General features: G+C 71.6%; 50 protein-coding genes (1 of these 50 only partly in view). 24 read left to right on the top strand and 26 right to left on the bottom strand.

Features of this window, described 5'->3' with window-relative positions:
* Nucleotides 1-194: 194 nt before the first annotated feature.
* The 4 genes from ACFY9I_RS17110 to ACFY9I_RS17095 all read right to left on the bottom strand — a co-directional run bounded on the left by ACFY9I_RS17110 (nt 195) and on the right by ACFY9I_RS17095 (nt 6550).
* A complete protein-coding gene (locus tag ACFY9I_RS17110) occupies nt 195-1517 on the bottom strand; it encodes a sigma-70 family RNA polymerase sigma factor (protein ID WP_391002325.1) in 1323 nt (440 codons plus the stop codon).
* A gap of 214 nt (nt 1518-1731) precedes the next feature.
* Entirely contained in the window at nt 1732-3633 is a 1902-nt protein-coding gene (gene dnaG / locus ACFY9I_RS17105) for a DNA primase (protein WP_391002323.1), read from the bottom strand.
* 238 nt (nt 3634-3871) lie between these two features.
* On the bottom strand, nt 3872-5140 hold the full coding sequence (locus tag ACFY9I_RS17100; RefSeq protein ID WP_391002321.1) for an FAD-dependent oxidoreductase: 1269 nt from the start codon (nt 5138-5140) through the stop codon (nt 3872-3874).
* 93 nt (nt 5141-5233) lie between these two features.
* Nucleotides 5234-6550 (bottom strand): deoxyguanosinetriphosphate triphosphohydrolase, encoded by a 1317-nt coding sequence (locus ACFY9I_RS17095; RefSeq protein WP_391002319.1) that lies wholly within the window; start codon nt 6548-6550, stop codon nt 5234-5236.
* 164 nt (nt 6551-6714) lie between these two features.
* On the opposite strand from ACFY9I_RS17095, the gene ACFY9I_RS17090 reads away from it, so the two are divergent.
* A complete protein-coding gene (locus ACFY9I_RS17090; RefSeq protein ID WP_391002317.1) occupies nt 6715-7425 on the top strand; it encodes a 2-phosphosulfolactate phosphatase in 711 nt (236 codons plus the stop codon).
* Nucleotides 7426-7443: 18 nt separating this feature from the next.
* Here ACFY9I_RS17090 and ACFY9I_RS17085 read toward each other — a convergent pair whose 3' ends face one another.
* Nucleotides 7444-8307, bottom strand: a complete 864-nt coding sequence (locus tag ACFY9I_RS17085; RefSeq protein ID WP_391002316.1) for a CbiX/SirB N-terminal domain-containing protein — start codon at nt 8305-8307, stop codon at nt 7444-7446.
* Between the two features lie 364 nt (nt 8308-8671).
* Between ACFY9I_RS17085 and ACFY9I_RS17080 the strand changes: the two genes are divergently transcribed.
* A complete protein-coding gene (locus ACFY9I_RS17080; RefSeq protein WP_391002704.1) occupies nt 8672-9283 on the top strand; it encodes an ElyC/SanA/YdcF family protein in 612 nt (203 codons plus the stop codon).
* A gap of 308 nt (nt 9284-9591) precedes the next feature.
* The gene (locus ACFY9I_RS17075; protein ID WP_391002314.1) at nt 9592-11922 is read left to right on the top strand and encodes a molybdopterin-dependent oxidoreductase; all 2331 of its coding nucleotides are present in this window, start codon (nt 9592-9594) and stop codon (nt 11920-11922) included.
* Nucleotides 11923-12116: 194 nt separating this feature from the next.
* Here the strand turns inward: ACFY9I_RS17075 and ACFY9I_RS17070 are convergent, their stop codons facing one another.
* The 3 genes from ACFY9I_RS17070 to ACFY9I_RS17060 are packed head-to-tail and all read right to left on the bottom strand — an operon-like array spanning nt 12117 to nt 14507.
* Nucleotides 12117-12623, bottom strand: coding sequence for a gamma-glutamylcyclotransferase (locus ACFY9I_RS17070; protein WP_391002312.1), 507 nt, complete (start codon nt 12621-12623; stop codon nt 12117-12119).
* Nucleotides 12601-13479: a TIGR03943 family putative permease subunit gene (locus ACFY9I_RS17065; protein ID WP_391002310.1), complete on the bottom strand. Its 879-nt coding sequence runs from the start codon at nt 13477-13479 to the stop codon at nt 12601-12603. Before ACFY9I_RS17065 ends, ACFY9I_RS17070 begins: the two co-directional genes overlap by 23 nt.
* On the bottom strand, nt 13476-14507 hold the full coding sequence (locus ACFY9I_RS17060; protein ID WP_391002308.1) for a permease: 1032 nt from the start codon (nt 14505-14507) through the stop codon (nt 13476-13478). The genes ACFY9I_RS17065 and ACFY9I_RS17060 overlap by 4 nt, the downstream gene beginning before the upstream one ends.
* A gap of 311 nt (nt 14508-14818) precedes the next feature.
* Between ACFY9I_RS17060 and ACFY9I_RS17055 the strand changes: the two genes are divergently transcribed.
* From ACFY9I_RS17055 to ACFY9I_RS17040, 4 genes are all read left to right on the top strand, one after another.
* Complete coding sequence (locus tag ACFY9I_RS17055; protein WP_391002306.1) at nt 14819-16636, top strand: sigma-70 family RNA polymerase sigma factor; 1818 nt, start codon at nt 14819-14821, stop codon at nt 16634-16636.
* A gap of 36 nt (nt 16637-16672) precedes the next feature.
* Nucleotides 16673-16840: a hypothetical protein gene (locus tag ACFY9I_RS17050; protein ID WP_391002304.1), complete on the top strand. Its 168-nt coding sequence runs from the start codon at nt 16673-16675 to the stop codon at nt 16838-16840.
* A 531-nt stretch (nt 16841-17371) separates the two neighbouring features.
* A complete protein-coding gene (locus ACFY9I_RS17045; RefSeq protein WP_391002302.1) occupies nt 17372-17902 on the top strand; it encodes a hypothetical protein in 531 nt (176 codons plus the stop codon).
* Nucleotides 17903-18076: 174 nt separating this feature from the next.
* A complete protein-coding gene (locus ACFY9I_RS17040) occupies nt 18077-18733 on the top strand; it encodes a class F sortase (RefSeq protein ID WP_391002300.1) in 657 nt (218 codons plus the stop codon).
* 80 nt (nt 18734-18813) lie between these two features.
* On the opposite strand, the gene ACFY9I_RS17035 is transcribed toward ACFY9I_RS17040, so the two are convergent.
* Nucleotides 18814-19599, bottom strand: a complete 786-nt coding sequence (locus ACFY9I_RS17035; RefSeq protein WP_391002298.1) for a TSUP family transporter — start codon at nt 19597-19599, stop codon at nt 18814-18816.
* 386 nt (nt 19600-19985) lie between these two features.
* On the opposite strand from ACFY9I_RS17035, the gene ACFY9I_RS17030 reads away from it, so the two are divergent.
* From ACFY9I_RS17030 to nirD, 3 genes are read left to right on the top strand one after another with little or no spacing between them, the layout of a single operon-like run.
* Nucleotides 19986-21203, top strand: a complete 1218-nt coding sequence (locus ACFY9I_RS17030) for an FAD-dependent oxidoreductase (RefSeq protein WP_391002296.1) — start codon at nt 19986-19988, stop codon at nt 21201-21203.
* Nucleotides 21203-23803, top strand: a complete 2601-nt coding sequence (gene nirB / locus ACFY9I_RS17025) for a nitrite reductase large subunit NirB (protein ID WP_391002294.1) — start codon at nt 21203-21205, stop codon at nt 23801-23803. Before ACFY9I_RS17030 ends, nirB begins: the two co-directional genes overlap by 1 nt.
* Nucleotides 23800-24150 (top strand): nitrite reductase small subunit NirD, encoded by a 351-nt coding sequence (gene nirD, locus ACFY9I_RS17020; protein ID WP_391002292.1) that lies wholly within the window; start codon nt 23800-23802, stop codon nt 24148-24150. The genes nirB and nirD overlap by 4 nt, the downstream gene beginning before the upstream one ends.
* Nucleotides 24151-24282: 132 nt before the next feature.
* Here nirD and ACFY9I_RS17015 read toward each other — a convergent pair whose 3' ends face one another.
* A complete protein-coding gene (locus ACFY9I_RS17015) occupies nt 24283-25215 on the bottom strand; it encodes an oxidoreductase (protein WP_391002291.1) in 933 nt (310 codons plus the stop codon).
* Nucleotides 25216-25345: 130 nt separating this feature from the next.
* Nucleotides 25346-25936 carry a hypothetical protein gene (locus tag ACFY9I_RS17010; protein ID WP_391002289.1) on the bottom strand — a complete coding sequence of 197 codons (591 nt, stop codon included), beginning with the start codon at nt 25934-25936 and terminating at the stop codon, nt 25346-25348.
* Nucleotides 25937-26333: 397 nt separating this feature from the next.
* On the opposite strand from ACFY9I_RS17010, the gene ACFY9I_RS17005 reads away from it, so the two are divergent.
* Together ACFY9I_RS17005 and ACFY9I_RS17000 are read left to right on the top strand one after the other, a co-directional pair.
* Nucleotides 26334-27668, top strand: coding sequence for a nucleotide disphospho-sugar-binding domain-containing protein (locus ACFY9I_RS17005; protein ID WP_391002702.1), 1335 nt, complete (start codon nt 26334-26336; stop codon nt 27666-27668).
* A 46-nt stretch (nt 27669-27714) separates the two neighbouring features.
* Nucleotides 27715-29349: a condensation domain-containing protein gene (locus ACFY9I_RS17000; protein ID WP_391002287.1), complete on the top strand. Its 1635-nt coding sequence runs from the start codon at nt 27715-27717 to the stop codon at nt 29347-29349.
* Between the two features lie 105 nt (nt 29350-29454).
* Here the strand turns inward: ACFY9I_RS17000 and ACFY9I_RS16995 are convergent, their stop codons facing one another.
* The 3 genes from ACFY9I_RS16995 to ACFY9I_RS16985 form a co-directional block, all read right to left on the bottom strand.
* Nucleotides 29455-29637, bottom strand: coding sequence for a hypothetical protein (locus ACFY9I_RS16995; RefSeq protein ID WP_391002285.1), 183 nt, complete (start codon nt 29635-29637; stop codon nt 29455-29457).
* A 167-nt stretch (nt 29638-29804) separates the two neighbouring features.
* Nucleotides 29805-32552, bottom strand: a complete 2748-nt coding sequence (ppdK, locus tag ACFY9I_RS16990; RefSeq protein ID WP_391002283.1) for a pyruvate, phosphate dikinase — start codon at nt 32550-32552, stop codon at nt 29805-29807.
* 502 nt (nt 32553-33054) lie between these two features.
* Nucleotides 33055-34275: an ROK family protein gene (locus ACFY9I_RS16985; RefSeq protein ID WP_391002281.1), complete on the bottom strand. Its 1221-nt coding sequence runs from the start codon at nt 34273-34275 to the stop codon at nt 33055-33057.
* Nucleotides 34276-34429: 154 nt separating this feature from the next.
* Between ACFY9I_RS16985 and ACFY9I_RS16980 the strand changes: the two genes are divergently transcribed.
* Together ACFY9I_RS16980 and ACFY9I_RS16975 are read left to right on the top strand one after the other, a co-directional pair.
* Nucleotides 34430-36019, top strand: a complete 1590-nt coding sequence (locus ACFY9I_RS16980) for a hypothetical protein (RefSeq protein ID WP_391002279.1) — start codon at nt 34430-34432, stop codon at nt 36017-36019.
* Entirely contained in the window at nt 36016-37956 is a 1941-nt protein-coding gene (locus ACFY9I_RS16975) for a glycogen debranching N-terminal domain-containing protein (RefSeq protein WP_391002277.1), read from the top strand. Before ACFY9I_RS16980 ends, ACFY9I_RS16975 begins: the two co-directional genes overlap by 4 nt.
* Before the next feature lie 85 nt (nt 37957-38041).
* On the opposite strand, the gene ACFY9I_RS16970 is transcribed toward ACFY9I_RS16975, so the two are convergent.
* Both ACFY9I_RS16970 and dusB read right to left on the bottom strand, forming a co-directional pair.
* The gene (locus ACFY9I_RS16970) at nt 38042-39193 is read right to left on the bottom strand and encodes a polysaccharide pyruvyl transferase family protein (RefSeq protein WP_391002275.1); all 1152 of its coding nucleotides are present in this window, start codon (nt 39191-39193) and stop codon (nt 38042-38044) included.
* 115 nt (nt 39194-39308) lie between these two features.
* Complete coding sequence (gene dusB, locus ACFY9I_RS16965; RefSeq protein ID WP_391002273.1) at nt 39309-40451, bottom strand: tRNA dihydrouridine synthase DusB; 1143 nt, start codon at nt 40449-40451, stop codon at nt 39309-39311.
* A gap of 80 nt (nt 40452-40531) precedes the next feature.
* Between dusB and ACFY9I_RS16960 the strand changes: the two genes are divergently transcribed.
* Nucleotides 40532-41977 (top strand): DHA2 family efflux MFS transporter permease subunit, encoded by a 1446-nt coding sequence (locus ACFY9I_RS16960; RefSeq protein ID WP_391002271.1) that lies wholly within the window; start codon nt 40532-40534, stop codon nt 41975-41977.
* 403 nt (nt 41978-42380) lie between these two features.
* The gene (locus tag ACFY9I_RS16955; RefSeq protein WP_391002269.1) at nt 42381-42662 is read left to right on the top strand and encodes a hypothetical protein; all 282 of its coding nucleotides are present in this window, start codon (nt 42381-42383) and stop codon (nt 42660-42662) included.
* 12 nt (nt 42663-42674) lie between these two features.
* Here the strand turns inward: ACFY9I_RS16955 and ACFY9I_RS16950 are convergent, their stop codons facing one another.
* Together ACFY9I_RS16950 and ACFY9I_RS16945 are read right to left on the bottom strand one after the other, a co-directional pair.
* Nucleotides 42675-43079: an SRPBCC domain-containing protein gene (locus tag ACFY9I_RS16950; RefSeq protein ID WP_391002267.1), complete on the bottom strand. Its 405-nt coding sequence runs from the start codon at nt 43077-43079 to the stop codon at nt 42675-42677.
* Between the two features lie 5 nt (nt 43080-43084).
* The gene (locus tag ACFY9I_RS16945) at nt 43085-43813 is read right to left on the bottom strand and encodes an ABATE domain-containing protein (RefSeq protein WP_391002265.1); all 729 of its coding nucleotides are present in this window, start codon (nt 43811-43813) and stop codon (nt 43085-43087) included.
* Nucleotides 43814-43834: 21 nt separating this feature from the next.
* On the opposite strand from ACFY9I_RS16945, the gene ACFY9I_RS16940 reads away from it, so the two are divergent.
* Together ACFY9I_RS16940 and ACFY9I_RS16935 are read left to right on the top strand one after the other, a co-directional pair.
* Nucleotides 43835-44299, top strand: a complete 465-nt coding sequence (locus ACFY9I_RS16940; protein WP_391002263.1) for a VOC family protein — start codon at nt 43835-43837, stop codon at nt 44297-44299.
* Nucleotides 44300-44324: 25 nt separating this feature from the next.
* Nucleotides 44325-45104, top strand: a complete 780-nt coding sequence (locus tag ACFY9I_RS16935; protein WP_391002261.1) for a hypothetical protein — start codon at nt 44325-44327, stop codon at nt 45102-45104.
* Between the two features lie 42 nt (nt 45105-45146).
* Here ACFY9I_RS16935 and ACFY9I_RS16930 read toward each other — a convergent pair whose 3' ends face one another.
* The gene (locus ACFY9I_RS16930) at nt 45147-46121 is read right to left on the bottom strand and encodes a WYL domain-containing protein (RefSeq protein WP_391002259.1); all 975 of its coding nucleotides are present in this window, start codon (nt 46119-46121) and stop codon (nt 45147-45149) included.
* Nucleotides 46122-46296: 175 nt separating this feature from the next.
* On the opposite strand from ACFY9I_RS16930, the gene ACFY9I_RS16925 reads away from it, so the two are divergent.
* Entirely contained in the window at nt 46297-46983 is a 687-nt protein-coding gene (locus ACFY9I_RS16925; protein ID WP_391002700.1) for an alpha/beta fold hydrolase, read from the top strand.
* 16 nt (nt 46984-46999) lie between these two features.
* Here the strand turns inward: ACFY9I_RS16925 and ACFY9I_RS16920 are convergent, their stop codons facing one another.
* The 3 genes from ACFY9I_RS16920 to ACFY9I_RS16910 form a co-directional block, all read right to left on the bottom strand.
* Nucleotides 47000-47191 carry a hypothetical protein gene (locus ACFY9I_RS16920; RefSeq protein ID WP_391002257.1) on the bottom strand — a complete coding sequence of 64 codons (192 nt, stop codon included), beginning with the start codon at nt 47189-47191 and terminating at the stop codon, nt 47000-47002.
* Between the two features lie 107 nt (nt 47192-47298).
* Nucleotides 47299-48279: a DUF4394 domain-containing protein gene (locus tag ACFY9I_RS16915; RefSeq protein ID WP_391002255.1), complete on the bottom strand. Its 981-nt coding sequence runs from the start codon at nt 48277-48279 to the stop codon at nt 47299-47301.
* A gap of 258 nt (nt 48280-48537) precedes the next feature.
* Entirely contained in the window at nt 48538-49920 is a 1383-nt protein-coding gene (locus ACFY9I_RS16910) for a glycine--tRNA ligase (RefSeq protein ID WP_391002253.1), read from the bottom strand.
* Nucleotides 49921-50126: 206 nt separating this feature from the next.
* Between ACFY9I_RS16910 and ACFY9I_RS16905 the strand changes: the two genes are divergently transcribed.
* From ACFY9I_RS16905 to ACFY9I_RS16890, 4 genes are all read left to right on the top strand, one after another.
* Nucleotides 50127-51104, top strand: a complete 978-nt coding sequence (locus tag ACFY9I_RS16905; protein WP_391002251.1) for a metal ABC transporter solute-binding protein, Zn/Mn family — start codon at nt 50127-50129, stop codon at nt 51102-51104.
* 19 nt (nt 51105-51123) lie between these two features.
* On the top strand, nt 51124-51891 hold the full coding sequence (locus ACFY9I_RS16900; protein ID WP_391002249.1) for an ATP-binding cassette domain-containing protein: 768 nt from the start codon (nt 51124-51126) through the stop codon (nt 51889-51891).
* Nucleotides 51892-51904: 13 nt separating this feature from the next.
* A complete protein-coding gene (locus ACFY9I_RS16895) occupies nt 51905-52849 on the top strand; it encodes an iron chelate uptake ABC transporter family permease subunit (RefSeq protein ID WP_391002698.1) in 945 nt (314 codons plus the stop codon).
* Between the two features lie 70 nt (nt 52850-52919).
* Nucleotides 52920-53333, top strand: a complete 414-nt coding sequence (locus ACFY9I_RS16890) for a transcriptional repressor (RefSeq protein WP_391002247.1) — start codon at nt 52920-52922, stop codon at nt 53331-53333.
* A gap of 88 nt (nt 53334-53421) precedes the next feature.
* On the opposite strand, the gene ACFY9I_RS16885 is transcribed toward ACFY9I_RS16890, so the two are convergent.
* The 4 genes from ACFY9I_RS16885 to ACFY9I_RS16870 form a co-directional block, all read right to left on the bottom strand.
* Complete coding sequence (locus ACFY9I_RS16885) at nt 53422-53931, bottom strand: YcxB family protein (RefSeq protein WP_391002245.1); 510 nt, start codon at nt 53929-53931, stop codon at nt 53422-53424.
* Nucleotides 53932-53934: 3 nt separating this feature from the next.
* Nucleotides 53935-54774 (bottom strand): isoprenyl transferase, encoded by an 840-nt coding sequence (locus tag ACFY9I_RS16880; protein WP_391002243.1) that lies wholly within the window; start codon nt 54772-54774, stop codon nt 53935-53937.
* 25 nt (nt 54775-54799) lie between these two features.
* Entirely contained in the window at nt 54800-55549 is a 750-nt protein-coding gene (gene recO / locus ACFY9I_RS16875; protein WP_391002241.1) for a DNA repair protein RecO, read from the bottom strand.
* Between the two features lie 186 nt (nt 55550-55735).
* Complete coding sequence (locus tag ACFY9I_RS16870) at nt 55736-55966, bottom strand: hypothetical protein (RefSeq protein WP_391002239.1); 231 nt, start codon at nt 55964-55966, stop codon at nt 55736-55738.
* A 683-nt stretch (nt 55967-56649) separates the two neighbouring features.
* On the opposite strand from ACFY9I_RS16870, the gene ACFY9I_RS16865 reads away from it, so the two are divergent.
* Nucleotides 56650-56756 carry the 5' end (the start) of a BTAD domain-containing putative transcriptional regulator gene (locus tag ACFY9I_RS16865; protein WP_391002237.1) on the top strand. It continues 3004 nt past the right edge of the window, so only the first 107 of its 3111 coding nucleotides appear in the window; its start codon is at nt 56650-56652; its stop codon lies beyond the right edge, outside the window.

Here is a 56756-nt window from a genome sequence, read left to right as displayed (position 1 = left end):
TACCCGTCCCGTCCCCAGGGGCTGCGCCCCTTCGACCCGCAGCTGCAGGTGAGTGGGGGCTGGTCACGCAGTTCCCCGCGCCCCTGGAAAGGAGGGGCTGCGCCCCCTGCTTTCATCGGCCCGCGGGGAACTGCGCGAACAACCACACCACCCGCGTCCGCCGACGCACCAGCTCCCGAGGTCTTTCGCGGGTGTCAGTCCAGGTAGCCCCTCAGTTGGTCGGCGAACGCGTGGTCCCTCAGTTTGTTCAGGGTCTTGGACTCGATCTGCCTGATGCGTTCGCGGGTGACGCCGAAGATGCGGCCTATCTCCTCCAGCGTGCGGGGGCGGCCGTCGTCCAGGCCGTAGCGCAACTGGACCACCTTGCGTTCGCGTTCGCCGAGGGTGGAGAGGACCGCTTCGAGGTGCTCCCTGAGCAGCAGGAACGCGGCGGACTCCACGGGACTCGTCGCGTCGCCGTCCTCGATGAGGTCGCCCAGGGCCACGTCGTCCTCCTCGCCGACGGGGGCGTGCAAGGACACCGGCTCCTGGGCGAGGCGGAGTACCTCGCTGACGCGTTCGGGGGCGAGGTCGAGATGCGCGGCCACTTCCTCCGGGGTGGGCTCGTACCCCCGCTCCTGGAGCATCCGGCGCTGGACACGGACGACCCGGTTGATCAACTCGACCACGTGGACGGGGACGCGGATGGTGCGGGCCTGGTCGGCCAGGGCGCGGGACATGGCCTGGCGGATCCACCAGGTCGCGTACGTCGAGAACTTGTAGCCGCGCGCGTAGTCGAACTTCTCGACGGCGCGGATGAGGCCGAGGTTCCCTTCCTGGACCAGGTCCAGCATGGTCAGACCGCGTCCGACGTAACGCTTCGCCACGGAGACCACGAGCCTCAGGTTCGCCTCGATGAGGCGGCGCTTGGCCATGCGGCCCATGACGACCAGGCGGTCGAGGTCGAGGGCGAGCCGGGTGTCGAGGGCGTGGGCGCGGCCCAGCTTCTCCTCGGCGAAGAGGCCGGCCTCGACGCGGCGGGCCAGTTCCACCTCCTCCGCCGCCGTGAGCAGGGGGATACGGCCGATCTCCCGCAGGTACTGGCGGAACAGGTCGGAGGACGGGCCGCTGGTGTCCGGGCGGGCGCGCGGCAGTTCCACGAGCTCGGGGGGATCGGCAGTTCCCAAGGCCTCCACCACGGCGGCGGGCGGCTCCTCGGGGTCGGGCGGGGGGCCGTCGGGGGCCGCTTCGGGGTGGTGCGCGGCGCGGCTCTGGGCGGGCACCGCGCTGATGACGTCGGGCTCCTCGTCCGGCTCCGCGCCGTCGGTACTCGGGGCGGTACTGATGTCGTTCTGTATGAGGGTCTGGGTCTGCACGGGGGCGACCTCCAGGAATGTCGCTGCTGAGGAGTACGGCAGCGGTACGTCGGGGATGGCACGGGCGGTCTCGCCGCCGTCCATCCCGTACTCATCGAGCGGAACCGCGGGGGTCTCGGACCCGTGGGGGACGGGTCGGCCGCGCTCCGAGGACTCAGGCACCGGAACCCAGTGTGGAGTACGACACACAGCCGCCACGAGGGGCGTGCGGTGACTTTTTGCGTCCGGTCCGTGACCCCGCGGTCACTCTGCCGTACGAGCGCGCTGCCGACAGGGCCCTTAACCGCTGGGAGGCGTGGCGAACGGGGTGGCTCCGGCGCGGGATTGGCATGTGCGCCGGGGACGTGCGCCTCCGGGGGCGCCGACCCGCACGCCCTCAGAGCGCCTCCGCGCCCCGCTCCCGCAACGCCTGGTCGTACTGCTGGAGAACCCACAACTCGTTCTGTACGGCGGCCAACTGGGCCGGGTCGCCCTGGGCGGCCGCCCGGGCCAGGCTGCTCTGGACGTCGCGCACGCGGCGCTCGACGGCCCGACGGCGCACGGTCACGAGCTGTGCGCCCGCGTAGACCTCGTCGACGCTCTTGCGCATGATTGCCTCGACCGCCAGCTCCGTCACCATGGCCCGTACCGTGTCGTCCGGCGCCGCCTCGCGGACCCGGACCAGGTACTCCTGCGGGTCCTCGGCGCCGTACTCGACACCGCCCGCCTCGATGATGGCCAGGCGGACGGCCGCGTACTGCTCGGCGGTGAACTCGTCGACCCCGTAGGCGTCGAAGGCGGGGGCGACCAGCTCCGGTCGTTGGAGGGCCAGTTTGAGGAGTTCGCGCTCGGTGGCGAACACCGGGTTGCGCAGCGTGAGGGCCGGGCCCGAGGGGGGACGGACGGTGGACTCGTACGGCCGGGACGGGCGCTGCGAGGCGGGGGCGGGGCCCTGGCCGCCGCGCTCGCGGGCCCAGCGGGCCAGCTGGGCGACGCGCTTGACGACGAACTGGGTGTCCAGGATGCCGAGCATGCCGGCGAGTTGGACGGCGACCTCGTGCTGGGCGCCGCTGTTCTTGATGCGGGCCACGATCGGCGCGGCCTCGTCGAGGGCGGCGGCGCGGCCGACCGGGGTCTCCAGGTCGTAGCGGGCGACGATCTGGCGGAGCGCGAACTCGAAGAGGGGCGTGCGGGGTTCGGTCAGCTCGACCACCGCGTCGTCGCCTTTCGCCAGGCGCAGCTCGCACGGGTCCATGCCGTCGGGGGCGATCGCGATGTACGTCTCGGCGGCGAACTTCTGGTCGTCCTCGAAGGCGCGCAGGGCCGCCTTCTGGCCGGCCGCGTCGCCGTCGAAGGTGAAGATCACGCGGGCCGAGCCGTTGTCCATCAGCAGCCGGCGGAGGATCTTGATGTGGTCACCGCCGAAGGCCGTGCCGCAGGTCGCGATGGCCGTGGTCACCCCGGCGAGGTGGCAGGCCATGACGTCGGTGTAGCCCTCCACCACGACGGCCCGGCTGGCCTTGGCGATGTCCTTCTTGGCGAGGTCGATGCCGTACAGCACCTGGGACTTGCGGTAGATCGCCGTGTCGGGGGTGTTGAGGTACTTCGGGCCGTTGTCCGCCTCGTAGAGCTTGCGGGCGCCGAAGCCGACCACGTCTCCACCGATGTCCCGGATGGGCCACATCAGGCGGCCCCGGAAGCGGTCGATGGGGCCCCGGCGGCCCTCCTGCGCGAGGCCGGACAGGAGCAGTTCCTTGTCGGTGAAGCCCTTGCCGCGCAGGAAGCGGGTCAGGTGGTCCCAGCCCTGGGGGCTGTAGCCGACGCCGAAGCGGACGGCGGCGGCCTGGTCGAAGCCGCGCTCGGCGAGGAAGATCCGGCCGGTGTCGGCCTCGGGGCTGGTGGCGAGCTGTTCCGCGTACCACTCGGCGGCGATCTTGTGTGCCTCGACCAGGCGGATGCGCTCACCGCGCTGGTGCGACGGGTTGTACCCGCCCTCCTCGTAGCGAAGGGTGATTCCGGCCTGCCCGGCGAGGCGCTCGACCGCCTCCGAGAAGGACAGGTGGTCGACCTTCATCACGAACGTGATGGTGTCGCCGCCCTCCTGGCAGCCGAAGCAGTGGAAGAGCCCCTTGCTCGGGCTGACCTGGAAGGACGGCGACTTCTCGTCATGGAACGGGCAGAGCCCCTTGAGGTTGCCCCCGCCCGCGTTCCGCAGCTGGAGGTACTCGGACACCACGGCGTCGATCGGGACCGCGTCCCGTACCGCCTTCACGTCCTCGTCATTGATCCGTCCTGCCACGCGGTGATTCTACGGGGGTCAGCTGACAGGGCCGGTGGGCACGATCCTGGGGCGTTCCCTGTGGAGCACAAGCGTGGACGGCCGATGCCCCGGACGGGCTGCGGTGACAACCCGATCTGCAGGCCGCCGCGGTAAGACCTGGTTCAGCAAGCGCGCACGTCGTGAGGGCGGCGTCGACCTCTGCCTTCTGTGGCGCCCCGCCGGTTTCGGCGGGGCGTTCGCCGATCTCGCAGCACACCTACTGGGCGCACAGACTCTCCAGTGACACGTGCGGGTCCGCCAGCGCCTCCGTGTCCACCCGGGACCGCGACCGGACCAGCCGCTGGATGGGATCCGTGACATCCCACACGTTCACGTTCATCCCGGCCAGCACACGGCCTTCCTTGACCCAGAACGCGATGAACTCCCGCTTCCCCGCGTCCCCCCGGATCACCACCTCGTCGTACGACCCGGGCGGGGCCCACCCCGAGTACTCCATGCCCAGGTCGTACTGGTCGGAGAAGAAGTAGGGCACCCGGTCGTACGTGACGTCCTGGCCCAGCATCGACCGAGCCGCGGCCGGCCCGCCGTTCAACGCGTTGGCCCAGTGCTCCACCCGCAGCCGGGTGCCGAACAGGGCGTGCGGGAAGGAGACGACGTCACCGGCGGCGTAGACGGCGGGGTCGGACGTGCGCAGCGCCGCGTCCACCACGATGCCCCCGCCATGGGCGCGGTCGGCGATCTCCAGCCCGGCGGCTTCGGCGAGGCCCACCCTCGGGGCCGCCCCGATCGCCGCGAGAACGTCGTGCGCCGGGTGCTCCTCCCCCGTGTCGGTCCGGGCGGCCAGCACCATCCCGTCCTGGCCGACGATCTCCGTGAGCCTCGCCCCGAAGTGGAAGCGGACGCCGCGCTCGCGGTGCAGCTCGGCGAAGAGGTTCCCGAGCTCGGGGCCGAGGACGCCGTGCAGTGGGGTGGGTGCCGGCTCCACGACGGTGACTTCCGCGCCGTACTCGCGGGCCGCGGCCGCCACCTCCAGGCCGATCCAGCCGGCGCCCGCGATCACGAGGTGGCCGTTGTCACGGCCGAGGGCGGCGAGGACGCCTTTGAGGCGCTCGGCGTGGGCGAGGCGGCGCAGATGGTGGACGCCCGCGAGGTCGGTGCCCGGGATGTCCAGGCGGCGGGGTTCGGCGCCGGTCGCCAGCAGCAGTTTGTCGTAGTGGACGAGGGTGCCGTCGTCACCGAAGCGGACCGTTTGGGCGGTGCGGTCGATGGCGTCGACGGTCTGGCCGAGGTGCAGCTCGACATCGTGCTGCGCGTACCAGGAGGGCTCGTGGACGAAGACGCTGTCGCGCTCCTCCTTGCCGAGCAGATAGCCCTTGGAGAGCGGCGGGCGCTCGTAGGGGTGGTCGCGTTCGTCGCAGATCAGTATCACGCGGCCGGTGAAGCCCTCCGCTCGGAGCGTCTCGGCCGCCTTCGCGCCGGCGAGACCGCCTCCGACGATGACGAATGTCTGATCCGCGTCGACCACTTGATGCCTCCTCTTGAGGGTGCGTCCACATGCGAGCGTCCCGCACAGAGCGTGATGCGGGAAGAGGGAGTGACCCGATCAGGCCACGGAGGGTCACGTGTCCGTGAACTTCCGCCCCGTCAGTCTCGCGTGCGACGAGCGGGCGGAGGTGTCGGTGAGGGAGGCGATCTGGTCGACGATCACCCGCTTGCGGGCACGGTCGTCCTCCGCCGTGTCGAACAGCGCGCGGAACTGGGGTTCGAGGCCTTCCGGCGCGCGGGCGGTGAGCGCCTCGGCGAGTTCGGCGACGACGATCCGCTGGTCGGCGCGGAGCCGCTCCTGCTCGGCCCGCTGCATCACGTACCGGTCGGCGACGGCCTTGAGGACCGCGCACTCCAGACGCGCTCCGCGCGGGACGACCAGCTCGGCGGCGTACCGGGTGAGGGGGCCGCTGCCGTACGTCTGCCGGGTGGCACCCTCGGCGGCGAGGCAGAAGCGGCCGATGAGCTGGCTGGTGGCGTCCTTCAACCGGGCCTGGGCGACGGCCGTCCCGTCGTACCCGTGCGGCCACCACTCCTGGTCGAGGAGGCGGTCGAGGGCCTCCGCCAGTTCGGCCGGGTCGGTGCCGGCGGGCACGTACCGGCCGCGCGCCACCTCGAACACCGCCTGCCGTTCGGGCTCCGCGTGCAGGCAGCCCGGGTCGATGTGGCCCGCGTGCAGGCCGTCCTCCAGGTCGTGCACGGAGTACGCCACGTCGTCGGACCAGTCCATGACCTGGGCCTCGAAGGTCGTGCTCGTGCCGGGGGCGTCCTTGCGGACCCAGTCGAAGACGGGGCGGTCGTCGTCGTACACACCGAACTTGGGGGACGTGGGGTCGGTGGGGTGCGCGCCGCGCGGCCAGGGGTACTTGGTGGCGGCGTCCAGGGCGGCGCGGGTGAGGTTGAGGCCGACGCTGACGAGTTCGCCGGTGGTGTCCGAGCGGACGAAGCGTTTGGGTTCGATCCTCGTCAGCAGGCGCAGGGACTGGGCGTTGCCCTCGAAACCGCCGCAGTCATCGGCGAATTCGTTGAGTGCCTGTTCGCCGTTGTGGCCGAAGGGCGGGTGGCCGAGGTCGTGGGAGAGGCAGGCGGCCTCGACGAGGTCCGGGTCGCAGCCGAGGGCCGCGCCGAGTTCGCGGCCGACCTGGGCGCACTCCAGGGAGTGGGTGAGGCGGGTGCGGGGGCTGGCGTCCCAGGCCGGGGTGCGGGTGCCCGGTGTGACCACCTGGGTCTTGCCGGCGAGCCTGCGCAGGGCGGCGGAGTGGAGGACGCGGGCGCGGTCGCGTTGGAAGGCGGTGCGGCCGGGGCGTTTGTCGGGCTCCGGGGCCCATCGTTCGGATGAGGAGGAGTCGTATGTGGTGGGGGATGCGGTGGGGGATGCGGTGCCTTCCATGACTCGACAGTAAGCGGGGGCGGTGACAAATGGGGGGCTGGTGGCCGAGAGGCCGTGTGCGGGTCACCCCGCCCGGCCCCGCCCCGCCCCGCCCCGCCCCGCCCTGAGTGATACCCACCACTCTCCGGGCGCCTCTGGGTCGGGCGTGCACGATCATGAGCCGAATGAACGCTCGTTTTCTTGGAATCGCCGACCTGGTCGAAACCCCGTCCGTGGCGGTCGTCGTCGACGTCATGCGTGCTTTCACCGTGGCCGCGTGGGCCTTCGCCCAGGGGGCGGAGAAGATAGTTCTCGCCGAGTCGCTGGACGAGGCCCTGGCGCTCAAGGCACGTCACCCGGACTGGGTGGCGCTCAAGGACGGGCCGCCCGCGCCCGGCTTCGACGCCGTCAACTCGCCGGGTCTGCTGCGGTCCGTCGACCTCGGCGGACGGACCGTCGTACAGAAGACCACTGCGGGGACGGTCGGCGCCCTCGCGGTGAAGGACGCGCCGCTGGTGCTGTGTGCCGGGTTCGTGGTCGCCGAGGCGACGGCTCGGCTCCTGCGGGCACGCGGGGGCGACGGTGTCACGTTCGTGGTCACGGGTGAGGACGGACGGGCCGACGAAGATCTGGCGTGCGCCCAGTACATCGCCCGGAGAGCCGCCGAGGCGGGGACGGACGCCCCCGAGGCGGCCGAGTTCCTCCGCCGCGCCGCGGCGTCGCGTGCCGCCGCCGAGCTGGCGGAGGGGGTGCGGCAGGGTGTCCATCCCGACGACGTCGCGCTCTGTCTCGAGCTCGACCGGTTCCCCTTCGCCATGGTGGCGGCCCTGGAAGGCGCGCTCATGGTCCTGCGTCCGTACGCCGCGCCCTCGCCGGCCGACGACGAGCCGGTCTGATCGTCCGCCCGCGTCGTCCTACGCCGTCGCCAGCGCCCGTTGGCCCGTCGGTCGCAGGGCCGCCGACGACTGGTCGTAGCGGTGCAGGATCAGGCTCGCCATCGCGGGGTGGGTGCCCAGCGGGGCCGACGCGATCCACGGCGCCACGTCCGCGCACTCCGTGGCGAAGCGGCCGGGGGCGGTGAAGTAGGAGGCCACGGCCGCTCGGGGGCGGCCCGCGGCGGCCAGGGCCCGCAGTGCGTCGGGGACGTTGGGGGCGGCGGTGGTGGCGTAGGCCGGGACCACCGGGACGCCCAGGCGTGCGGCGAGGAGCCGGGCGGTGCGGCCGGTGTCGACCTTCGACTCGGGGTCGCGGGAGCCGGCGGCGGCGAGTACGACGGCGCTGGTACGGCGGGTGGCGTCGTCCATGCGGGTGCTCCAGCCGGCCTCGACAAGTCGGGCGTGGAGGGCCTCCGCGAGGAGGGGGTGCGGGCCGAGAGGGGCCGCCACCCGGGCGCGTACACCTGCCTCCGCGACCATCTCGGGGATGTCCCGTTTGACGTGGTAGCCGCGGCTGAGGAGGAGGGGGACGAGGACGGCCTCCCGGTCACCGAGGGCGGCGAGGGTGTCGGGGAGCAGGGGCTCGTTCAGCTCGATGTGGCCGAGGTGCACGGAGAGGCCGGGGCGCTGCTCGCGGACGCGGTCCATGAGGGCGCGTACCGTCGCCAGGGCGCGCGGGTCGCGGCTGCCGTGCGCAACGAGGACGAGGGCGGGCCGAGGGGGGCGCCGGGTTCCGTCGCGGGAGACGAGGCTGAGCTGGGTGGCCAACTGATCACCGATCCGGTTCATGAGGTGCGCCGTACTGCCGAGGTGTGCGTTCGACTTGCTCGTCGTCGCCGTCATGCACCGATGGTGCCGGGAGGAGGTTGCCTCCCCGTTGCACGGTGGTGACGGGTGTTTACCAGGGCATCACGGGACGCCGTGAAGGTATGTGAACCGCCCCGACCTGGTGCTTTTCCTCATTCGAGTGAAACTTGTCACGCTGCGCGGTGAACCGGATCACCGCAGATGACGTCTTCGTTGGACGAGAGGACGGGCGCTGTGGGCGCCGTCGGAAACAAGCAGGACACATACGCAGGACACATACGCGGGGCACACGGCGGGGCGTACGTGAGTCCGAGGAACGGGGACTTCGGTGAGGCAGGTCTGGCGAGTCGTCCGGCTGCCGCGCACGCGCGCGGGGCGGCGGCGGGCCGTACAGGCGGCGATGCTGCTGTGCGTGCTGGCGCTGCTGCCGCCGACCTGGATGTTCACGGCGGCCGGCGACCGGCTGCGGACCACGGCCGACGTGCCGAGCACCGAGGTCGCGGTGGTCTTCGGCGCGGGACTGTGGCAGGGCGAGCCGTCCCCGTACCTGGCCCGGCGGCTGGACGCGGCGGCCGAGCTGTACCGCGCGGGCCGGATCAAGGTGGTGCTGGTCACCGGGGACAACAGCCGGAAGGAGTACGACGAGCCGGACGCGATGCGCGGCTACCTCACCGAGCACGGGGTGCCCGACGACCGCATCGTCAGTGACTACGCCGGGTTCGACACCTGGGACTCCTGCGTCCGCGCCAAGAGGATCTTCGGTGTGGACCGCGCGGTGCTGATCAGCCAGGGCTTCCACATACGCCGGGCGGTCGCCCTGTGCCAGGAGGCGGGCGTCGAGTCGTACGGAGTCGGTGTCCAGAACCGGCACGACGAGACCTGGTACTACGGCGCCACCCGGGAGCTCTTCGCCGCGGGCAAGGCCTCCCTGGACGTGCTGTTCGAGCCGGACCCGCACTTCCTCGGGCCTGAGGAACCGGGGGTCGAGCGGGCGCTGGCATCGGCGCGTTAGCGCCCGGCCGGTGCGGGGGACCCGGTCGTCTTCACGCGGAACCGCTCCCGGTCCCGAGTCCGCCCGCCCCTCCCGTCCTGCGCTTCGCCCGCCTACCCCGTCCTCTGACTCGCCCACCGCTGACCGGCGAGCCGTGCCGCCCGCCGGTGAGCGCGAGCCGTGCCGCCCGCCGGTGACCGGCGAGCCGTGCCGCTCGGGCCGCCGCCGGTGTTCCTCACGGCGGGCCAGGGGCCGCCGGGAGGTCCCCGTGCCGGTCGTGTAACGGGGAGCGTCCCGGGGCGTAACACGTCCGACGCACGCTGAGCGGTATGCCGAACTCCGCGACGCCCACCCACTGCCCGTACTGCGCCCTGCAGTGCGGGATGAACCTGACGCCCGGTGCGGACGGGACCGAAGGGGTCGTAGTGGTCACGGAGCGCGCGGACTTCCCGGTGAACCGGGGAGCGCTGTGCGGCAAGGGCCGTACGGCCCCGGCTGTGCTCTCGTCCCGGGTAAGGCTGACCAGTCCCTTGGTCAGAAGGGCGGGCAACCTGGAGCCCGCCTCCTGGGACGAGGCACTCGACCGGATCGCCGAGGGGCTCACCCGCACGCGGACGGAACATGGCCCGGACGCGTGCGGAGTGTTCGGCGGTGGCGGGCTCACCAACGAGAAGGCGTATCTGCTCGGCAAGTTCGCGCGGGTCGTGCTCGGCACCTCGCAGATCGACTACAACGGCCGCTTCTGCATGTCCTCGGCGGCGGCCGCTGGGATCAAGGCGTTCGGGCTGGACCGGGGGCTGCCGTTCCCGCTGGAGGACATCCCGAGGACGGGATGTGTCGTCCTCGTCGGGTCCAACCTCGCCGAGACCATGCCGCCGGCGCTGCGCTACCTCACCGAGCTGAAGGAGAACGGCGGCAAGCTGATCGTCATCGATCCGCGCCGCACGCGTACGGCCGAACAGGCCGATCTGCATCTCTCCCCCCGCCCCGGCACCGATCTGGCCCTCGCCCTCGGCATGTTGCACCTGATCGTGGCCGAGGGGCGGACGGACGAGGAGTACATCCGCGAGCGGACCAGCGGCTGGGAGGAGGCCCGGGCGGCGGCCATGGCGCACTGGCCGGAGTACGTGGAACGGATCACGGGGGTGTCCGTTCCCGAACTCCGCGAGGCGGTGAGGCTGTTCTGCGAGCCCGAGCACGCGATGGTGCTCACGGCGCGCGGTCCCGAGCAGCAGTCCAAGGGCACGGACACCGTCGGCGCGTGGATCAACCTCACGCTGGCGACGGGCCGGGCCGGACGGCCGCTGTCCGGGTACGGCTGTCTCACCGGGCAGGGCAACGGGCAGGGCGGGCGCGAGCACGGTCAGAAGGCCGACCAGCTGCCCGGCTACCGCAAGCTGGTCGACCCCGAGGCGCGGCGGCACGTCGCCGAGGTCTGGGGCGTGGACCCGGACAGCCTGCCCGGCCCGGGGCGTAGCGCGTACGAGCTGCTGGACGCGCTCGGCGGTGACATCAAGTCGCTGCTGCTGATGGCTTCCAACCCGGTGGTGTCGGCGCCGCGCGCCGCGCACATCGAGGACCGGATCAAGTCGCTGGACTTCCTCGCGGTGTGCGATGTCGTGCTGTCGGAGACGGCGGCGCTCGCGGATGTCGTCCTGCCGGTGACGCAGTGGGCGGAGGAGACGGGCACGACGACCAACCTGGAGGGCCGGGTGCTGCTGCGGCGGCGGGCGATCACTCCGCCCGAGGGTGTCCGCAGCGACCTGGAGGTCATGCGCGAGCTGGCCGACCGGCTGGGCGTCGAGAAGGGCTTCGCGACCGACCCCGAGGAGGTCTTCGACGAACTGCGCCGGGCCAGCGCGGGCGGGCCCGCCGACTACTCGGGGATCACGTACCGGAGGCTGGCGGAGGAGAACGGGGTGTTCTGGCCCTGCCCGGCGTCGGAGCCCGTTCCGGAACATGTTGCGGAACTTGTTGCGGAACACGGTGCGGAACCCGCGCCGGAAACCGTCTCGGATCCGACGCGGGCGCACACACCGGATCCGGCGCGGGCACACACGCCTATTCCGACGGCTGCAGACGCACCGATTCCGACGGCGGCAGACGCACCGGGTCCGGCCCAGGCGGGCGCACCCGCCTCGGCGCCGCTACCCGTGCCGGCCGCCCCGGAGGTCCACCCCGGCACACCGCGTCTCTTCCTCGACCGGTTCGCCACCGAGGACGGCCGGGCCCGGTTCGCGCCGGTCGCCCACCGGGCGATCGCCGAGGAGCCGGACGAGGAGTACCCAGTGCTGCTGACCACCGGGCGTGTGGTCGCCCAGTACCAGTCGGGCGCCCAGACCCGGCGGGTCGACGAGCTGAACGCCGCCGCGCCCGGCCCGTTCGTGGAACTGCATCCCCGGCTGGCCGAGCGGCTCGGCGCGGCGGAGGGCGACCCGGTGGCCGTGGTGTCCCGACGGGGCCGGGCCGTGGCCCCGGCTCGCATCACGACCGGTATCCGCCCCGACACCGTCTTCATGCCGTTCCACTGGCCGGGCGAGGGCCGCGCCAACACCCTGACCAACCCCGCCCTCGACCCCACGTCCCGCATGCCGGAGTTCAAGGCGTGCGCGGTGCGGGTGGAGGCGGTGCCATTGCGCACCGAGACCGGAAGATCGTAGGAGGCGACGAGCACGATCTCGCCCTCCTCGGCGGGCTCGGACAGATGGACGGAGCCTACGAAGCCGCCGTTCCGCTCGACGAACCCGGCGAGCCACGCCTCGACGTCGGGCCGGGCGTTCTTCAGGACGGTCTCGTTCAGGGGACGGCGTTCATGTGGGGGCTCCTCGGTAACGCTTCGCGCAGCCACCGCCGCTCAACCGCGCAGACGCCAGTCCCCGCTCTCGATCAGCCGTCCCCTGGCGCGGAGACCGGCCGCGACCGTCGGGGCGGCGACGTAGACCCAGGCCCGTACGACCGTGCCGTCGGCGAGGGTGGCCGCGCGTTCCACCCGCTCGTAGAGGTTGGCCGGGTCGCCCGGGGCGTACTCCTCCAACTGGTCCAGGGTGCGCAGGAGTTCGGCGTAATGCTGGGGGTGGGCGGTGACTATCTCACCGCTCACTGTGCGCGCTCCCCTGCCCCTCCCGCCCGCACCGCCACCGCCACCGCCACCGAGGTTTTCCACCGCGTACGGGTAGCCGGGGCCGTCGTAGAGCGCCATGCCGGGCATCCTGGCCGGTTCCTCCGTGAGGGTGCGGCCGCGCAGGAAGAGGTCGTGGTTGGGCTCGCCTGGGCGGAGGGTGCCGTAGACGAAGAAGGGGAGCACCGTTGTCGTCTCTCCTGCCCCAGGGGACGGGACGTCAGCGGGTGACGGGAAGGGCATCGGCGTACGCGTTGGGCGGTCGGGGGGCCTTCTCGACGGTGTGGGCGTCGACGGCGGCCCCGGCGGAGCTCGTGCCGAGGGTGCCGGAGGGGTGCCAGGTGCCGGTGAGGGTGACCCAGGTGTCGGCGGGCGGGGGCGGAGCGCCGTGGACGCGTACCTTCACGAACTGGGCGTCGGCGGCACAGCAGCTGACGATGGCGCGGGTCAGGTACCAATCGGCGTTCCCGTCGTCGCCGCCGTCCTCGGCCGAGGTCGAGTTGTCGGGGGTGACGAAGCCGGTCATCTCGACGGTGCGGCCGTCGATGGCCCGATCACGGTCCTGCTGCACCCGGCGGGTGAAGTCGGTGAGCGTGATCGGGAGCGGTGAGGTCTTCGGCAGGGGGTCGAAGTCGTCCTGGTCGGTGACCGTCACCGCCTTCGGTGCCTCCCGGGACGCGGTGTACGCGCCAATGGCCGGTGGGGCGTAGAAGAGCAGGCTCAGCGCGGGGAGCAGCAGGAGCCAGGCGACTCGGGGTGGGGTGGAGTGGTCGTGACCGTGGTCGTGGTCGTGACCGTGCTCGTGGTCGTGGCCTCCGTGGTTGGGGTCGTGGCCTCCGTGGTTGGGGTCGCGGCTGTGGTCGTCGGTGGCTGCGACAGTGCCGGTGTCGTCGTCGGCTTTCTGTTCGTCTCTTTCGCCTGGTCTCCACAGGGACCAGGCCTCCGCTGCGCCCAGGACGAGCAGCAGTGCGCCCGAGGCCACGAGGAGGGGGTGCATGCCCTCCTTGACGTATCTCAGGTAGTCGTCGGTGACGACGGTGGCGTGCAAGAGGCCGAGTCCGCTGAGGAGGAGCAGGAGCGCCTGGAGGGGGCGTTTCACAGGAGTACGGCTCCGATCAGGACGCTGCACAGGATCGCGACGACGGTCGTCGCGGCGGAGAAGCGGACCGCGAAGGCCCGGCCGAAGGTGCCCGTCTGCAGGGCGATCAGCTTCAGGTCGACCATGGGGCCGACCACCATGAAGGTCAGCCGCGCGGTGGGTGAGAAGCCGGTGAGGGAGGCGGCGACGAAGGCGTCCGCCTCGGAGCACACCGAGAGGAGGATGGCGAGCGCGGCGAGGAACAGTACCGACAGCCAGGGCGAGTCGGCGAAGGTGTCGAGCACGGTGCGCGGGACGAGCACATTGAACGTGGCCGCCGCCATCGCGCCGACGACGAGGAAGCCGCCCGCGTGCAGGAAGTCGTGCTGGAAGCCGGTCCTGAACTCGTTCCAGCGGCTCTGCCCGGGCCGGTGCCCCGTGTGCCGCGCGACCGGCTTCAGCCACTCCGCACGCCCCAGCCAGAGCCACAGCCAGCCCATCGCGGCGGCGGTGACAAGGGAGGCGAGCAGCCGGGCCAGCACCATGGCGGGGCTGCCGGGGAAGGCGATGGCCGTGGCGGTCAGGACGATCGGGTTGACGGCTGGGGCGGAGAGGAGGAAGGCGAAGGCGGCGGCCGGGTCGACTCCGCGACGGATCAGGCTCTGCGCGACCGGCACCGAGGCGCACTCACAGCCCGGCAGTACGACTCCGGCGGCACCGGCGACCGGGACCGCGAGCGCCGGTTTCCTCGGTAGGACACGGGTGAACACCCGCGCCGGGACGAAGGCGTTGATGGCACCGGACAGGGCCGTGCCGAGCAGCAGGAACGGCAGCGCCTGCACGGTGATGGAGAGACACACGGTCCGCCACGCCTGGACCGCCGGCTCCTCCATCCCCCGGCCCACCGCGAACAGCACGACACCGGGGACGACGGCCGCGCCGAGGAGCAGCAGGGGCCAGTGGCGGGGCCAGGCGCGGCCGTCTTCCGGCTCGGCGAGGGGTCTTGCCCCCAGCCCTGTCCGGCCGGCCGTTCCGTCTGTCGTCTGCATGTACCCACTCCGAATGTCCGGACGATCGGATCGAACATAGCGGGCGCTCCGGATCGGCGTCTCAGACCTCGCCCAGGAGGGAGGTGAGGCCGTCGTCGAGCGCCGATTCCAGGTCCTCGCCGCCGAGCGCGACGACGGCGTACGAGCGGTGCAGGAAGAGTCGACCGCGGCCAAGCCCTCATGTGTTACGCCGTGTTCACGGTTACCCGCTGTGACGCGTGTCACTTTGTGTGATTGCTTGAGATTTTCGTCATCCCTACATACAAAATCGTCCTCATCCCATCAGCAGGCGACTGGAGAACGTTCCCGCCATGACCGACGGCCCGTCCGGGCCCGCGACCGCCGCAAGCGCTCCAAGTAGCACGAGCGCCACGCGTGCCACGAGTGCCACGAGTGCCACGAGTGCCACGAGTGCCACGAGTGCCACCACCGTCGCGTACACCCGGATCTACGAGGAGCAGCATCCGCGGCTCGTCGCGTACGCACGCTCCCTCACCCGGAACTCCTGGACCGCTGAGGACCTCGTCGCCGAGGCTCACTTCCGGGTGTGGCGGCGGCTCTCCGGGGGCCATGAGATCGACAACGTGCCCGCGTATCTGATGACGACGGTGCGGCATCTGGCGGCGGCGGTCGGCTCCAGCGCCGCGCGCGAGACACCGCTGGATCCGACTGCTCCCGAGCGGGTCGAAACCGATGTCCGGGTAGCCGACGCCGCCGACCCCGCCGAACAGGTCTCCTCCGTCGATCTGCTGGTGCGGGTGCTGGGCCAGCTGCCCGAGCGGTGGGTGCGGGCTCTGTGGCTGGCAGAGGCGGAGGGGCAGCCGCTGGAGACGGTCGGGCAGCGCATCGGCGCGAAGCAGGGCGCGACGGCGGTCCTGCTGCACCGGGCGCGCGAGGGGATGCGTCAGGCGTTCCTGCGGGAGCAGCCCGGGGCGCCGATCGACCCGGCGTGCCAGGTGCGTTGGGGGCGTATGCCGGCGTATGTGCGCGGTACCGCGACCGCTCGGCAGTCCGAACAACTGCTCAGCCATGTGGACGTGTGCGACGACTGCCGGGCGCGGCTGGCCGTGCTGATGCGCACGAACGACCGGCTGCCCGCGCTCGTCGGTCCGGCTCTTCTGGTGTTCGTCGTGGGCGGGGGCGGGGCCAAGGTGCTGACGGCCCTCACGGGGGGCTCCGCCGGTACGGCCACGGTGTTCGGTTCCGCGGGTGGGGTGAAGGTGCCCACTGTGGCGGCGGTCGGTGCGGCTGCGGCTGCCGCCGCCGTCGTGGCCGGCGTCGTCCTCGGGCCCCTCGACGCAGGGGCGGGCCCCGCACGACGAGCCCCGGTCGCGCAGGCACCGGCACCGCACCGCCCCGAGGCCGCCCCGTCTCCCGACGCCGTCCAGCACCGGGGCGCGATCACGGACGCGGCGGTCTCGCCCCGGGTGGAGCGGGGCGAGCTGGGGGTGGCTGCGGCTGAACCGCCGGGCGGTGGGGAAGCCGGGGGCGAGGCAGTGCGGGTTGCGGAACCCGACGGGGGCAAGGAGCCGAGGGCCGAGGGGCCGGGGGCCGAGGAGCCGAGGGCCGAGGAACCGAGGGCCGAGGAGCCGAGGGCCGAGGAGCCGAGGGCCGAGGGGCCGAGGGCCGAGGGGCCGGGGGCTGCGGAGCCCGGCGGCGATGAGCGGACTCGGCCTGTGGCGGAGCCGCCGGTGGAGGTGGCGCCGCCGGTGGAGGTGGCGCCGCCGGTGGAGGTGGCGCCGCCGGTAGAGGAAGCCCCGCCGGTAGAGGAAGCCCCGCCGGAGGCCGAGCCGCCGGTAGAGGAGACCCCGCCCGTCGCGGAACCACCTGCGGAAGAGGCCCCACCCGAAGCCGAACCCCCCGTAGAAGAGGCCCCACCCGTCGCGGAACCACCTGCGGAAGAGGCCCCACCCGAAGCCGAACCCCCCGTAGAAGAGGCCCCACCAACGGCTGAACCACCTGTCGCGGAACCACCCGTTGTGGAGCCTCCCGTCACGGAACCGCCCGTCGTGGACGTGCCCGTTCCGCCGGAGGGGGTTGAACCGGGGACCGAGTACCCTGCGCCGCCAGAGGACCCGTCGCCGGAGCCTCCAAGGGGTGGGCCCTGGGGGCCTGGAGGCGGTTGCTGATGACGTCGGTTTCGCGGCGCCTGACACACTCGCCCCGTGTTGGATGCCGAGGAGTTCTGGGCCTTGGTGGACGAGGCGTGCGCCGAGGTTGACGCGCTGGGGCTGGACTTCGACGATCGGCGCGCGGCGATCGAGCGCGCGTGCGAGGAGGGGCTGGTGCGCCGCACGCCCGCCGAGATCGTCGAGTTCTCCCTGCGTCAGTGACAGCTGCGCGACCATGCCTACCGGTACGACCTGTGGGCGGCGGCGCACCTCATCGAGGGCTGGTGGTTCGACGACGCGCCCGACCGGAGACAACCCCTACCGCGAGGGTGACCAGCAGGGCGACTGACGCCCTGCACCACACCCGGTCCCTGCCGCTCCAGGGGCGTCGCGAGGTGCAAGGGCAGCACTGGGTGACGCCCGCCTGTGCGCCCCGGCGGGGACGGGCCCGCCCCCGACCACGCACGGGAGCCCTTCAGGCCTCGCCGCCTCCCTCCTGCCGGCAGGCCGCCCGCGCGCCCCGGTCACCCGTTCACACCCCCGCCCGTCACCCGGGACGTCCCCTTCCTCCGCGATTCCCGCGCCCACCCCTGTGACCTGCCCAAACGCCCCACAGTCAGGTCCCTCCCCACCCCTCCCCACCCCTCCCCTGACACCCATTCACCTCATTCCTGACAACCCATCAGGAAGCGCGTCGGGCCGAGAGCCACTTTGCTCGGAAGGGAACGGAGGACTCTCGGAGGAGGCTGCACGATGCGACGTACCGCCCGGCCGCTGGCCACGACCGCGCTCGCCCTCGCGTTCGCGGCCCTCGGCGGCGCACCCGCGTACGGCGGGGCGGGCACCGGGCGGCTCGAAGTCTCCCCCGCCGCCGTCGTCCCCGGCGACGAGGTCACCGTCGCCACGGCCGCGTGCGGCGCCGACGGTGCCGCGACCGGGGACGCCGGCGCGGTCGGCGCCGGGCCCTTCCCGCTCGCCCCCGACGCCGGGCAGGGGCGGCTCGGCGGGCGGTTCGAGGTACCGCCGAGCGCGCAGCCCGGGACGTACGAGATCGTCGCGACCTGCGCGGACGGGGCCTCCCGGGCCACCGGCGACCTGGTCGTCTCGCTCACCGGCACGCGGAGCGGGCCGCCGGCGTATCCGAGAGGAAGTGTGAAGACGGGGGTCGGGGGCGCACTCGGTCCCGACCCCGTGCAGGCCGCGGCGGGTGTGGCGGCCCTGGCCGTCGCCGCCGCGGGCGGTACCTGGCTCCTGCATCGCCGGGCGAGAGGCGACGGGATCTGACGGACACCCTCCGCCGTCCGTCCGCCGGTACCGCCGTCCCCTCCTCCCCTCCGGGCCCGACGCCCCTCGGCCCGGAGGGGAGGAAGAGGGAGGAAAAGGAAGGAAAGGGAGGAAGAGGGCCTCCAGTGCGGGACCTCCCGCCCTACGGGGCCGTCCGTTCGTGAGGAGGAAGCTGTGCGTCGGGTCTCCAATGGCGTCATAGCCGGGGTCACCGTGGTGGCCCTCTGTTCGGGCGCGTGGTTGCTGCGCAGCGGGACCGCCTCGCACGCGCCGCCGCAGCCGTCGGCCGCGCAGGCCCTCGATCGATCCGGGAGTGCGTCGGGCACGTGGAGCCAGTCGGGGGACGGCGGGCCGGTAGCCGCCGCGCTGCCCCCCTCCCCGCCCGTGCGGATCCGCATCCCCTCCCTCCGCGTCGACGCGCCGCTCATGGGGCTCCGCCTCACCCCCACCGGCAGCCTCGACGTCCCGCCCGCCGAGCAGGAGAACCTCGCGGGCTGGTACGAGGCCGGCACCACCCCGGGCGAGCGGGGCACCGCGATCGTCGCCGGGCACGTCGACAACGCCGACGGTGCCGCCGTCTTCTTCCGCCTGGGCGCGCTGCGGCGGGGCGCCACCGTCGAGGTGGACCGGCGGGACGGCGGCACCGCCCTGTTCACGGTGGATGCGGTTGAGGTGTACGACGCTCGGAACTTTCCCGACGAGAAGGTGTACGGGGCCGCGTCGAGGCCCGAGTTGCGGGTCATCACCTGCGGCGGCGGGTACTCCCGGACGACCGGCTACCAGGGGAACGTGGTCGTCTTCGCCCATCTCACCGGGGATCGTGTCGGCTGATCACCGACCCGCGAACCGCCCCCCTGACCCAGCCCCGCGACGTGCGACCTCCGCCCCAGCCGCCCGACGCCCCCCGGCCCTCACGCCACCCACTGCTCGTACCCCATCTTCGCCACCAGCGTGAACACGACCGTCAGCAGCACGACGCGGACGAAACCGCTGCCCTTCTTGAGGGCGGTGTGGGCGCCCACCGTCCCGCCGACGAGGTTGAAGACCGCCATCAGGGCCGCCAGTTGCCAGTAGACCGTCCCCTTCCAGGCGAAGGTGGCCAGCGCGCCCGCGTTGGTGCAGCAGTTGACGATCTTGGCGGTGGCGGAGGCCGTGACCAGGTCGAGGTGGAGGACGGCCGTCAGGGCCAGGACCAGGAACGTGCCCGTGCCGGGGCCGACGAGACCGTCGTAGAAACCGATGCCCACTCCCGCGAGGCCGATCGCGGCGAGGACGCGGCGCGCGGAGACCGGGCCCGTGCCGGGGGCCGTGCCGAAGGAGGGGCGCAGGATCACGAAGGCGCCCACGGCGAGCAACACCACCATCACCACCGGCTTCAGAACCTCGGTGCTCATGCCTGCGGCCACGAAGGCACCGGCCGTCGAGCCCGCGAGGGCCGCGAGGCCGATGCGTACGGCGATCCGCACGTCGACGGGGGTGCGGCGGGCGTACGTCACCGCGGCGCCCGTCGTGCCGACGATGGCTACGGCCTTGTTGGTGCCCAGCGCGTACTGGGCGGCCGAGGCGCCGTTCGGCAGGCCGAGGAGAAGGGCGGGGAGGAGCAGGAGCCCGCCGCCGCCCACGACCGCGTCGATCCAGCCGGCCGCGAGGGCGGCCACGCAGAGGACGACGACCATGGTCAGCGATATGTCAGGCATGTTCGCGACCCTATGCGGTGGGATGGGCGCGCCGTGCATCGACCTGAGGGTCTTCTGAGGTTGGGCGCCGTTGCTTCTCCTCCCCCGGCCGGTCCGCCCCCGGGCCGGCCCGCCCCTGATGTTTCGCCCCGCCCCCCGCCCGACGTGACCTACGGCACGCACCCCGCCGCAGCCCCGCCCCACCCCCACCCTGCGCCGTCCTCCCGTATACGTCCGCATCACCGCCGTATCGCCAGGTCAGCAGCGTGATCGTGGGCCTCCTCACACCCCACCCGGGGCTTGTGGAAACCCCTCACACTCCACTCGGGGCCGCAGGGAGGGCAGCGTTCCTCGTGGGAAACAGATGCGATGCGGTCGGGTAACACCGGCACCGCACGCTCAAGGACATGACCTCGAATGAGCGTGTGGTGGTGATCGGCTCCGGCCTCGCGGGCGTACGTCTCGCCCGGCGGCTGGGAGAGCTCGGCATGCCCGCCACCCTGGTGGGTGAGGAGGAGCACACACCGTACAACCGGGTGCTGCTCGCCGAAGTCCTGGCCGGGCGGTACGCGCCCGAGGTCATCGCGCTGCCTGCCCCGGCCGAGCTGACGCGTGGCCGGGTGGTCCGCATCGACCGCGAGACGCGAGCCGTACATCTCGCGGACGGTGCGGAGATCGCGTACGACAAACTGGTCCTCGCGACCGGCTCCAACCCGGTGCTGCCGCCGCTGCGCGGTCTCTGGGACCCGGAGCGGCACGAGTTCCCCGACGGTGTGCACGCCTTCCGGACCATGGACGACTGTCTGGGTCTGTCGAAGGCGGTGCGGCCGGGTGTCCGGGCCGTCGTCATCGGCGGCGGGCTCCTCGGGGTCTCCGCCTCCCGCGCGCTCGCCCTGCGCGGCGCCCAGGTGGTCCTCGCCCAGCAGGGCGAGCGACTGATGGAACGTCAGCTCGACCCGTCCGCTTCCAAGTTGGTGCGTCGGCACCTCGCCGACCTCGGCGTCGAGGTGCACACCGAGACACGCGTACGTGCGGTGCGCAGCGTCGGCGGGACCGTGCGGTCGGTGTCGATGGCCGACGGGTACGCGCTCGACGCGGACCTGGTCGTCATCGCCTGCGGCGTCCACCCCCGTGTGGGTCTGGCCCAGGAGGCGGGGCTCGCGGTGCACAAGGGCGTCATCGTCGACGAGGAGCTGCGCACCTCCGACCCGCACATCCACGCGATCGGCGACTGCGCCCAGTTCGAGGGCACGGTCTACGGGCTGGCCACCCCGGCGCTCGAACAGGCCGACGTCCTCGCGGAGTTGCTGGCCGGGAACGCGAACTCCCGTTACAGCGGCACCCGCGCCCTGACCCGGCTGACGCTCGCCGGACAGGACTTCCTCGATCTCGCCGCGTTCGGCGAGCCCGAGCCCCGGCCCGGTGACGACGTCATCCAGCTCGCCGACGCCACCCGCGGCACCTACCGCAAGGTCGTCGTCCGCGACGACCGCCTGGTCGGCGGGGTGCTCGTCGGCGAACTCGGCACCGTCGGCGCGCTCGCCCGCGCCTGGGAGGGAGCAGAGCCGCTCCCCCAGAACGGCGCTCCTCTGCTCCACCTGCTCACCAACGATGGAGGCTCCTGATGACCGCCACCCTGGGGGCCACCCCCACGATCGTGCTCGTCGGCCACGGCATGGTCGGCCAGCGCTTCCTCGAGGCGCTCGCCGAGCGCGGCCTGACCGCCACGCACCGCGTGGTCGTGCTGTGCGAGGAGCCGCGCCCGGCGTACGACCGAGTGGCGCTCACCTCGTACTTCGCGGGCAAGACGCCCGAGGACCTCTCCATGACCGACATGGAGTTCATCGAGACGCACGGTATCGAGCTGTTCGTCGGCGACCCGGCGGAGACGATCGACCGCGAGGCAAGGAAGGTCACCGCCCGCTCCGGTCAGGTCTTCGAGTACGACATCCTCGTCCTCGCCACCGGCTCGTACCCCTTCGTGCCTCCGGTCCCGAACAAGGACGCCGAGGGCTGCTTCGTCTACCGCACGATCGACGACCTGCTCGCGATCGAGGAGTACGCGAAGAACGTCGAGGTCGGCGCCGTGGTCGGCGGCGGTCTGCTCGGTCTTGAGGCGGCCGGCGCGCTGAAGGGCCTCGGACTCACCTCGCACATCGTGGAGTTCGCGCCCCGGCTGATGCCGGTGCAGGTGGACGACGGCGGTGGCGCCGCGCTGCTGCGCACCATCGAGGAGATGGGGCTGAGCGTCCACACCGGTGTGGGCACGCAGGAGATCGTCGTCGGTGAGGACGGCGCGGTCACCGGGATGAAGCTGTCCGACGGCTCTGAACTCGCCACCGGCATGGTGGTGTTCTCCGCCGGTGTCCGCCCCCGCGACCAGCTCGCCCGCGACTGCGGTCTGACGGTCGGCGAGCGCGGCGGCATCACCGTCGACGAGCAGTGCCGGACCGTCTCCGACCCGCACGTCTTCGCGATCGGCGAGTGCGCGCTGGCCTCCGACGGCCGGGTGTACGGCCTGGTGGCCCCCGGGTACGAGCAGGCCGAGACGGCCGCGGCCACCATCGCGACGGACGAGGCGGCCTTCACCGGCGCCGACCTGTCCACCAAGCTGAAGCTCCTCGGCGTCGACGTGGCCTCCTTCGGTGACGCGCACGGCGCGACCGCCGACTGTCTGGACGTCGTGTACTCCGACTCCCGCTCGGGCGTCTACAAGAAGCTGGTCATCGGCCGCGACGGCGAACTGCTCGGCGGCATCCTGGTCGGCGACGCGGAGGCGTACGGCACGCTGAAGGCGTTCACGGGCTCGGTCCCGCCGGTCTCCCCCGAGTCGCTGGTGCTGCCGGCCGGCGCCGGAGGCCCCGTCCAGCTCGGCCCGACCGCGCTGCCGGACGACGCGATCATCTGCTCCTGCAACAACGTCCGCAAGGGCACGATCCGCGACGCGGTCACCGAGCACAAGTGCACCACCGTGCCCGAGGTGAAGAAGTGCACCAAGGCCGGTACGACGTGCGGCAGTTGCGTCAAGGTCCTCGGTCAGCTCGTCACCGCCGAGCTGGAGGCCGGCGGTGTGGTCGTCGACAAGGGCCTGTGCGCCTGCTTCTCGCAGACCCGCGAGGAGCTGTACGAGATCGTCCTCGCCCTGCGCATCAACACCTACCAGGACCTGCTGGACCGGTACGGCCGCGACGAGGCCAAGGGCGGCGACGGCTGCGAGACCTGCAAGCCGGCGGTCGCCTCGATCATCGCCTCCCTCGCCCCGACCATCGGCGCGAGCGGCTATGTGCTGGAGGGTGAGCAGGCGGCGCTCCAGGACAGCAACGACCACTTCCTGGCCAACCTCCAGAAGAACGGCTCGTACTCGGTCGTTCCGCGCATCCCCGGTGGTGAGATCACTCCCGAGGGCCTGATCGTGATCGGCGAGATCGCCCGCGACTTCGGTCTCTACACGAAGATCACCGGTGGTCAGCGGATCGACATGTTCGGCGCCCGCGTCGAACAACTGCCCGTCATCTGGACCCGGCTGGTGGACGCCGGCTTCGAGTCGGGCCACGCCTACGGCAAGTCGCTGCGGACGGTGAAGTCCTGCGTCGGCCAGACCTGGTGCCGTTACGGCGTCCAGGACTCGGTCCGCATGGCGATCGACCTGGAGCTGCGCTACCGGGGCCTGAGGTCGCCCCACAAGCTCAAGTCGGCGGTCTCCGGGTGCGCCCGCGAGTGCGCCGAGGCCCAGTCGAAGGACTTCGGCGTCATCGCCACCTCCAACGGCTGGAACCTCTACGTCGGCGGCAACGGCGGCGCCACCCCGCGCCACGCGGACCTGCTGGCCCAGGACCTCACCGATGCCGAACTGATCAAGCTGATCGACCGGTTCCTGATGTTCTACATCCGCACGGCGGACCGCCTGGAGCGCACCTCGACGTGGCTGGAGCGGATGCCCGGCGGCCTGGACCACGTCCGTGACGTGGTCGTGGAGGACTCCCTCGGGATCTGCGAGGAGCTGGAGTCCCTGATGGCGGACCACGTCTCGCACTACGCCGACGAGTGGGCCTCCACCATCAACGACCCCGAGAAGCTCGCCCGGTTCGTGTCCTTCGTCAACGCCCCCGACACCCCGGATCCGGTCGTCGGCTTCGTCCCCGAGCGCGACCAGATCAAGCCCGACCTGCCCCTGCTGTCCATCGGCCTGCGGCCCGCCGATGTCCTGGAAGGAAGCGCCCGATGACCCTCGCCCCCGAGAAGATCGACGTCAAGGTCCAGTTGCGGCTGGCGGACGGCTGGTTCACGGTCTGCGACCTGGACCTGCTGATCCCGGGCCGCGGCGTGGCCGCCCTGCTCCCCGACGGCAACCAGGCCGCGCTGTTCCTCGACCGCGCGGGCAAGCTGTACGCCGTCGACAACCGCGACCCCTTCGGCGGCGCCGCCGTCCTCTCCCGCGGTCTCACCGGCACCCACCAGGGCCGCCCCTTCGTCGCCTCCCCGCTCCTGAAGCAGCGCTTCGACCTGGAAAACGGGCAGTGCCTGGACGACGAGACGGTGAGGATCACGACGTACGAGGTGCGAGCGGCCTAGCCCGTCGTCGCCGCCGACCAAGCACCGCCGACCGAGCACCGCCGACCGGTCGCCCCCGCGTGGCGCGTGGACCGTACGAGATACGGTCCACGCGCCACGTGTGTGCTGGGTCAGACCCCGCGCGTGCTGAGGTCAGACCTTGAGCTCGTCGTACGTGACCCCGGTGAGGTGTGCCGAGGCGTCCCAGAGGCGTTCGCTCACCCGGTCGTCGAGAGTCCAGGGCGCTCGGGGGGACGGCCCTGGAGCCCCGCGCCACATCGCGAAGGACGGGCCGATGAATGAGTCGGGGCGTACGCCGGGGGCGGTGGCGGCGTACAGCGTGGGCAGGGCGCCCGCTTCGGCGGACTGGGCGAAGAAGCGGTTGCCGACGCGCATGAACCGCTCGACGCCCTTGCGGCCCTCGGCACTGGCCCCGGCCGTCTGGAGATTGGTCGCCGCGTAGCCGGGGTGCGCGGCGGCGGCGACCACCTCCGAGCCATGGGCAGCCAGCCGCCGGGCCAGCTCATGGGTGAAGAGCAGATTGGCGGTCTTGGACCGGCCGTACGCGAGCCAACGCCCGTACTTCCGCTCACCGTTGAGGTTGTCGATGTCGATGTTCGCTCTCATGTGCATGGCACTGGACAGCGTCACGACACGCGCGCCGGGCGTGGCGAGCAGCCTCGGCAGCAGCAGGCCGGTGAGTGCGAAGTGGCCGAGGTGGTTGGTCCCGAACTGCGTCTCGAAACCGTCGGCCGTGCGCCCCTGGGCCACGGCCATCACACCCGCGTTGTTGATCAGTAGATCGAGACGGTCGTACGCGCGGTCGTAGCCGGCGACGAACTCCCGTACGGACTGCAGGTCCCCCAGATCGAGCCGTAGCAACTCGATGTGCGCGTCCGGGACCTCGGAGCCCATCCGCTCCAGAGCCGCGAGCCCCCGCTCCGTACTCCGGCAGGCGAGAACCACCTGCGCGCCCCGCCGGGCGAGCTCACGGGCGGCGACGTACCCGATACCGCTGTTGGCTCCCGTCACCACAGCGGTGCGGCCACGCTGATCGGGGACGTCCCCCGCGTTCCAACCCGACAAGGCGCCACCTTCTCACGCGCGGTTCCGACACCTTTCAGCGTAGGGGGGAGGCGAGTCGGTTGTCTGCGGGTGGGAACGGGCCGACCGGACCAGGGCCTCGTGCGACGCCCACCGAGCAGAACCGAACTGCCTAGCCGACGGGACCCGTTCCGGCCCGGGCCCGGTCGCGGAACCAGACACCCGTCCCTACCAGCACCGCCACCCCCACCCCGTACAGCGGCAGCCACAGGGTCGTCGTGGCCGCGAGGCACTCGGCGACGGCCTCACGCGCCCGCACCTCCCGCGCGAACTCCAGGGCGGCGCTGTCACTGCCGGCCAGGTTCCCCAGCGCGGCCTCCGCCTGCAGAGCCTGGTACCTGCCCAGCAGGGCGCAGTCGCTGCGCGTGCCCGGCATCGGGAAGAGCCAGGCCTTGCGCTGCAGCAGGGGGGCGAGTGCGATCGCCACGCACAGGCCGACGACCAGCGCATACGCGACCAAGCCGCGCATGTATGCCGAGCCGATCTCCGGCGTCCACTCCGCCCGCCGCTGAAAGGCGAGCATCACCGCGAGGAGGGTCACCCCGATGAACGTGGCGAACCACTGCCACGCCCCCTGACCGAGCGCGAACGTCAGCGCCGCGGCGAGCCCGATGCCGATGACACCGGGAGCAGGAATGTCACCGCCTGCTGCGGCGGACGCCCGCCTCGGGGCCACTCGATGGCTGGGATCACTCACGGACATCTCCTGCGGGCGGAGGGAGGCACCAGCATCCCCCGCGGGGCGTCGGGCCCCTGTCCGCCATGCCGCGAGGACCCGGGCGCCCCGCCCGGATGGTCCGCCCCACGTCACCGGAGCACATGGAACCGACGGCTCCCCGCCCTCTGCCGGAGCCCGGAGGGCGTCCCGCCAAGTCAGGGCGGCCCCTGACGGAGCGGAGGCGGTGGGGCAGTCCCTGGCCGGACGGGGGTGATGGGGCGCTCCGCTGAAATGGGGACGGGAGACGGATTCGCCTATCCGAACCCATGAGAACCCGTGAGAACCCGCGGGAACCCGTGGGAACGAAAAGCACGGAATTCGTCGAACTCATTTCCACCCCAACCTAGTTCGATTTTTCCTCTGCTAGGTTCAGCGGGTGGTCATGCCCAACACAGCGAGGCCGGAGATCCTCGGAGTCGGCGCTCGCCCGCGCAAGGTTCTCCTGGCGGCATGCGGTACTCGTGGTGATGTACAACCCTTTCTCGCATTGGCCGTGGCGCTGCGCCGTCACGGCCATCACCCGTTATTGGCCGCCCCTTCCTCCTACGCGTCCGACGCCGCCGCGTTCGGCGTCGAATTCGCCGCCATCGACGACGGTCCGACCCGCATTCTCGACGAGACGGCGAGCCGTAGGCTCATCGACCGCGGCCTCATGGGCGTACGCGGGAAACTGGCGGCCGCGCGCACCGTCGCCCGCCTCAAACGACTGCTCATCGCCTCGCTGCGGGATGTGGCGGCCATCGCGCACGACCACGGTGACGTGGCGGCGGTCGTGCATTCCGCGGCGCTTCCGGCACAGCATGTCGCCGACATGCTGGACGTGCCCGCCGTCGTCGTGGCGTTGCAGCCCGGCTGGATCCCCACCGGTGAGTTCCCCTGCCAGCTGCTGCCCCTCCCTCAGGTGCCACGCCTCCTGAACCGGAGCACCTACGCCCTGGTCACGGCGGCCCAGCGGTCCCGCGAGGTGGAGCGCTGGCGGACGACCGAACTGGGGCTGGCGCCGCGCCGGCACGGTGCGCGCCGGTGGCTGCGCGATCCCGAGGGCCGACGGCGCCCGGTCCTACAGGCGTTCAGCCGGCTCGTCACTCCGATCGACCCGGCGTGGGGCGACGCCGTACGCACCACGGGTTTCTGGTTCCTGCCCGCCCGCCCGGACTGGACGCCGCCCGGGGAGTTGACCCGGTTCCTGGACGAGGGGCCACCGCCCGTCTACATCGGCTTCGGCAGCATGACGGGCACCCGGGCGAGGCGGAACAACGACCTGGTCACGGAGGCGATCCGTCTCACCGGCGGACGAGCCGTGATCGCGACCGGCTGGGGCGGCATCGACGCGTCGGCAAGCCGGTCCGGCCGCCCGTCACCGAACATCCTGGCGATCGAACAGGCCCCGCACGACTGGCTCTTCCCCCGCATGGCCGCGATTGTCCACCACGGGGGCCCGGGCACCGTGGGAGCCGCCCTCGCCGCGGGCCGCCCTCAGGTCCTCTGCCCCCACATGGGCGATCAGACCCACTGGTCAGCCCGGGTGCGGGCCCTGGGCGTGGCCCCCGCGCCCCTCACGGTCCGCACCCTGACGGCACCTCGGCTCGCGGAAGCGATCAGCGCGTCGACGACGGATGCACGACTCCGGTGCCGGGCAACCGGAATCGCCCCTCTCATCCAGGCCGAGAACGGTGTCGACGCGGCCGTGAAATCCCTCCTGGCCCACATCATGTGAGTTCTCACCGACCTCCCCCCACAAGTCACGAGCAGAAAGCCCCCGAGTGCTGCAGATTCCCTTCTCCGAAGCCACCATCGCGCCTGGAACCGTCATCTCCTGGTCCCTGCGCACAAAGCACTCCCCGCACTCCCCGCACTCCCCGCACTCCCCGCACTCCCCGCACTCCCCGCACTCCCCGCACTCCCCACATTCCGCGAACCCCCCACATTCCGCGAACTCCCCGAACTCCCCGAAGTTCCCGGACGCCCCGGACGCCCCGGGCTCCCCGCATTCCCCTCATGGCGAGCTCCCTCGCATCGCCAAAGCGGCCTCGTTCAATCAGGACAAGCACCATTCGTCGTCCGAAGCGACCCGGAGTACGAGCGACGGCATCGCCAGTTCCGTCACGGTTACCTTCGTGATCACCGGCCGGCTCGACACGACGGCTCTCGCGTCAGCGCTCCTGCTTCTCGTACGGCGTCACGAAGTGCTCCGCTGCGAGTTCCAGCGCCTGGCCGGAGATCTGAGCTGCACGGCTCCGGCACCCGAGTCGATCTCCCTGGAGGCGGAGGAGGTCGGCCACTTCCACAGCGGGGACGACCTGCACACCCACCTCGACAAGACGTTCAAGAGCATCGACACGCTCTCCTGGCCGCTGTTCCTCATGGGCGCGGTGGTCAGGGAGTCGAGTTCCACGGTCTATCTCTGCTTCGACCACATCGTGTGCGACGGCCTGTCCATGCCCGTCGTCGTGAACGAACTCCAGACCTCGTACGCCGCCCTCGTCGCCGACCGTGCCCCGGAACTCCCGCCCGCAGGCAGCTATCTGACCTTCGGGGACGACCAACGCCGCCGCTACGCCTCGCTCCGCCCCGATGACGAGCGGCTCACGTACTGGAAGGACTTCATCCACGGCAACGGCGGCTTCTTCCCGAGGTTCCCCTTCGACCTCGGGCTACCGGACGACCATCTGTACCCCCTGGTGAACCGCGCCCTCCCCCTCCTGGACGCCCGCCGGACCGACGCCCTCGCGGCAGGCGCCCGCGCGGCGGGAGGCAGCGTCTTCACGGCCGTCCTGGCGGCCGCGGCGACGGCCCAGCACCGCTTCGGCGGGCCGGGGGTGTACCGGGGCCTGCTCCCCATCAGCGAGAGGACGGACGGCGGCGGCCGGACCCCCGGCCCGTGGCAGCACTCCATCGGCTGGTTCGTGAACACGATGCCGATCGCGTTCCGGGTGGGCGAGGGCGGCGCGGACCACACCACGACGATCGCGCGGGCCCGTACGGCGTACAGCGCGTTGCAGCGGTACTCCGACATCCCGTTCGTACGGGCGTGGGAGTTGCTCGCCCCGGAGACCTTCCGCCTGCACCACTGGCCGTTCCCGGTGAACTTCTTCTCCTACATCGACTTCCGCAGAAGCCCCGGAGGCCCCCAGCACCCCCTCTGGGACCCCAAGCTGCACGTATGGGCCGCCCGGGGCAACGGGATCAGCCACTGGTTCCACCGCACCGCCACCGGCCTCCACGTCAACGTGCTGCACGTCGACACACCCCAGGCACATGAGATCGGCGACGCCCTGCACGACGAACTCGCACGGGTCCTGCTGGAGATCGCGGCTGCGCGGAGCGACGCACGTGTCCCGGCCCCCATCCCGCTCCCCCGCACGCCCGCCCGCTCCCCCCTTCGGCGGAACTCGTGAGACGGCCGGTTCACCACAGCCGGCCCTTGCGGTTCAGGTCCATGGGGCCGCATCCCAGGACCTTCATCACCTCCCACCGCCGGCTCTTCCTAGCCACTTCCGCATTCACACGAAGTAGGTGTCGGTGCGGGAGAAGGCGAGCTGGTGGACGGCCAGCACCCCCAGGGCGACGCCCCAGTGCCGGCTCTGGGTCACCGTCAGCCAGGTGAGAAGGCAGAACCCGCCGACGTGGAAGCAGACGAAGAAGAGGAAGCGCGCCAGGACGGAGAGCAGGGCGCTGCGCAGCATGACGTTCTTGGGCTGCGGGCCCTTCCTCGGCTCCGAAACCGGTACGAGAGGGCGGCACCCCCCGCACGGGGTGCCGCCCTCTCTTCGTGATCCGGAACCGCCGCCCATCGGTGAGGGTCGGTCGGGGACAAGCGACGGTTCCGGGGTTCGTGCCGGCCCGGAAGGGCTCAGCGGTGGTCGCTGCCCGTCGACTGGGAGGCCGCGCGGCCGGCCTCCAGGCGGGCGACCGGGATGCGGAACGGGGAGCAGGAGACGTAGTCCAGGCCGACCTCGTGGAAGAAGTGGACGGACTCCGGGTCGCCGCCGTGCTCGCCGCAGACGCCGAGCTTGAGGTCGGGGCGGGTGGCACGGCCGGCCTCGGCCGCCAGCTTCACCAGGGAGCCCACGCCGTCCTTGTCGATCGTCTCGAACGGCGACACCCCGAAGATGCCCTTCTCCAGGTAGGCCGTGAAGAAGGAGGCCTCGACGTCGTCGCGGCTGAAGCCCCAGACCGTCTGCGTGAGGTCGTTCGTGCCGAAGCTGAAGAACTCCGCCGCCTCCGCGATCTGGCCCGCCGTCAGAGCGGCTCGCGGGAGTTCGATCATCGTGCCGATCGACAGCTTCAGCGACGTGCCGGTCGCCGCCTCGACCTCGGCGATGACCTGGTCGGCCTCCTCGCGGACGATCTCCAGCTCCTGGACCGTGCCGACGAGCGGAATCATGATCTCGGCGCGCGGGTCGCCCTTGGCGTTCTTGCGTTCGGCCGCCGCCTCGGCGATGGCACGGACCTGCATCGTGAACAGGCCGGGGATGACCAGGCCCAGTCGTACGCCGCGCAGGCCCAGCATCGGGTTCTGCTCGTGCAGGCGGTGGACGGCCTGGAGCAGCCGCAGCTCGTTCTCGTGGGGTTCCTGGCGGGACTCCGCCAGGGCCACGCGGACCGACAGCTCGGTGATGTCCGGGAGGAACTCGTGCAGCGGCGGGTCCAGGAGACGGACCGTCACCGGGAGGCCGTCCATCGCCGAGAAGAGTTCGACGAAGTCCTGCTTCTGGAGGGGGAGCAGGGCCTTCAGGGACTCCTCGCGCTCTACCTCCGTGTCCGCCAGGATCAGGCGCTCGACCAGTTCACGACGGTCACCGAGGAACATGTGCTCCGTACGGCACAGGCCGATGCCCTGGGCGCCGAAGCGGCGGGCGCGCAGCGCGTCCTCGGCGTTGTCGGCGTTGGCGCGGACCCGCAGACGGCGCTTGCGGTCCGCGAAGGCCATGATGCGGTGGACCGCCTCGACCAGTTCGTCGGCGTCGTTGGCGCCCGCGTGCATCCGGCCCTCGAAGTACTCCACGACGGGAGAGGGCACGACCGGGACCTCGCCGAGGTAGACCTTGCCCGACGAACCGTCGATGGAGATCAGGTCGCCCTCCTCCACCACATGACCGCCGGGGACGGTCATCCGGCGGCGCTTGGTGTCGACCTCCAACTCCTCCGCGCCGCACACACACGTCTTGCCCATGCCGCGCGCGACGACGGCCGCGTGGGAGGTCTTGCCGCCGCGCGAGGTCAGGATGCCCTCGGCCGCGATCATGCCGTCGAGGTCGTCGGGGTTGGTCTCGCGGCGGACCAGGATCACCTTCTCGCCCGAGCGCGACCACTTCACGGCGGTGTACGAGTCGAAGACCGCCTTCCCGACCGCCGCGCCCGGGGAGGCGGCGATGCCTCGGCCGACCTGGGCGACCTTCGCCTCGTCGTCGAACTTCGGGAACATCAGCTGGGCGAGCTGCGCGCCCGTCACCCGCTGGAGTGCCTCCGCCTCGTCGATCAGGCCCTGGTCCACGAGCTGCGTCGCGATCCGGAAGGCCGCGCCCGCCGTGCGCTTGCCCACACGGGTCTGGAGCATCCAGAGCTGGCCGCGCTCGATGGTGAACTCGATGTCGCAGAGATCCTTGTAGTGGTTCTCCAGGGTCTCCATGATCTGCATCAGCTGGTCGTACGACTTCTTGTCGATCGACTCCAGCTCCGCGAGGGGGACCGTGTTGCGGATGCCCGCGACCACGTCCTCACCCTGGGCGTTCTGCAGGTAGTCGCCGTAGACGCCCTGGTGGCCGGAGGCGGGGTCGCGGGTGAAGGCGACGCCGGTGCCGGAGTCGGGGCCGAGGTTGCCGAAGACCATCGAGCAGACGTTGACGGCCGTGCCGAGGTCGTGCGGGATGCGCTCCTGGCGGCGGTAGAGCTTGGCGCGGTCGCCGTTCCAGGAGTCGAAGACGGCCTTGATGGCGAGGTCCATCTGCTCGCGCGGGTCCTGCGGGAAGTCCCGGCCGGCCTCGGTCTTGACGATCTTCTTGAACTTGGTGACGAGCTTCTTGAGGTCCGCTGCCTCCAGCTCGGTGTCGACGGCGACCTTCTTGGCCGTCTTCGCCGCCTCCAGCGCCTCCTCGAAGAGGTCGCCGTCGACGCCGAGGACGGTCTTGCCGAACATCTGGATGAGCCGGCGGTAGGAGTCCCAGGCGAAGCGGTCGTCGCCGGCCTGCTGGGCGAGACCCTGGACCGACTTGTCCGACAGCCCGATGTTGAGGACCGTGTCCATCATTCCGGGCATCGAGAACTTCGCACCCGAGCGGACCGAGACCAGGAGCGGGTCGTCGGCCTGGCCGAGTTTCTTGCCCATCTTCCCTTCGAGGGCGGCGAGATGGGCGCTGACCTCGTCACGGAGTGCCGCGGGCGCGTCCCCGCTGTCGAGGTAGACCTTGCAGGCCTCGGTGGTGATGGTGAACCCGGGGGGCACGGGGAGACCGAGGTTGGTCATCTCGGCGAGGTTCGCGCCCTTGCCACCGAGGAGGTCCTTGAGGTCCTTGTTGCCCTCGGTGAAGTCATAGACGAACTTCACGCCCTCAACGCGCTGAGCTTCGTGGCCTACGTGGGGATCTTTGTTTTCCGACACGGGTCCCAACTCCTTGAGGACGCGGTGGCTGCCCTGACGGCGAGGAACATACCCAGATCGAAGGCACCTGGGTACGTCCACTTGCGCGTCATGCGCCTGTAACCACCCGTCCGCCAGGAGATCGAAAGTCAAGACCTGGCAAGGAACCGGGCGCGCAAGTGTTCATCTCTTGAACACCACCAGCCCCGACCGGGCGCACATCTGCTCAGATGAGCGGCATTCCGCGCGCCTGAGTTCGATCGATGAACGAGCAAGGGGTGGCACGGAGTGCCACCCCTTGAAGTCGCGGAACCTCACATGATCCGCTCATCTGAGCGCAACCCTTATCAGAGGTGGCGAGAATCACGCGTCGGAGGGGCCCCGGATTTCACCATGCGGACCGGTCTCCCGGAACGGAAACACGCCCGTCACACGGCTCGCACGTCCCTGCACAACGGCTCGCACGTCCTGGCGCAACGCCTCGCGCGTCCACGTCGCACGGAAGCGGGCGGCCAGACGGCGGTCAGACCCCCAGCGCCGCCAACCGCTCCTCGGCCCGTCGCGGTGCGTACAGGTGCTCGACGACCAGCGCACCCGCCCCGACCAGGCCCGCCCGCTCTCCGAGCCGCGAGGTCACCACGTCGAGGTGGGCCGTGGAGCGCGGTAGCGCGCGCTGGTAGAGCAGCTCTCGCACGCCGGTGAGAAAGGGGGTTCCGGCCAGATCCCCGGCGATCATCAGGACGCCGGGGTTCAGCAGGGTCACGACCGTCGCCAGGACGTCCCCGACGGCCCGGCCCGCCTCCCGCGCCAGCGCCGTCGCCCCGGGGTGCCCGGCGGTCAGCAGATCCCGCACATCTGAGCCGGAGGTCGCCGGAACCCCCGCCTCCGCCAGCCGTCGCGCCACGGCTCCACCACTCGCGACCGCCGCCAGACAGCCGTACGAGCCGCACTTGCACAGCGCCTGAGCGCCCTGCGGCACCCGGATGTGGCCGATGTCGCCGGCGCCGCCGTCGACGCCCCGGTATATCGAGCCGCCGACCACCACACCGGCGCCGATACCCGTGGACACCTTGACCAGCGCGAACGCCGAGCAGTCGGCGTATCCGGTGCGCTGTTCGCCGTACGCCATGAGGTTGGCGTCGTTGTCGACGAGGACCGGGACCCCGGCCGGGCCGGCCGCGTGGTCGGTGAAGGCGCGGGCCAGACGGCCTCTTATGTCGTGGCCGTCCCAGCCGGGCATGATCGGCGGCTGCACCACACGACCCGTATCGCTGTCCACCGGGCCGGGGACCGCCAGGCCCATGCCGCACACCGCGTCCGCCCGGCGGCCGGCCTTCTCCAGGAGTTCGGCGAACCAGCGCCCCAGCTCGTCCAGGACGGCGTCGGGGCCCTCCTCGATGACCAGGGTGCCGGTGTGCTCTGCCTGGATCTCGCCGGTGAGGGAGAGGACGGCGGCGCGGGCGTGGCGGGTGTCGAGGTCGGCGGCGAGGACGACCGCGTGCTCGTCGTCGAACTCCAGGGTGATGGAGGGGCGGCCGCCGAGCGGGGAGTCGACCGGGCCGCCGGCTCCCTCGCGGAGCCAGCCCGCACGGAAGAGCCGGTCCAGGCGCTGGCCGACCGTGGCCCGGGACAGGCCGGTGGCCTGCTGGAGCGCGCCGCGGGTGGTGGCCCGGCCGCTGCGGACCAGCTCCAGCAGATCTCCGGCACCGGCGTGACTGCCCACCTTCACGGCCCTTCTGCTCATGCCGCCATTGTCGCGGTCCTGCGGTAATCCTCTCCCGCGCCCCTCTTGCGCTCACCAACTCCGCATTACATATTGAGTTTTGCGTGTTAAATAGACGTAACCCCACGGTAGCTACTGCCGAACCGGTCGTCACCCTGTCCCCGGGGAGCCCTTCGTGGACCGCACAACCCAGCTCACCCCCCTGCCGCCAGGCACGCGCGTGCCTGGCGAGGTCGCCGTACACCATCCGGTCGCCTCGGCCGGTGCGCTGCGCCGCGAGGCGGCGGAGGTGCTGGCGGGCAACTGGACCGGCCGGTCCACGGTGCCGTCGCGCACGCTCTATCCGCACCAGTGGTCATGGGACTCGGCGTTCGTCGCGATCGGACTGCGGCATCTGTCGCCGCTGCGGGCGCAGAGCGAGCTGGAGACGCTGCTCGCCGCGCAGTGGGGCGACGGGCGGATCCCGCACATCGTCTTCAACGCCCTCGTGCCGCTCGACGCGTACTTCCCGAGCCCCGACTTCTGGCGCTCCTCCACGGCGGGGCGCGCCGCGGGCGCTCCGCGCACCGCGCAGACCTCGGGCATCGTGCAGCCGCCGGTGCACGCGCTGGCCGCATGGCTGGTGCACCGGGCGGACCCGGGGCTGTCCCGCGCGCGCGGCTTCCTGCCCCGGGTGTATCCGAGGCTGGCCGCCTGGCACCGCTATCTGCTGCACCGCCGCGACCTCGGCGGGCGCGGGCTGGCCTCCGTCGTCCACCCCTGGGAACAGGGCATGGACAACAGCCCCGCCTGGGACGCGCCCCTGGCCCGGATCACGCCGGCCCCGGCCCGCTCCTTCCGCCGCGCCGACCTCGACCACGGCGCCGCCGAGGACCGTCCGACGGACCTGGACTACGGGCGGTACGTACGGCTGGCGGCGAACTACCGGGACGGCGGATACACCGACGGCCACGGGGAGTTCGCCGTCGAGGACCCGTCCTTCAACGCCCTGCTCATCGCCTCCGAGCACGCGCTGGCCCGGATCGCGAAGGAGTTGGGCGCGCCGGGGTCCGCCCGGCAGGCGCGAGCGGAGCGGCTGACGGCCACGCTGGTGGAACGGCTGTGGGACCCGGCGGAGGGGATGTTCTTCGCCCGGGACGTCGTCACCGGCACCCTCATCCCCGAGCGCGGAGTCTCCGGCCTTCTCCCCCTGCTGCTCCCCGGCCTCCCCCGCGACCTCACCGCCGCCCTCGTGCGGACGGTCCACGGCCCCCGTTTCGGGCTCGGCGACACCACCCGGCTCGTGCCCTCGTACGACCTCACCGGGGAGGCGTTCGATCCGCACCGGTACTGGCGTGGGCCCGCGTGGTTCAACACGAACTGGATGCTGGAGCGCGGGCTCAGGCTCCACGGCGAGCTGGGACGGGCCGACGCGCTGCGGACGGCACTGTTGGAGACGGCGGGGAGGTCCGGGTTCGCCGAGTACGTGGACCCGTACACCGGTGAGGCCTGCGGAGCGCTCCGCTTCAGCTGGACGGCCGCGCTCACCCTCGACCTGCTCCACCAGAACGGCCAGGACGGCCAGGACGGCCACGGCCACGGTCACCGGCACGACCGCGACAACGACAACGACAACGACAACGAGCACGGGGGCGGCGACCGGGACGGGCATGAGGACCGGGACCGGGATGACGAGCACGACCACGACCACGTGCACGACGACGCACGGCATGACGACCACCAGGTCAGGTTCGGCATGAGTGACAAGGGAGGGGACCGGGGATGACGGACCGGCATCACCTGCTCGTGCGCGGCGGGACGTTCGCCGCCGTGGGCGACGGCGGCGACATCAGCGGGGTGCGGGGCGGCAGTTCGCCGGACGGCTTGTTCGTACGGGACGCCCGGCATCTGAGCCGGTGGCAGCTCACCGTCGACGGCGCGATGCCCGAAACGCTGACACCGGTCGCGGACGGCGACACCGCGCGTTGCGTGCTCGTCCCGCGGGGCGGCCGCCGGGAGCCGCCCGCGTACACGCTCTTCCGCGAACAGGCCGTCGCGGACAGCGCGTTCGTGGAGTCGTTGCGCGTCACGAACAACCGCCCGGTGGCGACGACGGTCCGGATCGCGATGACCGTGGACGCCGACTTCACCGACCAGTTCGAGCTGCGCTCCGACTTCCGGACGTACGCCAAGAGCGGTGTCGTCAGGAAACGCGAAGTCCTCGACGACGGCGTCGAGTTCACCTACCGTCGCGGCGAGTGGCGGTCTTGTACGACGGTGACGGCCGAGCCCGCGCCGGACACCGTGGAGGAGACCGGGACGGGCGCGCGACGGCTCGTCTGGGCCCTCGATGTCGCGCCGCACGGCTCGGCGGAGCTGACGCTGCGGGTGATCGCCCGGCCGCACGGCGACCGGCGGGCGCTGCGGGTGCCACGCTCACCGGCCGCCGAGTACGACCGACTCCTCGCGGCGGAGGGCGACTTCATGGAGGGCGTGGCCTTCCCCACCGGCTGGCCGGAGCTGGCCGCGGCCTGCGCGCGTGGCCTCGCCGACCTCGCCGTGCTGCAGGTCCCGACGACCGGCCCGGACGGCGAGACGGTCCGGGTGCCCGCCGCCGGAGCGCCCTGGTTCCTCACCCTCCTCGGCCGTGACGCCCTGCTGACCTCCCTCTTCACGCTCCCCTACCGGCCCGAGCCGGCCGCCGCCACCCTGCTGGCGCTCGCCGCCGCCCAGGCGACCGAGGTGGGCGTGGACTCGGTGGCCCAGCCCGGCAAGATCGTGCACGAGGTGCGCCACGGCGAGCTGGCACACTTCGGGCAGGTTCCGTACGGGCGTTACTACGGCTCGGTGGACGCGACCCCGCTGTTCCTGGTCCTCCTCGGCGCGTATGTGGAACAGACCGGGGACGTCACCCTGGCCCGCCGCCTCGAACCCCATGCCAGGGCCGCGATCGGCTGGATGCTCGACCACGGCGGCCTCACCTCGCGCGGCTATCTCGTCTACCGCGCCGACCAGGGCGGCCTCGCCAACCAGAACTGGAAGGACTCCCCCGGCTCGATCTGCTCCGCCGACGGCAGCCGCCCCGCCACCGGGCCGGTGATGGCGGCGGGCGCGCAGGGCTACGCGTACGACGCGCTGCGCCGCACGTCGGCGCTGGCCCGCACGGTATGGGAGGACGAGGTGTACTCGGCGCTCCTGGAACAGGCCGCCGGTGATCTCCGCGATCGTTTCCAGCGGGACTTCTGGATGCCCGAACACGCCTTTCCCGCGCTGGCCTTGGACGGGGAGGGCCGGCAGGTCGACGCGCTCGCCTCGGACGCGGGGCATCTGCTGTGGTCGGGGCTGCTGGACAAGGAGTACGGGAAGGTGGTCGGCCGGCGGCTCCTCGAACCGGACTTCTTCTCCGGCTGGGGGGTGCGGACGCTGGCCTCCGGGCAGCCCGCGTACCACCCGCTGTCGTACCACCGGGGCTCGGTCTGGCCGCACGACAACGCGCTGATCACGCTGGGGCTGGCCCGGTACGGGCTGCACGACGAGGCGCGGGCGGTCGCCTCCGGCATGGTGGACGCGGCGACCGCCGCCGGGCACCGGCTGCCGGAGGTGTTGGCCGGGTACGGGAGGGACACCCATCCGGAGCCGGTGCCGTATCCGCACGCGTGTGTGCGGGAGTCGCGGTCCGCTGCGGCGCCACTCGCGCTGCTGACAGCGGTGGGGGGCGCGTAGTCGCCGTTGGGGCGTGGGTTGTGTGCGGACGGCTGGTTCGTCGTGGCTGGTCGCGCAGTCCCCCGCGCCCCTGAGAAGCACGGGGCTACGCCCCTTGCTTTTCGGCCCGCAGCTCCGCCAGCAGTCTTCCCGCTGTCTGCCTCGCCTCCGCCTCCGTCCACGCCCAGGCCGTGGTCGGGGGCCGGTGGGCCGTCCAGGTGTCCCAGTGGCTGCGGGTCCTGCCGTAGCGGTCGGCGAGCAGGACGTGGGGAAGGCCCAGGAGGAGACCCAGGACGTGGCCGTGGAGGCGGTCGGTGACCGCGACGCGGCCGGCGGTCAGCAGGCGGCAGCCGCGGCCGAGTTGGAGGCGGGCGAGGCCGTCGTAGACGGCGAGGAGGGCGGGGACGGCGCCGGGCGCGTCACCGGAGGCGGCACGGCACAGGGCTCGGGCCCGCGTGCGCCACAGCGCCTCCTTCGCCTGCCGCCAGTCGGTGTCGGCGCCCTCCCGGACCCAGTCGAAGACATGGGGGGCTGCGCCCCGGTCGTGAGTCGCGCCGCGTCCGGCCGGTGGCCCCTTCGCGGACTCCTTGTCCTCCCGGGCCAGCCAGACGACGTCGTGGGCGACCGTGCCGCCGGCCAGCGCGTCCGGTGGTACGGCGAAGGCCAGGTCGGGGGCGAGCAGCGCGGGTGCCTCGAAGACCGTGCGGCAGCGGTGCAGACTGCGCCGGTCGCGCAGCAGCAGCGTGAGGTCGGGGTGGGCGTCGAAGACCCGGCGGGCGCGGGTGAGGTTGGCGTGAACCGTGAAGTGCGCGGACTGGGGCAGCTGGACGACGCGGCGGTCCGGGAAGTCCCGCAGAACCTGTTCACGGAGGAGTTGGCTGTCCTCCCAGAGGTCGCCGAGGGTGCCACCGCCCGTCAGCATGATCGGGCCGTCCGGGAGACAGGCCGCCAGGTGCGCGGGGTCGTACGACATCAGGTCGCAGGCATAGCGGACCTCGGCGCCCAGCACGCCCAGCAGGGCGCGCTGGCCCAGCCAGATCGCGCTGTCGCCGACGTTCGAGTTCAGCGGCGCGCCGATGACCGCGCACCGGGTGCCGGCCGGGACCAGGCGGTCCAGGACGGTGAGGACGTACGAGACGTGGTGCGCGCAGTGGGGTACGAAGGAGGGGGCAGGGTGCTCGGGGTGAGCGGAGGGCTCCGCGGCAGCCTCTTCGACGGTGTCCGCGTCGGCTTCTTCGGTGTCTCGTTCGCTCCGCACACCGAAACGCGCTACCCGGACATTTCCCCACTCATTCCAAGATGACGGAAACCGGCCGCACAACGACCGGAACGCAGACAGAAGGGACCAACCGACCTTCCGTCGCGCCCCGCTGCTAGCCCCCGGACGTGTCCAGCTCCGCATCCTCGCCCACGCCCGCGCAGTCGTACGGGTCCTTGAGCCAGCCGTCGGGGAGGACGACGCGGTTGTTGCCGGAGGTGCGGCCGCGTGGACCGTCGGCACCGGCCGGCCAGGGCTGATCGAGGTCCAGCTCGTCCAGTCCGGCGCGGAGTTCGGCGAGGGAGGAGGTGACGGCGAGTCGCCCCCGCATCTCGGAGCCGACCGCGAAGCCCTTGAGGTACCAGGCCACGTGCTTGCGGAAGTCGACGACCCCCTTGGACTCGTCGCCGATCCACTCGCCGAGCAGGGTGGCGTGCCGGACCATGATGTCGGCGACCTCGCGGAGCGCGGGGCGCGCGACGGCCTCCGTACGCCCCTCGAACGCGGCGACCAGGTCGGCGAAGAGCCACGGCCGACCGAGGCAGCCGCGTCCGACGACCACGCCGTCACAGCCGGTCTCGCGGACCATCCGCAGGGCGTCCTCGGCCGACCAGATGTCTCCGTTGCCGAGGACCGGGATCTCGGGGACGTGCTCCTTGAGGCGGGCGATGGCGTCCCAGTCGGCCGTACCGCCGTAGTGCTGGGCGGCCGTGCGGCCGTGCAGGGCGATCGCCGTGACGCCCTCCTCGACGGCGATCCGGCCGGCGTCGAGGTAGGTGATGTGGTCGTCGTCGATGCCCTTGCGCATCTTCATGGTGACCGGCAGCTCCCCGGCGCCGCTCACGGCCTCACGGAGGATCGCCCGGAGCAGGTTCCGCTTGTAGGGAAGGGCGGATCCGCCGCCCTTCCGCGTCACCTTCGGGACCGGGCAGCCGAAGTTCAGATCGATGTGGTCGGCGAGACCCTCCTCCGCGATCATGCGGACGGCCTTGCCGACGGTCGCCGGGTCCACGCCGTACAACTGGATCGAGCGCGGCTTCTCGGTCGCGTCGAAGCGGATGAGCTGCATGGTCTTCTCGTTGCGCTCGACCAGCGCCCGCGTGGTGATCATCTCGCTCACGAACAGGCCCTTGCCCCCGCTGAACTCCCTGCACAGAGTACGGAAGGGCGCGTTGGTGATCCCGGCCATGGGGGCCAGGACGACGGGCGGCCGGACGGTGTGCGGACCGAACTGGAGCGGCGAGGCGGGCGTGGACATTCCCCCATTGTCACGCACACGGACGCATGCTCGCCATTAATTAGTTAGGCACACTATTTACTTGGGGTACGATGGATCGCATGGCCGAGCTCAACCGTCGCCACCGCCTGCTGGTACTGGCGATCTGCTGCACCAGCCTCCTCATCGTCAGTCTGGACAACACCGTCCTGAACGTCGCACTGCCCTCGATGCAGCGCGACCTGGACGCGGACCTCGCGGGTCTCCAGTGGACGATCGACGCCTACACCCTGGTCCTCGCGGCCCTGCTGATGCTGGCCGGCTCCACCGCGGACCGGATCGGCCGCAAGCGGGTCTTCATGGCGGGCCTGGTCCTCTTCACGCTCGGCTCACTGTTCTGTTCCCTCGCCCCGAACCTCGAATCGCTGGTCGCCTTCCGCGCGGTGCAGGCGGTCGGCGGCTCGATGATGAACCCGGTCGCCATGTCGATCATCACCAACACGTTCACGGACCCGCGCGAGCGGGCCCGCGCGATCGGCGCGTGGGGCGCGGTGGTGGGGATCTCGATGGCCGCCGGCCCGATCATCGGCGGGCTGCTCGTGGAGTCGGTCGGCTGGCGGTCCATCTTCTGGATCAACCTGCCGGTCGGACTGGCGGCGTTGCTGCTGACCTGGCGGTACGTCCCGGAGTCCCGCGCCCCGAAGGCCCGCCGCCCCGACCCCGTCGGACAGTTCCTCGTCATCGCGCTGCTCGTCTCCCTCACGTACGCGATCATCGAGGCGCCCACCGCGCCGGTCGCCGAGACCCTCGCCCTCGGCGGTGTCACCCTCGCGGCCTTCCTCGCCCTGCTCCGGTACGAGCCGCGCCGCGACGAACCCCTCATCGACCTGCGCTTCTTCCGCTCGGCCCCGTTCAGCGGGGCGATCCTCAGCGCGGTCGGCTCGTTCGCCGCCCTCGGCGGCTTCCTGTTCCTGTCGACGCTGTACCTGCAGAACGTACGCGGCCTCGACGCCCTTCACGCCGGCCTGTGGATGCTCCCGATGGCCCTCCTCTGCTTCGTCTGCGCACCGGTCGCCGGGCGTCTGGTCGGCAGCCGGGGGCCGCGTCTGCCGCTGCTCGTCGCCGGAAGCGCGATGACCGCGAGCGGCGTGCTCTTCGCGGCGTTCGAGGCCGGGACCGAGAACGTCACGCTGGTCATCGGCTACGTCCTCTTCGGCCTCGGCTTTGGCTTCGTCAACGCGCCCATCACCGACACGGCCGTCTCCGGCATGCCGCGCGCCCAGGCCGGCGTCGCCGCCGCCGTCGCCTCCACCAGCCGCCAGATCGGCCAGACCCTGGGCGTCGCGGTGATCGGAGCGGTGCTGGCGGCGGGCATCGGCTCGTCCTCGTACACGAGCGCGTTCGTGACGGCGGCCCGCCCCGCCTGGTGGATCATCGCAGGGTGCGGAGGGGCCGTCCTGGTGCTGGGGGTCCTGACGACGGGAACGTGGGGCAGGGGGACCGCCGAGCGAACGGCGGAGCGGCTGGAGCCGGCGGAGGTGCGGGACGCGGCGGGGGTGGGCTCTTGACTTGCACCTCGGGCTGAAGCCCGAGGATTCTGGCCTTCTCGATCGTTGACGTGCCGCTACGCGGCACGGGGTCCGGTCGGGAATCCGTGGCTTCCTGTTTCTTCGCGCTGTGCCGGGATCGCTCCTGGTCTTACCGGCGCTACGCAGGCCGATACCGCCAGTCCGGCGGCCGTCTTCACGTTGATCGCGGCGTTGGTGTGCCGGTAGCACCGACCCAGGCGGTAGGAGCGCTGTTCTCCGGGCTCCGCCCCACCTGGCAGCGCTCACCGGCGGCCTCGGGCGACGCTCCGGTGACGCCCCCGAGGTTCCCACCGGCCGCGGCGGAAACGAGGGTGAGCCGAAGCCGCGGCGGTCGCGCGTGGTGGAGGGATCGTGGTGGAAGGCTCGTCGTTCGATCTCTCCGATGCTCTCCCCTCCGCGCCTTTCTTGCCCCAGACTCCTCACCGACAGCGAAGCGCGACGCCGCGACCGGGGGCCTCATGCTGAGATCAACGCGAGCAGGGTGAGCCGCTGGGACCAGCACGGGCGGGAACACACCGTGCGGGTCCGGCGCTCGGGGCTGCAACGCACCATCAGGTGCGACACCTGCGGCTGGCACAAGGGCGCGCAGTTCCTGCCGTGGCTGAAGGCCCAGCAACACCTCGCCGAGGCCCATCAGGCCACGGTGGACCCCACGGGACCATGACTCCCGCCGGGGTCAGGCCAGGTCGGCGAGCGCCTCGACGACCTGGTCCATCACCCGCTGCCAGTGCGCCCGTCGGCGTTCACGTTCCTCGGCGCTCGCCATGCGTTCCTGGTGGAAGACGAGCACGGACCTGCCGCCGCCGGCCGCCGAGACGGCGACCTGGACGGTCGTGTCACCGTAGGTGACCCGGATACGGTCACCGGGACGGTAGCCGCGCACCTCACCGGTGAGGCCCGCGTCGGTCTCGTACGGGGCGCCCGGCTCGGGTGCCAGGCGCGCGCCGGCGCCGAGCCACAGCTCCAGTCCGCGCGGTCCGCTGATGAACTCCCATACGACGGCGGGTGACTGGGGCAGGGTGCGGGAGACGCCGACCTGCCATCCGGCGTCCTGGGTGAGTCCGGTGGATCGGGTGGACATACGGATCACTCCTTCTGCTCGACCGGCTCCAGCGGTTCAAGTGGCCCCTGTGGCTCCTGTGGCTCCTCCTGGACCGGGCCGACCCCGGCGCGGCGTGTGCGGTGGGCACGGACCTTGTGACGGTTGCCGCAGTGCCCCATCGAGCACCAGCGACGGCGGCCGGGCCGGGAGGTGTCGACGTAGAGGAGGTAGCAGCGGTCACCGGCACACATGCGGATCCGTTGCGCGTACGGCCCCGTGAGCAGTTCGACGGCGTCACGGGCGACGGTGGACAGGAGCTGCGCCCCGGTGGCCGTCCCGTCGGCCCAGCCCCGGCTGCCGTCCGCGCCCAGGGCGGGGGCGAGCGGGGGCCCGGCGGCGGCCTCGTTGATGAGGTCGCGGTCGGTGGTGTCCGCCGGTGCTATGCCCAACTCGGGAAGCCCGCCGCAGACATGGGAGACGACCGTACGGCACAGCGCGTCCCGCAGCCGCCGGGCGTACGTCACGTCGTCCGCCGTCACACGGAGGGCGGGCGGCGTGGGCGTGAGCCGGGACTGGCCGGCCCAGGCGACCAGGTCGGCGGGGGTGTGCAGCACCTCGTAGCGGGTGAGGGCGCCGGGCCCGCCGGTAACGAGCAGCTCCAGACAGAGGGCGCCCGGATCGAACCGGTAGACGTTCCCGGAGTAGGACCGCAGCCGCATGCCCGACACTCCCGACACCCCCTTCGAAGCCGATGCCCTGGACGGCACACTCATGTAACCAATATAACCAGTTACATGACTACCCCGCTGAACTGGAAACTGGTCATCGACACCCGGGACGCCCAGCCCCTGGCCGACTTCTGGGCCGCGGCGCTGGGCTACGAGGTGGAGGACCCGAGCACGCTGATCGCCCATCTCCTCTCCACCGGCGACCTCCCCGAGGCCGCCGTCGCGGAGCACGGCGGCCACCGCGTCTTCCGGGGCTACGCCGCCGTCCGCCACCCCGACGACCCGTACGACCCCTTCACCGGCATCGGCAAGGGCCGCCGCCTCCTCTTCCAGGACGTCCCCGAACCCAAGACGGTCAAGAACCGCCTCCACATCGACGTCCACGCCGGCCCCGCCGGCCTCGACGCCCTGGTCACCCGCCTGGAGACCCTGGGCGCGACCCGCGTCGAGGAGTTCGACAAGGGCCCGGCGGGCCACTGGTGGCTGATGCGGGACCCGGAGGGCAACGAGTTCTGCGTCGCCTCGGGGTGAGGGGAAAGTCCCCTAGCCTGACGCCATGCGGAACGACGACAGCGCGGCTGACCGGCAGTTCCGGGTGGGGGACGTGCTGACGGTCGCCTGCCCGTTCACCGAGGCGCGGGTGGTGGACACCGGGTGGGAGCATGTGTCGGTCGAGTGGCCGTGGTGGCGGGTGGACCCGGACAGCACGTTCCACCACTGGAACGGCGTCGTGGCGCTCCAGGCCGACACCACGCCCGGCCCCCACGCCGAGCCGGCGCTCTTCCGCACCGATCCCGTGCCGGAGCTCCTGACGCCGGGCGGTCTCTGCCGGGTCGGCATACCGCCGACGACCGTGCACATCACCGACGTCGACCACTTCGACCCGCCGCAGGAGACGGGCTGGCTGCCTCGCCCGACCCTCGCCGTCTCGGTCCTCCCCCGGGGCATGTCCTACCGGGAGTATCCCGACGAGGGCCATCTCAACGGCATCGGCTGCGAACTCCACCCGCACGACGACATCCCCTACACCCTCGACCTCGTCTTCCGCCCGTACGCCTTCCTCATGCCGGGCGACGAGGTCGCCGACACCGCCGGACGGGCCTGGCGCTTCGACGGCCCCTGGGACTGGTACGCCTTCGACAGCGGCTCGATCCTCGACACCCCCCGATGGCCCCTGACCCTCCTGACCCGAGCGGGAAGCCCGTGCACCCCGGAGGCCGCCACGGCCGTGGCCGACGCCACCACGACCGGGTCCCATCCAGAGACCCTCGCCCGTTGGAGGAGCCTCACGGACGCGACGGTCACACCAGCGGGGGCGGCGGCGCCCCGGCGCTGAGCCCAAGGGCCACGCAGCCCGGCGCCGCCGGCGACGTGCCGGTCACGTCCGCCGGTCGGCGGGGGGCGCCACTGCGGCGGTGAAGCGCGCCGCGAGCGCCGCGACGGTGGCGCGCAGTTCCTCCCCGCCGTCGACGCGGAAGGCGAGCGGGATCCGTGCCAGCCATTCCTGCGCGTACATGGCCGGGTTGCGGGTGCTGCCGACCAGCACGCACCCGTCCCCCGAGGCTTCGAGGCGCCCCATGGGCGGCCGGATCCACGGTGCCACCTCGCTCAGGGGGGCGTCGAACACCACGCGGGTGGAGAACTCCCATCCGAGGCCCAGGTTCTCCTCCAGCACCGCCACCGCGTCGAGGTCCTTGGGCGGCTCGAACCCGTGCCCGGTCTGCCGGACCGCGCGGACCCGGTCGACCCGGTAGGTGCGGATCGCGTCCGCGCGACGGCAGTGGCACAGCAGGTACCAGCGCCCGTAGCGGACGACGAGGGACCAGGGGTCCACGTCCGTCTCCCACTCGTTGCCCGCCTCGCTGCGGTACATGACCAGCACTCGGCGTCGGGTCGCGACCGCGTCGACGAGTTCGCTGGTGACGGCCGGATCCGGGCGGGCCGAGTACGGGTCCGGCGCGGCCGCCGCGTACTCCCGCAACATCGCCGCCTGTCGGCCGATGCCCTCCGGGAGCGCCTTGACGACCTTGCCCAGGGCGGTGCCGACCAGGTCGTCGTCGGCGGCCGCGGCCGGCTGGCCGCCGAGCACCGCCATCACCAGGCCGATCGCCTCGTCCTGGGTGAAGTGCACCGGGGGCAGCCTCGTTCCGCGCCCCAGCCGGTACCCACCGTGCGGCCCCCTGGCCGACTCCACGGCGATGCCGGCCTCGCGGAGGATGGCGACGTACCGGCGCGCGGCACGCTCGGTGACGCCCAGCCGCGCGGCGAGTTCGCCGGCCGTCGTACCGGAGCGGGCCCGGAGGATCTCCAGGGCGCGCAGCGCCCGTGCGGTGGGGCTGAGATCGTTCGGCACGGGAGCAGGCTAATCGGATCCCGAGACGATCGTGCTGCCGCTTCCCGGCGGATTCCCCGCGGATTCCCGGCGGATTCCCGGAGGACGAGCGGTGATCGCCAGGGAAACCGGCAGTGGATTGTCCGGATCTCCTCGTACGGTGAGGGTCACGAAGTCGAAGAAGGGGGAACCGACCATGGACATCCTGCTCATCGGCGGCCTGTGGCTGAACGGATCCGCATGGGACCGCGTCGCGTCCGCGCTGGAGCCGCTCGGCCACCGCCCCGTGCCGCTCACCCTCCCCGGCCAGGGGGACGGTTCCGCGTCCGCCACGCTCGACGACCAGATGGCGGCGGTGCTGGCAGCGGTGGACGCGGCGCCCGGCAAGCCGATGGTGGTGGGGCATTCCGCCGCCTGCACGCTCGCCTGGCTGGCCGCCGACCGACGGCCGGAGCGGGTGGCCAAGGTCGCCCTCATCGGCGGCTGCCCGACCGTCGACGGCCAGCCGTACGCCGACTTCTTCGAGGTCAGCGACGGCGTCGTGCCCTTCCCGGGCTGGAATCCCTTCCAGGGGCCGGACGCCGCCGACCTCGACGACGAGGCCAGGCGGGAGTTCGCGGCTGCCGCGGTCCCCGTTCCCGCGGACGTTGCCAAGGGAGTGGTGCGACTGACCGACGAACGGAGGTTCGACATCCCGGTCCTGCTCGTCTGTCCGGAGTTCACGCCCGCTCAGGCACGGGAGTGGATCGACGCCGGCGACGTCCCGGAGCTCGCCCGCGCCAAGCACATCGACTTCGCCGACATCGACTCGGGCCACTGGCCCATGGTCACCAGGCCCGCCGAGCTGGCCCGGATCCTGGCCACGGCGGCCGACGCGACCTGACGGGCGGACGACCGCCTCAGGCCCCCGGCCGCCGCAGACCGCGAAGCACCAACTCCACCACCGCCTCGAACTGGGCCTCGACGTCCGGCTGTCGCCAGACCGGGGCGTAGGAGGGGTCGTGGAAGCGGGCGGTGGCGTGGAAGACAGCGCGGGCGGTGGTGACGGGGTCGCACGAAGGCGGCCCTGCGGGAGGCGGTGACCATTTCAATATCTGTCATCTGTCACCTGCCATGCCTCAAAGGCCGCCGTCAGGCGCTGTCAGCCTCATCAGGCAGCCGACAGGCGTCGACCGTCACGCGTCGACCGTCATGGGTGTCACCCCTGTCGCAGCGGAATCGCCAGGTCCACCACCTGCCGCCCCTTCGGGAAGCCGCCGGCCGAACTCGCCCTGCCCGTCAGCAGGTCGACGCCGAAGAGCCGTGCCCCCGTCACCGCGTACCCGGCGTTCACCCCGCTGCGGGGCGAACTGTAGATGTCGAACCCGGAGTTCAGCGGTGCGTCGACGCCGAGCCTGCCGGTGGGGGCGAGGCTGCCCGCGTTGGCCGGGGACTGGAGGGAGATCTGGTCCTGGGTGGTGGCGAGGTCGAAGAGCGTGGTCGCGGTCGAGGTGTCGAGGTCGTTGTTCGTGTACGCCGCCCCGGTCACCCCCTGGGCCGTGACGCCGGCCGTGGCGGGCGGCACCGGCGGGTCGGTGAGGGTGCCGTCGACGGCCGTGGTACCGGCGGCCGGGGCGCCCTGGGGGTCGTCGAGGTTGTGGCGGAGGTTCTGCCCGGTGTCGCTGATCACCCGGAGGCGGTTGGCGGCGGGGTTGAAGTCGACGCCGTACGCCTTGCCCCGGAGGGCGACCGTGAGCTGGGAGACCTTGGTGGCCTTCGCGCCCACCTCGCGGATCGTGTAGACGCCGCCCTTGTCTCCGACGCCGTACAGCTTGTTGTTCTGGACGCGGTAGTCGATGCCGACGAGCTTGGTGTCACCCTTGAGGCCGCCGATCCTGCCGAGCGGGACGGCGGCGCCGGGCTTGTCGACGCGGAAGACGACGAGCCGCCGGTCGGCGGTGAGACCGATCGCCTTCAGCCCACCGGGCACGCGCGCGCCCCCGCCCAGGCCGCTCCCCTTGGACTCGACACCGGCCCCGGTACCGACGGAGTCGCTCCCCGACGCCCCGGACCCTGCCCCTGCCCCTGCCGCTGCCCCCGCCGACGCGGACGATCCGCCCAGGGCCCCCGCCCCGACCGCGCCGACCGTCCCGAGCGCCACCGCCATGGTGATGACGCCGATGACCGCTTGCTTACGCATGTACGCCCCCGTGAAGATGCGCGGCCCGCCCTCTGCGGGCCGTCTGCTCTCCCCTTCGGAACCGGCGACAGGTCCGGATTGGTGGGTCGTACGAGATTTTTCCGGCAACCGCCGAAGTCGGCCGTAAACACCGAGTTCCCCGCACCCTCAGGGGCCGATGGCCCAAAGGGGCGCGGGGAACTCGCGACCAGCCACGACGAAACCCGCGGCCGGCCGAACACTCAAGCCCGGCAGACGAGAACCCGCCGGCCTACAGCACTACGCGCCGACGAGCCGCCCGGCGAGGTACCCCTCGATCTGGTCGAGAGACACCCGCTCCTGCTTCATGGAGTCCCGCTCACGCACGGTCACGGCGTTGTCGTCGAGCGTGTCGAAGTCGACCGTCACGCAGTACGGCGTACCGATCTCGTCCTGACGCCGGTACCGGCGCCCGATCGCCCCCGCGTCGTCGAACTCGATGTTCCAGTTCTGCCGCAGCGCGGTCGCGAGCCCCTTCGCCTTCGGCGACAGCTCCGCGTTGCGGGACAGCGGAAGCACCGCCACCTTCACCGGCGCGATCCGGTGGTCGAGCCGCAGCACCGTCCGCTTCTCCAGCTTGCCCTTGGCGTTGGGGGCCTCGTCCTCGGTGTACGCGTCGAGCAGGAACGCCAGCATCGTGCGGCCGACACCCGCCGCCGGCTCGATGACGTACGGGGTGTAGCGATCACCGGCCTCCTGGTCGAAGTAGAACAGGTCCTGGCCGGAGGCCTTGGAGTGCGCGGTGAGGTCGTAGTCGGTGCGGTTGGCGACGCCCTCCAGCTCACCCCACTCGTTGCCGCCGAACTGGAAGCGGTACTCGATGTCGGCGGTGCGCTTGGAGTAGTGGGAGAGCTTCTCCTGCGGGTGGTCGTACCAGCGCATGTTCTCTTCGCGCAGGCCCAGGCCGGTGTACCAGTTCCACCGCTCCTGCATCCAGTACTCCTGCCACTTCTCGTCCTCGCCCGGCTTGACGAAGAACTCCATCTCCATCTGCTCGAACTCGCGGGTGCGGAAGATGAAGTTGCCGGGCGTGATCTCATTGCGGAAGGACTTGCCCATCTGGGCGATGCCGAACGGGGGCTTCTTGCGCGAAGCGGTCTGCACCTGGGCGAAGTTGGTGAAGATGCCCTGGGCGGTCTCGGGGCGCAGGTAGGCGATCGAGCCGGTGTCCTGGGTGGGGCCGAGGTGGGTGGAGAGCAGACCCGAGAACTGCTTGGGCTCGGTGAACTGGCCCTTGGTGCCGCAGTTGGGGCAGTTGATGTCCACCAGGCCGTTCTCCGGCAGGCGGCCCTTCTTCGCCTCGTACGCCTCCTCCAGGTGGTCCGCGCGGAACCGCTTGTGGCAGGAGGTGCACTCGGTGAGCGGGTCGGAGAAGGTGGCGACGTGACCGGAGGCGACCCACACCTCGGGGGCCAGGATGACGGACGAGTCGATGCCGACCACGTCCTCGCGCGACGTCACCATGTAGCGCCACCACTGGCGCTTGATGTTCTCCTTGAGCTCGACACCCAGCGGTCCGTAGTCCCAGGCGGCGCGCTGACCGCCGTAGATCTCGCTGCACGGGAATACGAAGCCACGGCGCTTGCTCAGGCTGACGATGGTGTCGATCTTGTCGGCGGCCACGGTGCTCTCTTCATTACGACGACGGGCGACGAAGCGATGCGCTCCTGGAGGAAGCGGATGCTCGCTTCAGAGCGAATGCTTCAGGTTACCGGCGGAGGCTGCCCTGCAATCAAATCGGTTCGGGCTCAGACCGGACATAGGCCTTACCCAGGGCTTACCATCAGGCTTGTTGACAATCGTTTCCAGATAAGATGAAAATGACTGTCATGAACGCAGCGCGACGACGATTTCTGATACCCGCGGCGGCGACCGCGGCAGCCGCCCTCGGCCTCACCACGCTCACGGCCTGCGGCGGCGACAGCGCCGCGGCGGGCAACACCGACAAGTTCGACGTCGTCGCGTCGTTCTATCCCATGGCCTTCCTCGCCGAGCAGATCGGCGGGAAGCACGTCAACGTCACCAGTCTGACCCAGCCCGGCCAGGAGCCGCACGACCTGGAGATCAGCGCCAAGCAGACCGCGGCGCTCCAGGAGTCGGACGCGGTGCTCTACCTCAAGGGACTGCAGCCCTCCGTGGACGAGGCCGTCGCGCAGTCCGAGCTGAAGACGAAGATCGACGCCGCCACGCTGACCAGCCTGGAGGAACACGGCAACGAGGTCGGCGGCCACGCGGCCGAGCACGACGACGAGCACGGCGACGAGCACGGCCACGAGGAAGAGGGCGGCAAGGACCCGCACGTCTGGCTGGACCCCGTGAAGTACGCGGAGATCGCCAAGGGCGTCGGCGCCGCCTTCGAGAAGGCCGACCCCGACCACGCCTCGACCTACAAGACCAACACCGAGGCCCTGGTCGAGAAGCTGGGCGCGCTGGACGACCAGTTCGCCAACGGTCTGAAGAACACCGACACCAAGGTCTTCATCACCACGCACGCCGCCTTCGGCTACCTCGCCGAGCGCTACGGCCTCACCGAGGAGGCGATCTCCGGCCTCGACCCCGAGTCCGAGCCGAGTGCCGCCCGGGTCAAGGAACTTGAGAAGATAGCGAAGGCCGACGGCGTGACCACCGTGTTCTACGAGACACTCGTCAGCGACAAGACCGCGAAGACCATCGCCGCCGACGCGAACCTCAAGACCGATGTCCTGGACCCGATCGAGGGCATCACCGACAAGTCGCGCGGCAAGGACTACTTCTCGGTCCAGGAAGCCAACCTCAAGGCCCTCCAGGCCGCTCTGGGAGCCAAGTGATCATTCGGAGGCAGCAGGCATGACCGAGCCCGTCATCGCGTTGCGCGGCGTCCGCGCCGAACTGGGCTCGCGCACGGTCCTGCGTGGCATCGACCTCACCGTGCACCGCGGTGAGGTCGTCGCGCTGCTCGGCGCCAACGGCTCCGGCAAGTCCACCGCCGTACGCGCGGTGATCGGCCAGGTGCCGGCCAGCGAGGGCGAGATCGAGCTGTTCGGCACCCCCAGGCGCCGCTTCCGCGAGTGGCGGCGCCTCGGATACGTCCCGCAGCGCACGACGGCGGCGGGCGGTGTCCCGGCGACGGTGACGGAGATCGTCGCCTCCGGCCGGCTCTCCCGCACCCGCCTCGGCATCCTCCGCAAGGCCGACCGCGAGGCGATCCGCCGGGCCCTGGAGATGGTCGGCATGGCGGACCGCGCCAAGGACTCGGTGAACGCCCTCTCCGGCGGCCAGCACCAGCGCGTCCTCATCGCCCGCGCCCTCGCCTGCGAACCCGAACTGCTGATCATGGACGAGCCGATGGCGGGCGTCGACCTGGCCAGCCAGGAGGTGCTGGCCGCGACCCTGCGCGAGCAGGTCGCCAAGGGCACGACCGTGCTGCTCGTCCTCCATGAGCTCGGCCCGCTGGAGCCCCTGATCGACCGGGCGGTGGTGCTCCGCGACGGCTGTGTCACCCACGACGGCCCGCCCCCCAAGGCGGTCGGCCAGCACGCGCTGCCCGGCCACGACCACGTCCACCCGCACGCGGCACCGGGCGCCGAGCCCGTCCGTACGGGTCTGCTGAGCTGAGAAGGCATTCGTGATGGAGATCCTCGACTACGCCTTCATGCAGCGGGCCCTGCTCGCCGCCGTCCTCGTCGGCATCACCGCCCCCGCGATCGGCATCTACCTCGTCCAGCGCCGCCAGGCCCTCATGGGCGACGGCATCGGCCATGTCGCGATGACGGGCGTCGGCCTCGGCTTCATGCTCTCCTGGTCGCCGGTGTGGATGGCGACGCTGGTGTCCGTGGTCGGCGCCGTGCTGATGGAGCTGATCCGCTGGTACGGCAGGACGCGCGGCGACATCGCGCTCGCGATGCTCTTCTACGGCGGCATGGCCGGCGGTGTGATGCTCATCAACCTCGCGCCCGGCGGCACCAACGCCAATCTGATGTCCTTCCTCTTCGGCTCGCTGTCGACCGTGTCACAGGAGGACATCACCGCGATCTGCGTCCTGGCCGCGTTCGTGATCGTGATGACGCTGGCACTGCGCCGACAGCTGTTCGCGGTCAGCCAGGACGAGGAGTTCGCGCGGGTCACCGGGCTGCCGGTGCGGGCGCTGAACCTGCTCACGGCGGTCACGGCGGCGGTGACCGTGACGGTCGCCATGCGCGTCGTGGGGCTGCTGCTGGTGTCCGCGCTGATGGTCGTCCCCGTCGCCGCGGCGCAGCAGCTCACCCGTAGTTTCGCGGCCACCTTCGCGATCGCCGTGGCCATCGGGGTGACCGTGACGATCGGCGGCACCGTCACGTCGTACTACCAGGACGTGCCGCCCGGCGCGACGATCGTGCTGCTCGCCATCGCCGCGTTCATGGTGCTCACCGCGTTGGCGACACCGCTGGCCAGGCGGCGTGCGAAGGCACTGCACCCGGCCGCCGGAGACCCGGCGGAGTGTGCGGTCGGCGAGGCCCCCGAGGCGGCAGGGGCCGGGGTCGTCAGGGGCACGGTTCCGGCCGGCCGGACCTCCTCCGAGGGGTCCACGGGTTGACCGGCGTCCGACCGGGGTCAGCGCGGGCTGGCACAATGGCCCGGCAGGACCGCGACGTGAGGAGGCAACGGTGACGACCGCTGGACCCGTACGAGGTCGTTCCACCCGGCAGCGGGCGGCGGTGGCGGCGGCGCTCGACGAGGTCGACGAGTTCCGCAGCGCCCAGGAACTCCACGACATGCTCAAGCACAAGGGCGACTCGGTCGGGCTCACCACCGTGTACCGCACGTTGCAGTCCCTCGCCGACGCGGGCGAGGTCGACGTCCTGCGCACCTCCGACGGCGAGTCCGTGTACCGCCGCTGCTCGACCGGAGAGCACCACCACCACCTCGTCTGCCGTGTCTGCGGCAAGGCCGTGGAGGTGGAGGGCCCGGCGGTCGAGACATGGGCCGACGCGATCGCCGCGGAACACGGCTTCGTGAACGTCGCGCACACGGTGGAGATCTTCGGCACCTGCGCGGAGTGCGCGGCGAAGGCCTCGTAGGGCCGGCAGCCGGACAGGCGGCGGACGAAGCCAGGAGGGCCGGCAGTCGTACACGGCCCGGGCCGACCACCCGCGTACTACAGCCGCCTCAGGCCTTCACGGGCCAGGACGGCGCGGAGCCGGTCGGCGTCGGCGGGGTTCGCCAGGCCCGCCTGGGGAGCACCGTGAGGCTGGGGGCGTGAGCGCCGCCGAACAGGACGAAGGTGTGCGGGGTCTCCGCGTACCGGGACACCTGTGACCAGCGAGCCGGGCGCTCGGTGCCGTGGTCGTGCTCGACGGTCACGCCCCACAGGTCCAGCACGGTGCGGTGCAGCCCTCGAGCCGCCGCTCGCCGGTGGAGGAGCCGGGCCTGGAGCCGGGGCAGCAGGACGAGTCCCACGACCGCCGCCGCCGGCATCACGAGGACCTGGGCGCCGGGCGTACCGCCCAGGACCAGCGCCACGACCGTGACGAAGACGCCCGCCCCGGCGGAGAGGAACAGCAGCCGCCGACCCCAGCGGCCGACCGCCGAGGCCCGCGTGGAGGCTCGCACCGCCTCACGGAAGTCCCCGACCGTCGCCCGGTACACCAGCTCGACGTTCTCCCTCGCACCGGACAAGCGTCAGCCCTCCTCCGGCCGCCCCTCCATCGCCAGCAGCTCCTCGTTCGGGATGGCGCCGCCGAAGCGGCGGTCCCGGGAGGCGAACTCCAGGCACGCCCGCCACAGGTCGCGCCGGTCGAAGTCGGGCCACAAGACGTCCTGGAAGACCATTTCGGCATAGGCGCTCTGCCAGAGCAGGTAGTTGGAGGTGCGCTGCTCGCCGCTGGGGCGCAGGAAGAGGTCGACGTCCGGCATGTCCGGGTAGTAGAGGTACTTCGCGAAGGTCTTCTCGGTGACCTTGGAGGGGTCGAGGCGGCCCGCGCGGATGTCCTCGGCGAGTGCCTGGGCCGCGTCGGCGATCTCGGCACGGCCGCCGTAGTTCATGCAGAAGTACAACGTCAGCAGGTCGTTGCCCTTGGTCTGCTCCTGGGCGACCTGGAGTTCCTTGGCGACCGACTTCCACAGCTTGGGCATCCGGCCCACCCAGCGGACCCGGATGCCGAGTTCGTCGAGCTGGTCGCGGGTCTTGCGGATGAAGTCGCGGTTGAAGTTCATCAGGAAGCGGACCTCGTCGGGCGAGCGCTTCCAGTTCTCGGTGGAGAAGGCGTAGAGGGAGATGTTGCGGACGCCGATCTCGATCGAGCCCTGGAGGACGTCGAGCACGCGCTCGGCGCCGACCTTGTGGCCCTCGGTGCGGGGCAGCCCGCGCTCCTTGGCCCAGCGGCCGTTGCCGTCCATGACGATCGCCACGTGCTCGGGGACCAGTTCGCCGGGCAGCTTGGGCGCGCGGGCGCCGGAGGGGTGCGGCTCCGGCGCCCTGTACTCGCGGCGCCGGCGTCCCAGGAACCCGCTTACCACCATGTGCTTCTCGTCTCCTCTGTGGTGCTTACGACTTTTCCACGTACCGAAGGGAGCGCAGTCCGCGCTCCAGATGCCAGTGCAGATACGCGGAGACCAGTCCGCTCCCCTCCCTGACGTACCGCGGCTCGCACGCGTCCGCGGTCTCCCAGTCTCCCGTCAGCAGCGCGCCGAGGAGTTCCAGGGCCTGCGCAGAGGGTACGACGCTGCCGGGCACCCGGCACTCCGCGCAGACGGAGCCGCCGGCCCCGACGGAGAAGAAGCGGTTCGGGCCGGGCAGACCGCACTTGGCGCAGTCGCCGAAGCTGGGGGCGTAGCCGTTGACGGCGAGCGAGCGCAGCAGGAAGGCGTCGAGGACGAGGTGCGGCGCGTGCTCGCCCCGGGCGAGGGTGCGCAGCCCGCCGACGAGCAGCAGATACTGCTGCACGGCGGGCTCGCCCTCGTGGTCCGTGAACCGCTCGGCCGTCTCCAGCATGGCCGTCCCGGCGGTGTAGCGGGCGTAGTCGCTGACGATGCCGCCGCCGTACGGTGCGATGGTCTCGCTCTGGGTGCACAGGGGCAGCCCGCGTCCGATCAGCTCGCTGCCCCGCGCGAAGAACTGCACGTCCACGTGCGAGAAGGGTTCGAGCCGCGCCCCGAACTTCGACTTCGTCCGCCGCACTCCCCGGGCCACGGCCCGCACCCGCCCATGCCCCCGAGTGAGCAACGTGATGATCCGGTCCGCCTCACCCAGCTTCTGGGTGCGCAACACGACGCCGTCGTCCCGGAACAGACTCATCGCACGCCCCCGGGCTTCACCTGCCGGGGATACGGGGGGCGCCCCCCGGAAGAACACAGCATGATCCGGTCCGCCCCACCCAGCTCCCGGGTGCGCGACACGATGCCGTCGTCCCGGAACACGCTCATCGCACGCCTCCCGGGGTCTGCAGACTCATGCCGCCCATTCTCGCCTACGGCCACCCCTTCAAGGGACCTCACCCCGGCTGCGGGCGTTCTCGTACGCGGTGGCCGCGCGGAGCCGTTCTATGGTCGTCGCGGCCCGTACGGCCTCGGGGGCGCAGTCCCACTCCCGGCCGCCGCCGACCGGCCGGAGCTGGACGTACGGCCCCTCATGGCCCATGACCTGGCCGACCTCTCCGGTGCGGGTGTCGACCGCGTAGGTGCCGATCGCCGGCTTCTTCCCGTTACCGCTCACCGCAGGGCCGCCGCCGAAATGCCCGAGGACGGCAGAACAATTCCCGCCGTTCCCGGTACCCGCCGCAATTCCTCCACCGAATCCTCCGCCTCTTCGACGCGTCCGCCGAGTCTCGTCCCCCGAGCCCTTCTCCTGCTGCCTCCACGGTGCTCCCCCGCCCCATCGAATTTCACTCTTCGCATCTCTTCGATGACCTTCTGTGTCTAAACTCGGCCGGAGTCTGTCCTCCACAACTTCGAGGCAGCGCAAAGGCGTTGCCCTGACCAATGGAGAGAGCGGCGCTGTATGAGAAGGCCGTGCCTTCGACGCCGTTCACGGACCCTCCGACCGCCGACGCGCAGCCGCCCCTGCGGCCGCCGCTGCCCACCGACACCGCCACGCGGCCCCATGGCCCGGTGACCTCATGGCCCCAACCACCGCGGCCCCATCACCCCGTGGCCCCCTAACCACCGTGGCCCCATGGCCACATGACCTCACGGCTCCCCCACGGCATCGCCACAGGTGGTCCGCACACAGGTGGGGAATCTCCGCGTTGCCCACCTAAGATTCCCTTCGGTTCCCCCGTTTTCCGACAACTCGCGGCGCATCGCGCGTCATGGGAAACCACTCGGCGTGCATCAGCGTCGAACGTTGCGTGAGCAACCGCTGTCCCGGCGGTCCGACGGCACGGAAGATGGGGACCCGTGGAGCTGGAATTCCGACTGCTCGGCCCGGTCGAGGCGTGGCACGGTGACAGAGCCCTGCGGCTGGGCGGGCCGAAACCGCGTGCGCTGCTGGCCGTGCTGCTGCT

This window comes from Streptomyces sp. NPDC012510 (assembly GCF_042955065.1).
GTDB lineage: Bacteria > Actinomycetota > Actinomycetes > Streptomycetales > Streptomycetaceae > Streptomyces.
The sequence above is the reverse complement of the archived record's forward strand: the minus strand, read 5'-3'. Positions and strand labels throughout refer to the sequence as shown.

Coding starts and splice junctions, on each gene's coding strand:
- ACFY9I_RS17095 (WP_391002319.1), bottom strand. CDS start 6,550: ATGGAAGGCACCGCATCCCCCACCGCATCCCCCACCACATACGACTCC.
- ACFY9I_RS17090 (WP_391002317.1), top strand. CDS start 6,715: ATGAACGCTCGTTTTCTTGGAATCGCCGACCTGGTCGAAACCCCGTCC.
- ACFY9I_RS17085 (WP_391002316.1), bottom strand. CDS start 8,307: ATGACGGCGACGACGAGCAAGTCGAACGCACACCTCGGCAGTACGGCG.
- ACFY9I_RS17080 (WP_391002704.1), top strand. CDS start 8,672: ATGCTGCTGTGCGTGCTGGCGCTGCTGCCGCCGACCTGGATGTTCACG.
- ACFY9I_RS17075 (WP_391002314.1), top strand. CDS start 9,592: ATGCCGAACTCCGCGACGCCCACCCACTGCCCGTACTGCGCCCTGCAG.
- ACFY9I_RS17070 (WP_391002312.1), bottom strand. CDS start 12,623: ATGCCCTTCCCGTCACCCGCTGACGTCCCGTCCCCTGGGGCAGGAGAG.
- ACFY9I_RS17060 (WP_391002308.1), bottom strand. CDS start 14,507: ATGCAGACGACAGACGGAACGGCCGGCCGGACAGGGCTGGGGGCAAGA.
- ACFY9I_RS17055 (WP_391002306.1), top strand. CDS start 14,819: ATGACCGACGGCCCGTCCGGGCCCGCGACCGCCGCAAGCGCTCCAAGT.
- ACFY9I_RS17045 (WP_391002302.1), top strand. CDS start 17,372: ATGCGACGTACCGCCCGGCCGCTGGCCACGACCGCGCTCGCCCTCGCG.
- ACFY9I_RS17035 (WP_391002298.1), bottom strand. CDS start 19,599: ATGCCTGACATATCGCTGACCATGGTCGTCGTCCTCTGCGTGGCCGCC.
- ACFY9I_RS17030 (WP_391002296.1), top strand. CDS start 19,986: ATGACCTCGAATGAGCGTGTGGTGGTGATCGGCTCCGGCCTCGCGGGC.
- nirB (WP_391002294.1), top strand. CDS start 21,203: ATGACCGCCACCCTGGGGGCCACCCCCACGATCGTGCTCGTCGGCCAC.
- nirD (WP_391002292.1), top strand. CDS start 23,800: ATGACCCTCGCCCCCGAGAAGATCGACGTCAAGGTCCAGTTGCGGCTG.
- ACFY9I_RS17010 (WP_391002289.1), bottom strand. CDS start 25,936: ATGTCCGTGAGTGATCCCAGCCATCGAGTGGCCCCGAGGCGGGCGTCC.
- ACFY9I_RS17005 (WP_391002702.1), top strand. CDS start 26,334: ATGCCCAACACAGCGAGGCCGGAGATCCTCGGAGTCGGCGCTCGCCCG.
- ACFY9I_RS16995 (WP_391002285.1), bottom strand. CDS start 29,637: ATGCTGCGCAGCGCCCTGCTCTCCGTCCTGGCGCGCTTCCTCTTCTTC.
- ACFY9I_RS16985 (WP_391002281.1), bottom strand. CDS start 34,275: ATGAGCAGAAGGGCCGTGAAGGTGGGCAGTCACGCCGGTGCCGGAGAT.
- ACFY9I_RS16975 (WP_391002277.1), top strand. CDS start 36,016: ATGACGGACCGGCATCACCTGCTCGTGCGCGGCGGGACGTTCGCCGCC.
- dusB (WP_391002273.1), bottom strand. CDS start 40,451: ATGTCCACGCCCGCCTCGCCGCTCCAGTTCGGTCCGCACACCGTCCGG.
- ACFY9I_RS16960 (WP_391002271.1), top strand. CDS start 40,532: ATGGCCGAGCTCAACCGTCGCCACCGCCTGCTGGTACTGGCGATCTGC.
- ACFY9I_RS16955 (WP_391002269.1), top strand. CDS start 42,381: ATGCTCTCCCCTCCGCGCCTTTCTTGCCCCAGACTCCTCACCGACAGC.
- ACFY9I_RS16950 (WP_391002267.1), bottom strand. CDS start 43,079: ATGTCCACCCGATCCACCGGACTCACCCAGGACGCCGGATGGCAGGTC.
- ACFY9I_RS16945 (WP_391002265.1), bottom strand. CDS start 43,813: ATGAGTGTGCCGTCCAGGGCATCGGCTTCGAAGGGGGTGTCGGGAGTG.
- ACFY9I_RS16940 (WP_391002263.1), top strand. CDS start 43,835: ATGACTACCCCGCTGAACTGGAAACTGGTCATCGACACCCGGGACGCC.
- ACFY9I_RS16935 (WP_391002261.1), top strand. CDS start 44,325: ATGCGGAACGACGACAGCGCGGCTGACCGGCAGTTCCGGGTGGGGGAC.
- ACFY9I_RS16925 (WP_391002700.1), top strand. CDS start 46,297: ATGGACATCCTGCTCATCGGCGGCCTGTGGCTGAACGGATCCGCATGG.
- ACFY9I_RS16915 (WP_391002255.1), bottom strand. CDS start 48,279: ATGCGTAAGCAAGCGGTCATCGGCGTCATCACCATGGCGGTGGCGCTC.
- ACFY9I_RS16905 (WP_391002251.1), top strand. CDS start 50,127: ATGAACGCAGCGCGACGACGATTTCTGATACCCGCGGCGGCGACCGCG.
- ACFY9I_RS16900 (WP_391002249.1), top strand. CDS start 51,124: ATGACCGAGCCCGTCATCGCGTTGCGCGGCGTCCGCGCCGAACTGGGC.
- ACFY9I_RS16895 (WP_391002698.1), top strand. CDS start 51,905: ATGGAGATCCTCGACTACGCCTTCATGCAGCGGGCCCTGCTCGCCGCC.
- ACFY9I_RS16880 (WP_391002243.1), bottom strand. CDS start 54,774: ATGGTGGTAAGCGGGTTCCTGGGACGCCGGCGCCGCGAGTACAGGGCG.
- recO (WP_391002241.1), bottom strand. CDS start 55,549: ATGAGTCTGTTCCGGGACGACGGCGTCGTGTTGCGCACCCAGAAGCTG.